The 57,550-nt window shown below is 61.0% G+C and carries 49 protein-coding genes and 2 pseudogenes (2 of these 51 running past the window's edge); 32 read left to right on the top strand and 19 right to left on the bottom strand.

Translation table 11 applies throughout. The features are described from left to right. Together M1E16_RS11555 and aldA are read left to right on the top strand one after the other, a co-directional pair. On the top strand, window positions 1-779 hold the end of the coding sequence (locus M1E16_RS11555) for a PQQ-dependent dehydrogenase, methanol/ethanol family (RefSeq protein ID WP_458129970.1). It extends 1,399 nt beyond the left edge of the window; only the last 779 of its 2,178 coding nucleotides appear in the window; its start codon lies beyond the left edge, outside the window; it ends in the stop codon at window positions 777-779. 66 nt (window positions 780-845) lie between these two features. Beyond that, window positions 846-2,282 (top strand): aldehyde dehydrogenase, encoded by a 1,437-nt coding sequence (gene aldA, locus M1E16_RS11560; protein WP_458129971.1) that lies wholly within the window; start codon window positions 846-848, stop codon window positions 2,280-2,282. A 224-nt stretch (window positions 2,283-2,506) separates the two neighbouring features. Here aldA and M1E16_RS11565 read toward each other — a convergent pair. The 4 genes and pseudogenes from M1E16_RS11565 to M1E16_RS11580 all read right to left on the bottom strand — a co-directional run. Next, window positions 2,507-2,569: pseudogene (locus M1E16_RS11565) on the bottom strand (hypothetical protein); the annotation flags it as partial. A 311-nt stretch (window positions 2,570-2,880) separates the two neighbouring features. Further along, a pseudogene (locus M1E16_RS11570) lies at window positions 2,881-2,943 on the bottom strand (hypothetical protein); the annotation flags it as partial. A 298-nt stretch (window positions 2,944-3,241) separates the two neighbouring features. Next, a complete protein-coding gene (locus tag M1E16_RS11575; RefSeq protein ID WP_458129972.1) occupies window positions 3,242-5,185 on the bottom strand; it encodes a sigma-54-dependent Fis family transcriptional regulator in 1,944 nt (647 codons plus the stop codon). 161 nt (window positions 5,186-5,346) lie between these two features. Next, window positions 5,347-6,243 carry an alpha/beta fold hydrolase gene (locus M1E16_RS11580; RefSeq protein WP_458129973.1) on the bottom strand — a complete coding sequence of 299 codons (897 nt, stop codon included), beginning with the start codon at window positions 6,241-6,243 and terminating at the stop codon, window positions 5,347-5,349. A 227-nt stretch (window positions 6,244-6,470) separates the two neighbouring features. On the opposite strand from M1E16_RS11580, the gene M1E16_RS11585 reads away from it, so the two are divergent. From M1E16_RS11585 to M1E16_RS11630, 10 genes are all read left to right on the top strand, one after another. After that, complete coding sequence (locus M1E16_RS11585) at window positions 6,471-6,896, top strand: YciI family protein (RefSeq protein WP_434700319.1); 426 nt, start codon at window positions 6,471-6,473, stop codon at window positions 6,894-6,896. 23 nt (window positions 6,897-6,919) lie between these two features. After that, on the top strand, window positions 6,920-7,327 hold the full coding sequence (locus M1E16_RS11590) for a VOC family protein (RefSeq protein ID WP_434568773.1): 408 nt from the start codon (window positions 6,920-6,922) through the stop codon (window positions 7,325-7,327). A 170-nt stretch (window positions 7,328-7,497) separates the two neighbouring features. After that, window positions 7,498-8,202: a heavy metal response regulator transcription factor gene (locus M1E16_RS11595; RefSeq protein ID WP_458129974.1), complete on the top strand. Its 705-nt coding sequence runs from the start codon at window positions 7,498-7,500 to the stop codon at window positions 8,200-8,202. Further along, entirely contained in the window at window positions 8,202-9,575 is a 1,374-nt protein-coding gene (locus M1E16_RS11600) for a heavy metal sensor histidine kinase (RefSeq protein WP_434624213.1), read from the top strand. The genes M1E16_RS11595 and M1E16_RS11600 overlap by 1 nt, the downstream gene beginning before the upstream one ends. 294 nt (window positions 9,576-9,869) lie before the next feature. Continuing rightward, window positions 9,870-10,130, top strand: a complete 261-nt coding sequence (locus tag M1E16_RS11605; protein ID WP_434568770.1) for a DUF2790 domain-containing protein — start codon at window positions 9,870-9,872, stop codon at window positions 10,128-10,130. 44 nt (window positions 10,131-10,174) lie between these two features. Then, on the top strand, window positions 10,175-11,230 hold the full coding sequence (locus M1E16_RS11610; RefSeq protein WP_458129975.1) for an SDR family oxidoreductase: 1,056 nt from the start codon (window positions 10,175-10,177) through the stop codon (window positions 11,228-11,230). A gap of 69 nt (window positions 11,231-11,299) precedes the next feature. After that, complete coding sequence (locus M1E16_RS11615; RefSeq protein WP_458129976.1) at window positions 11,300-12,619, top strand: NTP/NDP exchange transporter; 1,320 nt, start codon at window positions 11,300-11,302, stop codon at window positions 12,617-12,619. A gap of 437 nt (window positions 12,620-13,056) precedes the next feature. After that, window positions 13,057-13,527 (top strand): M15 family metallopeptidase, encoded by a 471-nt coding sequence (locus tag M1E16_RS11620; protein WP_458129977.1) that lies wholly within the window; start codon window positions 13,057-13,059, stop codon window positions 13,525-13,527. 36 nt (window positions 13,528-13,563) lie between these two features. Then, window positions 13,564-13,935, top strand: a complete 372-nt coding sequence (locus M1E16_RS11625) for a hypothetical protein (RefSeq protein WP_458129978.1) — start codon at window positions 13,564-13,566, stop codon at window positions 13,933-13,935. 33 nt (window positions 13,936-13,968) lie between these two features. Then, window positions 13,969-14,292, top strand: a complete 324-nt coding sequence (locus M1E16_RS11630; protein WP_458129979.1) for a pYEATS domain-containing protein — start codon at window positions 13,969-13,971, stop codon at window positions 14,290-14,292. Between the two features lie 65 nt (window positions 14,293-14,357). Here M1E16_RS11630 and map read toward each other — a convergent pair whose 3' ends face one another. The 3 genes from map to M1E16_RS11645 all read right to left on the bottom strand — a co-directional run bounded on the left by map (window position 14,358) and on the right by M1E16_RS11645 (window position 17,000). Next, on the bottom strand, window positions 14,358-15,155 hold the full coding sequence (map, locus tag M1E16_RS11635; protein ID WP_458129980.1) for a type I methionyl aminopeptidase: 798 nt from the start codon (window positions 15,153-15,155) through the stop codon (window positions 14,358-14,360). Next, on the bottom strand, window positions 15,152-15,364 hold the full coding sequence (locus tag M1E16_RS11640) for a ParD-like family protein (protein ID WP_434568766.1): 213 nt from the start codon (window positions 15,362-15,364) through the stop codon (window positions 15,152-15,154). The genes map and M1E16_RS11640 overlap by 4 nt, the downstream gene beginning before the upstream one ends. A gap of 79 nt (window positions 15,365-15,443) precedes the next feature. Continuing rightward, window positions 15,444-17,000, bottom strand: coding sequence for a TerC family protein (locus M1E16_RS11645; protein WP_458129981.1), 1,557 nt, complete (start codon window positions 16,998-17,000; stop codon window positions 15,444-15,446). 312 nt (window positions 17,001-17,312) lie between these two features. Between M1E16_RS11645 and M1E16_RS11650 the strand changes: the two genes are divergently transcribed. The 3 genes from M1E16_RS11650 to M1E16_RS11660 all read left to right on the top strand — a co-directional run bounded on the left by M1E16_RS11650 (window position 17,313) and on the right by M1E16_RS11660 (window position 19,522). Further along, window positions 17,313-17,606, top strand: coding sequence for a metal-sensing transcriptional repressor (locus tag M1E16_RS11650; protein WP_434568764.1), 294 nt, complete (start codon window positions 17,313-17,315; stop codon window positions 17,604-17,606). An 8-nt stretch (window positions 17,607-17,614) separates the two neighbouring features. Next, window positions 17,615-18,517: a nickel/cobalt efflux protein RcnA gene (locus tag M1E16_RS11655; RefSeq protein WP_458129982.1), complete on the top strand. Its 903-nt coding sequence runs from the start codon at window positions 17,615-17,617 to the stop codon at window positions 18,515-18,517. A gap of 102 nt (window positions 18,518-18,619) precedes the next feature. Continuing rightward, the gene (locus tag M1E16_RS11660; protein ID WP_458130315.1) at window positions 18,620-19,522 is read left to right on the top strand and encodes a LysR substrate-binding domain-containing protein; all 903 of its coding nucleotides are present in this window, start codon (window positions 18,620-18,622) and stop codon (window positions 19,520-19,522) included. 31 nt (window positions 19,523-19,553) lie between these two features. Here the strand turns inward: M1E16_RS11660 and M1E16_RS11665 are convergent, their stop codons facing one another. Beyond that, complete coding sequence (locus M1E16_RS11665) at window positions 19,554-20,486, bottom strand: helix-turn-helix domain-containing protein (protein ID WP_458129983.1); 933 nt, start codon at window positions 20,484-20,486, stop codon at window positions 19,554-19,556. A gap of 198 nt (window positions 20,487-20,684) precedes the next feature. Here M1E16_RS11665 and M1E16_RS11670 point away from each other — a divergent pair, with 198 nt between their 5' ends. The 3 genes from M1E16_RS11670 (at window position 20,685) to M1E16_RS11680 (ending at window position 23,884) form a co-directional block, all read left to right on the top strand. Continuing rightward, a complete protein-coding gene (locus M1E16_RS11670) occupies window positions 20,685-22,100 on the top strand; it encodes an acyclic terpene utilization AtuA family protein (protein WP_458129984.1) in 1,416 nt (471 codons plus the stop codon). Continuing rightward, window positions 22,097-22,405, top strand: coding sequence for a DUF4387 domain-containing protein (locus M1E16_RS11675; RefSeq protein ID WP_434624201.1), 309 nt, complete (start codon window positions 22,097-22,099; stop codon window positions 22,403-22,405). Before M1E16_RS11670 ends, M1E16_RS11675 begins: the two co-directional genes overlap by 4 nt. A 69-nt stretch (window positions 22,406-22,474) precedes the next feature. Further along, window positions 22,475-23,884 carry an MmgE/PrpD family protein gene (locus tag M1E16_RS11680; RefSeq protein ID WP_458129985.1) on the top strand — a complete coding sequence of 470 codons (1,410 nt, stop codon included), beginning with the start codon at window positions 22,475-22,477 and terminating at the stop codon, window positions 23,882-23,884. A gap of 151 nt (window positions 23,885-24,035) precedes the next feature. Here the strand turns inward: M1E16_RS11680 and M1E16_RS11685 are convergent, their stop codons facing one another. Then, window positions 24,036-25,241 (bottom strand): citrate synthase, encoded by a 1,206-nt coding sequence (locus M1E16_RS11685; protein ID WP_458129986.1) that lies wholly within the window; start codon window positions 25,239-25,241, stop codon window positions 24,036-24,038. A gap of 258 nt (window positions 25,242-25,499) precedes the next feature. Between M1E16_RS11685 and M1E16_RS11690 the strand changes: the two genes are divergently transcribed. From M1E16_RS11690 to M1E16_RS11725, 8 genes are all read left to right on the top strand, one after another. Continuing rightward, window positions 25,500-26,789, top strand: a complete 1,290-nt coding sequence (locus M1E16_RS11690) for a CitMHS family transporter (RefSeq protein ID WP_458129987.1) — start codon at window positions 25,500-25,502, stop codon at window positions 26,787-26,789. An 84-nt stretch (window positions 26,790-26,873) separates the two neighbouring features. Next, window positions 26,874-28,271: an OprD family outer membrane porin gene (locus M1E16_RS11695; RefSeq protein ID WP_458129988.1), complete on the top strand. Its 1,398-nt coding sequence runs from the start codon at window positions 26,874-26,876 to the stop codon at window positions 28,269-28,271. Window positions 28,272-28,285: 14 nt separating this feature from the next. Then, window positions 28,286-29,314, top strand: a complete 1,029-nt coding sequence (locus M1E16_RS11700; protein ID WP_458129989.1) for a phosphoglycerate dehydrogenase — start codon at window positions 28,286-28,288, stop codon at window positions 29,312-29,314. After that, window positions 29,311-30,276: an alpha/beta hydrolase gene (locus M1E16_RS11705; protein WP_458129990.1), complete on the top strand. Its 966-nt coding sequence runs from the start codon at window positions 29,311-29,313 to the stop codon at window positions 30,274-30,276. The genes M1E16_RS11700 and M1E16_RS11705 overlap by 4 nt, the downstream gene beginning before the upstream one ends. Next, entirely contained in the window at window positions 30,273-31,535 is a 1,263-nt protein-coding gene (locus M1E16_RS11710; protein WP_458129991.1) for a lipase family protein, read from the top strand. The genes M1E16_RS11705 and M1E16_RS11710 overlap by 4 nt, the downstream gene beginning before the upstream one ends. 2,086 nt (window positions 31,536-33,621) lie before the next feature. Next, on the top strand, window positions 33,622-35,688 hold the full coding sequence (gene treS / locus M1E16_RS11715; RefSeq protein WP_458129992.1) for a maltose alpha-D-glucosyltransferase: 2,067 nt from the start codon (window positions 33,622-33,624) through the stop codon (window positions 35,686-35,688). Window positions 35,689-35,814: 126 nt separating this feature from the next. Next, window positions 35,815-36,510 (top strand): hypothetical protein, encoded by a 696-nt coding sequence (locus M1E16_RS11720; protein WP_458129993.1) that lies wholly within the window; start codon window positions 35,815-35,817, stop codon window positions 36,508-36,510. Continuing rightward, window positions 36,507-37,415 carry a hypothetical protein gene (locus M1E16_RS11725; protein ID WP_458129994.1) on the top strand — a complete coding sequence of 303 codons (909 nt, stop codon included), beginning with the start codon at window positions 36,507-36,509 and terminating at the stop codon, window positions 37,413-37,415. The genes M1E16_RS11720 and M1E16_RS11725 overlap by 4 nt, the downstream gene beginning before the upstream one ends. A 29-nt stretch (window positions 37,416-37,444) precedes the next feature. On the opposite strand, the gene M1E16_RS11730 is transcribed toward M1E16_RS11725, so the two are convergent. The 4 genes from M1E16_RS11730 to M1E16_RS11745 all read right to left on the bottom strand — a co-directional run bounded on the left by M1E16_RS11730 (window position 37,445) and on the right by M1E16_RS11745 (window position 41,039). Beyond that, complete coding sequence (locus tag M1E16_RS11730; protein ID WP_434694565.1) at window positions 37,445-37,975, bottom strand: cupin; 531 nt, start codon at window positions 37,973-37,975, stop codon at window positions 37,445-37,447. A 189-nt stretch (window positions 37,976-38,164) separates the two neighbouring features. Continuing rightward, on the bottom strand, window positions 38,165-38,899 hold the full coding sequence (locus tag M1E16_RS11735) for a substrate-binding periplasmic protein (RefSeq protein ID WP_434568749.1): 735 nt from the start codon (window positions 38,897-38,899) through the stop codon (window positions 38,165-38,167). Between the two features lie 24 nt (window positions 38,900-38,923). Next, window positions 38,924-40,267 (bottom strand): GGDEF domain-containing protein, encoded by a 1,344-nt coding sequence (locus tag M1E16_RS11740; RefSeq protein ID WP_458130316.1) that lies wholly within the window; start codon window positions 40,265-40,267, stop codon window positions 38,924-38,926. Between the two features lies 1 nt (window position 40,268). Next, on the bottom strand, window positions 40,269-41,039 hold the full coding sequence (locus tag M1E16_RS11745; protein WP_458129995.1) for a substrate-binding periplasmic protein: 771 nt from the start codon (window positions 41,037-41,039) through the stop codon (window positions 40,269-40,271). Between the two features lie 230 nt (window positions 41,040-41,269). On the opposite strand from M1E16_RS11745, the gene M1E16_RS11750 reads away from it, so the two are divergent. Further along, window positions 41,270-43,006 (top strand): OPT family oligopeptide transporter, encoded by a 1,737-nt coding sequence (locus M1E16_RS11750; RefSeq protein ID WP_458129996.1) that lies wholly within the window; start codon window positions 41,270-41,272, stop codon window positions 43,004-43,006. Window positions 43,007-43,259: 253 nt separating this feature from the next. On the opposite strand, the gene M1E16_RS11755 is transcribed toward M1E16_RS11750, so the two are convergent. The 6 genes from M1E16_RS11755 to M1E16_RS11780 form a co-directional block, all read right to left on the bottom strand. Further along, on the bottom strand, window positions 43,260-43,613 hold the full coding sequence (locus M1E16_RS11755; protein WP_458129997.1) for a hypothetical protein: 354 nt from the start codon (window positions 43,611-43,613) through the stop codon (window positions 43,260-43,262). Window positions 43,614-43,750: 137 nt separating this feature from the next. Continuing rightward, window positions 43,751-44,185 carry a hypothetical protein gene (locus M1E16_RS11760; RefSeq protein ID WP_458129998.1) on the bottom strand — a complete coding sequence of 145 codons (435 nt, stop codon included), beginning with the start codon at window positions 44,183-44,185 and terminating at the stop codon, window positions 43,751-43,753. A gap of 94 nt (window positions 44,186-44,279) precedes the next feature. Continuing rightward, window positions 44,280-44,699 (bottom strand): hypothetical protein, encoded by a 420-nt coding sequence (locus M1E16_RS11765; RefSeq protein WP_458129999.1) that lies wholly within the window; start codon window positions 44,697-44,699, stop codon window positions 44,280-44,282. 7 nt (window positions 44,700-44,706) lie between these two features. Continuing rightward, entirely contained in the window at window positions 44,707-49,476 is a 4,770-nt protein-coding gene (locus M1E16_RS11770; RefSeq protein ID WP_458130000.1) for an RHS repeat-associated core domain-containing protein, read from the bottom strand. A 191-nt stretch (window positions 49,477-49,667) separates the two neighbouring features. Further along, the gene (locus M1E16_RS11775) at window positions 49,668-51,452 is read right to left on the bottom strand and encodes an IlvD/Edd family dehydratase (protein WP_434674206.1); all 1,785 of its coding nucleotides are present in this window, start codon (window positions 51,450-51,452) and stop codon (window positions 49,668-49,670) included. Between the two features lie 46 nt (window positions 51,453-51,498). Further along, window positions 51,499-52,680 carry a fumarylacetoacetate hydrolase family protein gene (locus M1E16_RS11780; RefSeq protein WP_458130001.1) on the bottom strand — a complete coding sequence of 394 codons (1,182 nt, stop codon included), beginning with the start codon at window positions 52,678-52,680 and terminating at the stop codon, window positions 51,499-51,501. Window positions 52,681-52,793: 113 nt separating this feature from the next. On the opposite strand from M1E16_RS11780, the gene M1E16_RS11785 reads away from it, so the two are divergent. The 5 genes from M1E16_RS11785 to M1E16_RS11805 all read left to right on the top strand — a co-directional run. Beyond that, complete coding sequence (locus M1E16_RS11785) at window positions 52,794-53,732, top strand: LysR family transcriptional regulator (RefSeq protein WP_305495087.1); 939 nt, start codon at window positions 52,794-52,796, stop codon at window positions 53,730-53,732. A 306-nt stretch (window positions 53,733-54,038) separates the two neighbouring features. Beyond that, window positions 54,039-55,421: an MFS transporter gene (locus M1E16_RS11790; RefSeq protein ID WP_458130002.1), complete on the top strand. Its 1,383-nt coding sequence runs from the start codon at window positions 54,039-54,041 to the stop codon at window positions 55,419-55,421. Beyond that, on the top strand, window positions 55,418-56,158 hold the full coding sequence (locus M1E16_RS11795) for an SDR family oxidoreductase (RefSeq protein ID WP_458130003.1): 741 nt from the start codon (window positions 55,418-55,420) through the stop codon (window positions 56,156-56,158). Before M1E16_RS11790 ends, M1E16_RS11795 begins: the two co-directional genes overlap by 4 nt. 25 nt (window positions 56,159-56,183) lie before the next feature. Continuing rightward, entirely contained in the window at window positions 56,184-57,032 is an 849-nt protein-coding gene (locus M1E16_RS11800) for an ureidoglycolate lyase (RefSeq protein ID WP_434652058.1), read from the top strand. Between the two features lie 187 nt (window positions 57,033-57,219). Continuing rightward, on the top strand, window positions 57,220-57,550 hold the 5' end (the start) of the coding sequence (locus tag M1E16_RS11805) for a hypothetical protein (RefSeq protein ID WP_458130004.1). 572 nt of this gene lie beyond the right edge of the window; 331 of the gene's 903 nt are visible here — the first part of the coding sequence; the start codon lies at window positions 57,220-57,222; the stop codon falls past the right edge of the window.

Consider the following 57,550-nt stretch of genomic DNA (forward strand, 5'->3'; position numbering starts at 1 on the left):
GCATGTACCAGTTGGGCCTGCGCACCGGGATGATGCCGGAGGATGCCGACGGGCTGCTGGAAATGGCCAAGGGCTGGTCGGGCAAACTGATTGCCTGGGATCCGGTCAAGCAGCAACCGGCCTGGGAAGTGCCCTATGTGACGATCTTCAACGGCGGCACCTTGAGCACCGCCGGCAACCTGGTGTTCGAGGGCAGCGCCGATGGCCGGGTGATCGCCTACGCCGCCGACACCGGCAAGAAACTCTGGGAGCAGCCGGCGGCCAGTGGCGTCATGGCCGCGCCGATTACCTACAGCGTGGACGGTGAGCAATACGTCACCTTCATGGCCGGCTGGGGCGGAGCCTTCTCGACGTTTGCCGGGGCTTTGTCCCTGCGTGCCGGGGTGCGGCCGTTCTCCCAGGTGCTGACCTACAAACTGGGCGGCACCGCGAAACTCAACGAGCCGGCGCCGCTTGCCGACACGCCAAAACCGCCGCCACTGACCGCTGACATGGCGGCGGTGGACGCCGGCGGCAAGCTCTATGACGGCTACTGCTCGCAGTGCCACGGCATCCATGCCGTCAGCGGTGGCGTGCTGCCGGACCTGCGCAAGCTGACCAGCGAAAAACACCAGATGTTCCTCGGCATTCTTTATGGCGGCCGAGTACCTGACGGCATGCCGTCCTTTGCCGATGCCTTCACGCCGGAACAGGTCGAGCAGATTCATCAATACCTGATCAAGCGCGCCCACGACCTGCAGCAGGAAGGCGGCGTCTGGAAAACCTTCAGCGCCAAATGAACGCCCGCGACGCAGGGGCCGGTGCGCCTCTGCATCGCTTTCGACACTGACCGCGAGAGCAGACCCATGACCGAGATCATCGATTACCAGAACTTCATCGCCAACGCCTTTGTCCCCAGCGAACCGAGCATCGAGGTGCACAACCCGGCCAACGGACGCTTGCTGGCGCGGGTGCCGCAAGCCAGCGGCGAACAGGTTGAAGCGGCCATTGCCGCGGCGCGCAAGGCGCAGAAAGGCTGGGCGGCCCGCCCGGCCATCGAACGCGCTGGTTACCTGCGCAAGATCGCCAGCAAAGTGCGCGACAACGCCGAGCGCCTCGCCCATATCATCACCGCCGAACAGGGCAAGGTGCTGGGGCTGGCGCGGGTGGAGGTCAACTTCACCGCCGACTATCTGGATTACATGGCGGAATGGGCGCGGCGCCTTGAAGGCGAGGTGCTGACCAGCGATCGCGCCGGCGAAAGCATCTTCCTGTTGCGCAAACCCCTGGGTGTGGTGGCCGGCATCCTGCCGTGGAACTTCCCGTTCTTCCTGATCGCACGCAAGATGGCGCCGGCGCTGGTGACCGGCAATACCATCGTGATCAAGCCCAGCGAAGAAACCCCGATCAACTGCTTCGAGTTCGCCCGCCTGGTAGCCGAGACCGACTTGCCGGCAGGCGTGTTCAACGTGGTCAGCGGCACCGGCGCAACGGTGGGACATGACCTGACCCGCCATGCGGGCATCGACCTGATCAGCTTCACCGGCAGCGTCGGCACCGGCTCGCGAATCATGGTCGCAGCGGCGCCGAACATCACCAAGCTCAACCTGGAACTGGGCGGCAAGGCCCCGGCGATCGTGCTGGCGGACGCCGACCTGGCGCTGGCGGTCAAGGCGGTCACCGCGTCGCGGGTGATCAATAGCGGGCAAGTCTGCAATTGCGCCGAGCGGGTGTACGTCGAACGCAAGGTTGCGGATCAATTCATCGAGCAGATCGCCGCGTCGATGGCCGCGACCCGCTACGGCGACCCGCTGGCCGACGACAATCTGGACATGGGCCCGCTGATCAACCAGGCGGCGCTGGACAAGGTCGCACAAATGGTCCGGACCGCCACGGGGCAGGGGGCCGAAGTGGTCACCGGCGGCGCGGTGGCCGACAAGGGCCAGGGCTTTCATTATCAGCCGACGGTGCTGGCCGGGTGTGGCAGCGACATGGCGATCATGCGCCAGGAGATTTTCGGCCCGGTGTTGCCGATCCAGATTGTCGATGACCTGGACGAAGCCATCGCCCTGGCCAACGACAGTGAATACGGCCTGACCTCATCGATCTATACCCGCAGCCTGAGCGCGGCCATGCGCGCCAGCCATGAACTGGATTTCGGCGAAACCTACATCAACCGGGAGAATTTCGAAGCGATGCAGGGTTTTCATGCGGGAGCGCGCAAATCCGGTATCGGCGGCGCGGATGGCAAGCACGGTTTGTATGAGTACACCCATACTCATGTGGTTTACATCCAAATCTGATCATCACCTGTGCTTGGGAAAATGCCGGCTCCCCGCCTGATGCTGTCCGAGGGAAAACGGCGATCCCGTGGCGAGGAAGCTTGCTCCCGCTGGGTTGCGAAGCGACCCCAAACCTGGCGAACGCGGAGCATCAGATGCACCGCAGCCGCTGGTTTACGACTGCTTCGCAGCCGAGCGGGAGCAAGCTCCCTCGCCACGGGGCTGTCGAAAACCTTCGAGTAGCGTCAGGGCTGATCGTTAGGCGCGACGACGCCGTGCTTTTTCATCTTGCGGTACAACGTCGAGCGCGAAACGCCGAGCTCGGTTGCGGCGGCGCGGATGGCAAGCACGGTTTGTATGAGTACACCCATACTCATGTGGTTTACATCCAAATCTGATCACCTGTGCTTGAAAAAATGCCGGCTCCCCGCCTGATGCTGTCCGAGGGAAAACGGCGATCCCGTGGCGAGGGAGCTTGCTCCCGCTGGGTTGCGAAGCGACCCCAAACCTGGCGAACGCGGAGCATCAGATGCACCGCAGCCGCTGGTTTACGACTGCTTCGCAGCCGAGCGGGAGCAAGCTCCCTCGCCACGGGGCTGTCGAAAACCTTCGAGTAGCGTCAGGGCTGATCGTTAGGCGCGACGACGCCGTGCTTTTTCATCTTGCGGTACAACGTCGAGCGCGAAACGCCGAGCTCGGTTGCGGCGGCGCGGATGGCAAGCACGGTTTGTATGAGTACACCCATACTCATGTGGTTTACATCCAAATCTGATCACCTGTGCTTGAAAAAATGCCGGCTCCCCGCCTGATGCTGTCCGAGGGAAAACGGCGATCCCGTGGCGAGGGAGCTTGCTCCCGCTGGGTTGCGAAGCGACCCCAAACCTGGCGAACGCGGAGCATCAGATGCACCGCAGCCGCTGGTTTACGACTGCTTCGCAGCCGAGCGGGAGCAAGCTCCCTCGCCACGGGGCTGTCTGGCATTACGGCTGATCGTTAGGCGCGACGACGCCGTGCTTTTTCATCTTGCGGTACAGCGTCGAGCGCGAAACGCCGAGCTCGGTTGCGGCGGCGCTGATGTTCCAGCGCAGCCGACGCAAGGTGCCCAGCAGTTGACGGGCCTCTTCGCTCCCGAGTTGTTCACCCAGGTTGCTGGTCGACGGTTGGGCGCTGCCAGGCAATCGCAGCGTCTGGGGTGAGAGTATTTCGCCGGGCAGGCAGTCCGGGTCGATCACACCGTCTTCCGCCAGGGCCACCGCGTAGCGCAGGCTATTGAGCAACTGGCGAATGTTGCCGGGCCACGGGTAGTCGATCAGGCATTGGCGCGCATCGGCGTTCAGCCGTAACCCGCGGGCGCCAGGTTGGGCGGCGAGCAACTTGTCGATCAGCTCGGCCCGGTCACTGCGTTCGCGCAAGGCCGGCAGCGCCAGGTTCATGCCGGCGAGGCGATAGAACAGGTCTTCACGAAAGCGCTTATCGCCGATCATCGCCTGCAGGTCCTGGTGTGTGGCCGAAATCACCTGGACATCCAGGGTCACCGGCACCTCGGCCCCCAGAGGCGAGATTTCACGCTCCGCCAGCACCCGCAGCAAACGCGTCTGCAAATGGGCGGGCATGTCGCCGATTTCATCAAGGAACAGGGTTCCGCCGTTCGCCAGCTCCAGTTTGCCTTTCATGCCTTTGCGGTTGGCGCCGGTGAAACTGCCGGCGCGATAGCCGAACAGCTCGCTCTCGATCAACGTTTCCGGAATCGCCGCGCAGTTCAATGCCACGAAAGGCCCGGCGCGACGTTGGCTGGCCTGGTGGATGGCACGGGCAAAGGCCTCCTTGCCGGTGCCGGTCTCGCCGGTAATCAGGATCGGGATGCCCTTGTCGATCACCTTGCGCACGCGTCGCACGTTCTGTTGCAGCCGGGCGTCGAGACCGGCGAGTTGCTGCAGATCCGGGTGAGCCTCAGGGGCCGGGCGGGCGACGGGCAGCGGGCGGTGCCGTTCGGAAGGGATACGCAGGCCGACGTCCAGCAATGCTTCGTCCTGACGACGGCGCAAGCGCACACCCTGGGCGCCGCCATTGGTGAGCCGGAGCAGTTCGTCCACCGTAGTCGGGAGCAGGCTGTCGATGAACGTGCCGAGCAATGCCGGCTGATCTGCCAGCTCCAGCGCGACAAACGCGGCACGGTTGGCGCCGATGACGCGACCACTTTCATCGAGCGCGAGCAGTTGCTCGTTGGCCAGGTCGGCAATTTCATCGATGGGTTTGAGGGACAGGGTCAAGCGGTCGCGATAGCGCTGGCGAAAGTCTGCGTTCTCGATCAGCCGCGCGTACATGATCACCAGTTGCAGCGTGAGGTACTGGCTTTCCCGAGGGCCCTCGTTGTTCATGCAGGTCGCATTCAGACAGCCGCGTAACAATCCTTGGGCGTCGAAGATCGGCGCCACCGAGCAGCTCAGGCTGAAATTCGATGCCAGGAAGTGCTCCTCACGATGAATGATCAACGGCTGCGCCGCCGCCAGGGTGGTACCGATGCCGTTGGTGCCCACCACCGACTCGTCCCACTGCGCGCCCACTACCAGGCCCGATCGGGTGTAGATGTCGTGCTGGCTGGGGAGCCGGGAATCCAGGGTGATGCCATGCTCGTCGCTCAGCAGTACGGCAAAACCGGCTGGCACCACGCGCTGGGCCAGGCCGCTGACGCCCTGGCTGGCGATGGAAAGATATTGCTGGTGCTGTTCCTGATGACGCCGTATGGCGTCGGCGCTGAGGATATTCTTGCGGCTCGGCGCGCCAGGATCGAGCCGGTGCTCCACGACGCTGCGGTACCAGGATTGTGCAATGACCCCGTCCGGCCTGAGGCCGCGCCCGGAAAAGTGGTCGTTGACGAACGCCGCGAGTTCGCCGGGGATCGTCTGCGTGTCATGCAGGGTCATGAATTGCTCCATCAGGCGTGAGGCCCGCGAAGGGCCTTCACAGCGATCTTGTTATTGGACGATGGCCGCCGTTGCAAGTATCTACCATAGACGCTGGAGCGTGAATTTTCAGCCTCTGGAAATGTTCGCAATTGATGCCGAGGAAGTTTCGCCGCGTGAAATCACCTGGCGCTGGGGACCGGTGGGAGCAGGAACCCGAGCACTTCGTCAATTAGAAGCCCTGGCGCTTCCTCTGCGATGTAATGCCCCGACGGCAGGGCTTTTCCCCGGACGTCACTGGCGACCTTTTGCCATTCGCCAAGCGGATCGAAGCAGCGGCCCACAACGCCGTCAGCTCCCCATAGGGCGAGTAACGGCAGTGAGAGTTTCCTGCCGGCTTGCAGGTCGCTCTTGTCGTGCTCCAGATCGATACTGGCACTGGCCCGGTAGTCTTCACACAAACCATGGGCTGCCCCCGGTAGTCTCAGGCAGCGCAGATACTCGGCCAATGCCGCTTCGGTGAAGGGCGCCATGCCCGCGCTGCGAGCACCCATGACGCTGCGCAGATACAGCTGCGGATCCGCTTCAATGAGCGTCTCGGGAAAAGGGGCTGGGCGAATCAGAAAGAACCAGTGCCAGTAGGCTCGGGCGAAAGCTTCATTGGTCTGCTCGTACATCGCCAGCGTCGGAGCAATATCCAGAACGATCAAGCGTTTTACTGCGTCCGGGTGATCCATCGCCATCCGACAGGCCACTCGTGCGCCCCTGTCGTGAGCCAACACGTCGAACTTTATGAATCCCAGTTCGCGCATCAGCTCCACCCCGTCCAGCGCCATCTGCCGTTTGGAGTAGGCCAGGTGCTGCGCGTCGCTCGGCGGTTTTTCGCTATCACCGTAGCCCCGAAGATCCGCCGCCACCACGGTGAAATGTTGCGCCAGCGGCTCGGCGATCTTGTGCCACATCACGTGAGTCTGAGGGTGCCCGTGAAGCAGTAGCAAGCCTTGGCCACTGCCGCCTTTGCGGTAGTTGACGGTGATACCGTTGACGTGGCATCGACCCGATTCAAATGAGGCAAACATCGCTCGAAACTCCTTTTGGTTGTTGCACCCATTCTAGGGCGAGCGCGCTGTGGTACGAAGGTACGGCGTGTGAAAGCTTTCTTCACGAATCGTGAGTAACTGGACGCCATACACGCGATGGTTCAAAAAAATCGCCGCGGGTTGTCGATTTGCGTCATCGCCATTCGATTAGTCTGCAGAGCCGCCACACGGACGGCTTGATCCATCTATTCTGAGGAGCTATGAGCATGCGATTTATGGTGATCATCAAAGCCAGTCCCGAATCCGAAGCCGGAGAAATGCCCAGCGCGCAGCTGCTGACCGCCATGGGCGCCTACAATGAAGAACTGGTCAAGGCCGGGGTGATGCTCGCCGGTGAAGGCCTGCATCCCAGTGCCAAGGGCGTTCGCGTACAGTTTTCCGGAAACAACCGGACCGTCGTCCAGGGCCCGTTTGCCCAAACAGGAGAATTGATCGCCGGCTTCTGGATCTTCCAGGTCCAGTCGTTGCAGGAAGCTGTCGACTGGGTCAAGCGCTGCCCCAACCCTATGGTCAGCGACAGTGAGATTGAAATTCGCCAGATCTTCGAGGCTGAGGATTTCGGCGAGTCTTTTACTACCGAGTTGCGCGAGCAGGAAGAACGTTTGCGAGCGCAGATATCCGATCAATCGTGAAACCGCAGACAGGAGAGCAGAGCATGAAAATCATTCCCTACCTGACCTTCAACGGCCGCTGCAAGGAAGCCTTCGCGTTGTACCAGGACGTGTTGGGCGGCGAGCTTTTTTCCATGTCCTTTGCCGAGGCGCCCGAGGACGTCGGCATGCCCAAGGACCCCAATCTGATCATGCACACCTGCCTGACCGTGGGCGGCTTCAGCCTGATGGCTTCCGACTGCGCGCCCGGCCAACCGTTCAGCAAGCCGCAAGGCGTGTCGGTGTCTCTCAATGTCGACAGCGCGGAGGAGGCCGAGCGGCTGTTCAATGGCCTGAGTGCCGGCGGCAGCGTGCAGATGCCCTTGGGCAAGACTTTCTGGGCGGAGCGCTTTGCGATGTTCGAAGACCGTTTCGGGGTCGCCTGGATGGTCAATTTCGAGGGGCGGCCATAAGTCGAACCGCCGGCACGGCCGCGCCAATTCTGACAGGAATGTCAGGAAGCGGTCAGCCTGCGGACACCTTCGGCCCGATACTCTGCTGGACGCTGTACCCGTCTGCCCGGGCCGCTTGAAACATGCATGAGCGCCTGTGCAGCGCACCCCTTTGCTGGAGGAAATATCCGATGCGGTTGCTCATCGTCGAGGACGAAGAAAAAACGTCTTCCTATGTCCATCGTGGCTTGAGCGAGCTTGGCTACATTGTCGATGTCGCGACCAATGGTATCGATGGCCTGCATTACGCGTTGGAAATGGATTACGACGTGGTGATCCTGGATGTGATGCTGCCGGGCAAGGACGGCTACGGCGTGTTGCAGGGCTTGCGCCTGCACAAGAAGACGCCGGTGATCATGTTGTCGGCCAGGGGCACGGTGGATGATCGGGTCCGAGGGCTGCGCGAGGGTGCTGACGACTACCTGGGCAAACCGTTTTCCTTCGCCGAGCTTGTTGCGCGGGTCCAGGCATTGATCCGACGGCGTGCCGATGACACCGCCGACCCGACGCATTTGCGCATCGATGACCTGGAGGTCGATCTGCAGGCGCGCAAGGTAACCCGGGCCGGGCTGCGCCTGGACCTGACCGCCAAGGAGTTCTGCCTGTTGAGCCTGCTGGCGCGACACCAGGGTGAGATTCTCTCCAAGTTGATGATTGCCGAGCAGGTCTGGGACATGAATTTTGATAGCGACGCCAATGTGGTCGAAGTCGCGATCAAGCGGGTGCGGGCCAAGGTGGATGCGCCGTATCCGCGCAAGTTGCTGCATACCGTGCGCGGCATGGGTTATGTGCTGGAGAGCCGTGAACTCAGTGACAGGCAAGCGGGTACAGCGTGATGAAGGGATCGATAGCCAAGCGACTGGCGTTGATGTTCGCGCTTGCAGTCACGCTGATCACCGCGGTCAGTGCGACGCTGTTGCGCTGTTCGTTGAAGCAGTCGCTCGACGAGCAGATGCAGAACGAGTTGATCCTGCGCCATTCGGTGCTCGATCCGGTGCTCGCCAAATACGATTCGCCGGCGTTCTGGGTCGGCTTGCGACAAAAACTCGATGGCCTGACGCCCGCGGATGAGCGCGTGCGCTATTGGGTGGTGGTCGACGACCCGGCCTACAGTTATGGCGGGCCGATGCCGGACGGCCTGGACTGGTCGAAGCGCCCGGATGGTTTCGCCACCCTCGATCTGCCCGACCGAGACCGCCCGATGGTGCTGATGGTCGAGACCATTGCGGCCATGGGCAGCCGTCCGGAATTGCGTTTTATCGTGGGATTGGATTCGACGCCGTTCATGAAGACTCTGGATGATTTCACCCGGATATTGATTCTGACTTCTGCGCTGGGGGTCGTGCTGGTGGCGCTGCTCGGCTATTGGATCGCGCGTTTTGGCCTGGGCCCGGTCCGGCGCTTGAGCCGGCAGGCCAACAGTCTGCCGCCGGGGGATTCGAAGCAGCGACTCGACACGCAGGCGCTGCCTGGCGAATTGCAGGAGCTGGCGGTGTCGTTCAACGGCGCCCTGGCGCGCCAGGAAGCCGCCTGGTGCCAGCTCGAAGGGTTCAATGCCAATGTGGCCCATGAGCTGCGAACGCCGCTGACCAACCTGATCGGGCAGACCCAGGTCGCGTTGGCCCACGGGCGGGACGTGAATGAGCTCCAGGACCTGTTGCAGTCCAATCTCGAAGAACTGGAACGGATGGGCACCATCGTCAACGACATGCTGTTCCTGGCGGGCGCCGAAAGCGGCCAGCGGGCAACCGAGCTGAGCGATGTCTCGCTTTACGAGGAAGCGTCGAAGACCGTGGAATACCTGGAGCCGGTCCTGCACGACAAACAGTTGAGCGTGGTGATCCAGGGCGACATGCGCGTGTGCATCGATCGGCGTCTGTTCCACCGTTCCCTGGCCAATCTGCTGCAAAACGCGGCGCGCTACGCGGTGCCGGCGAGCACCATCACGGTGAGCCTGGAAGACCATGGCATGCAGGCCAGGGTGAGCGTTTCCAACGCCGGCGAACCGATCGAAAGCGTGCACCTGGAGCATCTGTTCGAGCGCTTCTATCGAGCCGACGTCGCCAGGGCCCGAAGTGACGCGCACCATGGCCTGGGGCTCTCCATCGTGCGGGCGGTGGCGTCGATGCACGGTGGGCGGGTGTTCGCCCACAGCCAGGACGGACTCAACACCTTCGGCTTTTCCCTGACGAGCCAGGCGGCGCGCTAGCCGCTGGCTCGCGAGCTTAAACATCGCCGTCGGCCAAGACGGCGCTTTCGCGAGCAGGCTCGCTCCCACAGTGGATCTTCTGTAGCCGCAGATCCAAGGTAAACCACCGATTTCTTGTGGGAGCGAGCCTGCTCGCGAAGAGGCCAGCACATCAATATCCCGTTGGCTGAGCCACCGCGTTTTTCCCGGCGCCGGCGTTTGACATGTTCCTGTCAGTTGCCAGTCACCTTGAGGTCAGTGTCCCCCTCATAAAGTGCAACCACTATCCCGGTAAGGGCATTTGTGGAGACCACTATGAACATTCAGAACCTGTCGATCGCCAGTCTGTTGGCCGTCATCGCATTAGGCGGTGCGCCGCTCTATGCCAAGGAGCAAACCAATCCCCCGGCTTACGAATACGGCATGCCGCTGGACGTGGCCCAGGCCATTCGCATCGAGGCGCCGAGCCCGTCGGTGTGCGAGGTGGTGCGGGCCAAGATGACCTATGTCGATACCCAGGGTGAACTCCGGCACGTCAGCTTCCTGCAGCTGGCCGATGCGTGCTCCATCCAGTGAACACCGGCGATATCCCTTCATCACCCCCAACAGAGAAGCCAGTCATGTGGAATAGAACAACAATCCCCGCAATCGGACTTTCGCCCAACCTGGGCCGAATCATCACGCTGGCCCGGACGCTCGCTGCGGGCGTAGCGCTGTTGAGCGCCATCAGCGTCGAAGCATCGGCTCGCGTTGCACCCAAACCCGACTGGTCCACCAGCGACATACCGTCGCAGAAAGGCCGGATTGTCCTGATCACCGGCGGCACCAGCGGCATGGGTTATGAAGATGCGCTGGCATTGGCGCGTGCCGGTGCCGACGTCATTATCGCCGCCCGCAACCCGGAGCGCGGCGCTGAGGCCATCGCCCGTATCCGCGAGTCCGTACCCGATGCCAAGGTGCAATTCGAGGCCGTGGACCTGGCCAATCTCTCATCGGTAAGCGCGCTGGCCCAGCGTCTCCAGAGCAAGCTGCCGCGCCTCGACGTGTTGATCAACAATGCCGCCATCATGGCGCCGCCAGAGCGCGGTACGTCTGCCGACGGTTTCGAACTGCAACTGGCGACCAATTACCTGGGGCACTTCGCGCTGACCGGCCTGCTGGTGCCGCTCTTGCGCCAGAGCCAGGACGCCCGAGTTGTGAGCCTTTCAAGTATTGCGGCGACGCGCGGCACGATGAATTTTGATGACCTGCAGTTCGAGCGCAAATACGACCCGTACGCGGCCTACGCGCAATCGAAACTGGCGGTGCTGCACTGGGCGTTTGCCTTGCAGCGGCGCAGTGATGCCGAAAACTGGGGTATTCGCAGCATGGCGGCGCACCCCGGGGTAGCGGTCACCGAGTTGGTCGCGCGCGGGCCCGGCCTCGAAAGCGAGTTCGGCCAGCGCTGGGCAAAGGATCGCGACGCGTACCACTCGGCGGCGCAAGGCGCGTTGCCCACGTTGTATGCCGCTACCGCTGTGCGAGCCGTGGGCGGTGCTTACTACGGCCCGACTGGGGACGATGAAAGGCGCGGTCCGTTGGGTTTCGCCAAGACGCCGCCTGCCGCGAACGCGCAGGCGGATGCCGAACGGCTCTGGGCCATCTCCGAGCAACTGACCGGCGTGACCTATCGCTGACGCAGCCTGGGCGCGGGCATTCGTTCCCGCGCTCGACCTCCGGCTTGTTGCCGTTTCCCAGGAGTTTCCATGAGTACCCCTTCCTATTTGCATCGGCTGAGCCTGGCCCTCAACGCCCGTGACGATGAACTGCGTCCGGCAATGTGCGGGTTCCTGTTGTTCCTATGCCTGTTCACCGGCTACTTCATGTTGCGTCCGATCCGTGAGTCGATGGGGATCGCCGCGGGTGTGGAGAATCTGCAATGGCTGTTTACCGCGACCTTTCTCGTCATGCTGGTGGCCGTGCCGTTGTTCGCCTGGCTCAGCGCGCGAGTGCCGCGCCTGCGCCTCGTCGATTGGGTGTATGGCTTCTTCGTCTTGAACTTGCTGATGTTCGTCGAGCTGTTCCAGTTCGATTCGGACAACGTCTGGCTGGCGCGTACTTTTTACGTATGGATTTCGGTCTATAACCTGTTCGTCGTCTCCGTGGCCTGGAGCCTGATGGCTGATGTATTCGACAGCGAGCAGGCCAAGCGCCTGTTCGCCTTCATCGCGGCCGGCGCCAGCACCGGCGGCCTGCTCGGGCCGGCCTTGAGTGCACTGCTGATCGACAGCCTCGGTGCCTCGGGGTTGATGTTCGTGGCAGCCGTGTTGCTGGGGGCCACGCTTGGATTGAAACGAACCTTGATGCGTTGGCGTGAAACCGGTGGGGCCGGGCGTCCCGGCGCGGCACCCACGCAAAGCCCGCAGCGGCCCCTGACTGGCAATCCGTTCAGCGGCATGACGGCGGTGTTCCGTTCGCCGTACCTGCTGGGGATCGCCGGTTTTGTCGTGCTGCTGGCAACGGTCAGCACCTTTCTCTACTTCGAGCAGGCACGTCTGGTGGCCGAGCTGTTTCCGGACCGCCAGGCTCAGGTACGGGTCTTCGGCACTATCGATTTTATTGTGCAGGCGGGCGCGCTACTGTCCCAGCTGTTCATCACCGGGCGCATCGCCCCGAAGCTCGGCATCGGTGCGTTATTGGCGATCGTCCCGCTGATCATGTGCATCGGCTTCGTCGGTCTGGCACTGGCGCCAGGCTTTGCGATCCTCGCGACTTTGATGATTGTGCGAAGGATCGGCGAGTACGCGTTCGTGAGGCCGGGCCGGGAAATGCTGTTCACGCCGTTGGATGCGGAAAATAAATACAAAGCCAAGAACTTTATCGACACGGTGGTCTATCGCGGCGGTGATGCGGTCAGCGGTTGGATCAAGACGGCGCTCGACATGCTGGGGCAGGGCGCCGGCCTGGTCGCGTTGATCGGCGCAGGGTGTGCGTTGCTGTGGGCCGGCCTTGGATGGCGGCTGGGACGGCAGGCTGACCACCGCCGTGATGAACTGGAGCTGGAAGCTGGCGTTGCCGAAACCTAGGCATCCATCGAGCTGTTCGCCCGGCGGATTCGAAAGACCCTGTGGGAGCGAGCCTGCTCGCGAAGAGATCGGCACATCCAGCATATTCATCGGCTGTGGTAGCGCATTCGCGAGCAGGCTCGCTCCCACAGGAGAAGCAAGTACCGTTTAAAAGAATCGCCAATGGTTTAACTTGTTTGATCTTTTAATGACTCAGAAAAGTTACAACTTTCTGGGAGCAGACGGGGCGAAGTGAATCATTTATCTAACAGTCGACAGTTGCAACTTTTTATTTAGCTGATTTCTTGACAAGCCGACGCCTGCTAACTATTCATTGTCAGGCAATAAGGTGAAGTAGGTCGGTTTGGTTATTTCTTTTTAGCGACGCTACGGCTTGCGCAGGTTCCTGTGAATCAGCGGGCTGGCGTCCGCTGTTTCTGTTATGAACGGAGGACGTCATGGCGGATTTCAAGTTTGGCCCGGGATCCCTGAACGAATTGAAAAATGTCCATCAGGATCTGGTGGCGGTGGTCAATCGTTCTCTGGCTTATTCGGTACAGGATTTTGCGGTTCACGATGGCATTCGATCGTTGGATCAACAGAAGTCCCTGTTCGCCAAAGGCGCGACCAAGACGTTGGATTCCCGGCATATCACCGGGCATGCCGTTGATCTGGTGCCCTACATAAACGGGAAGTTGCGGTGGGAGTGGCCGCCCATTTTCCTGATTGCGGAGGCCATGAGGATGGCGGCAAAGGAGTTGGACGTGAAGCTGCGATGGGGTGGTGCATGGGATATCGATTTTACCGACTCGGAGGCAGCACCTGAAGACCTCATGATCGATTATGGCGCGCGGGTCAAAAAGCAGGGCAAACAACCATTTCTGGATGGTCCGCACTTCGAGTTGAAAAAGGCTTTTTATCCCGCTTGATTGCATGTTGGTAATGGACGCGCGGAGGCAAACAGGATGAATAAAGCACTTGATCTGGTTCGAGGCAGTTCGTTTTTTAAAACGGCCGCGGGTATGCATCGAAATCCATTAGGCCTGATTGCTCTGTTCATCATATCCGTCTATGCGATCGGGGCACTTGTGGTCGGGTTTGGCAACGAGCGATTCTACGAAGCGCCAAGTCATCCGGTCATTTTGTTCATGGCGATCTTTCCCGTTGCCGTGCTGTTCGTTTTTTACTTGTTGGTTGCATACTTTCATACCCATCTCTATGGGCCGAGTGATTTCATCAACCAGGCTCATTTTTTTCGAGCACCTTCGCCGCGGGAGTTGGAAAGTGTCGATACCGGGATTGCCACCTCTGGCGCTGACGTACCGGTCGTGGAATAGGACGTCTCGATCCTGAACGCCAAATACGATCGAATGGTCGATTTTGGTTTCATCCTGCTGCATCAGTCAGAAACCTTGCGTCCCAGAACCATTCCGAGGAGCGGATTGTTCAAGGTGCGGGTCTGGATAGAACCGTTGGATTCGCGCAACAACCTTGGCGAGATTGAATCGGTCACCTATCGCGTGTGGGAGGATTTCCCGCAACCGGTGATCGCCTCTTCAGATCAGAAATCTTCATTCGACCTCTGGTTGAAGATTTACGGTGAGTTTCCGGTTTTGGCAGTGGTCAGAAAGAAAAACGGCGAGACGTTTCAGTTGATGCGTCATATCGACCTGCCTGGACGGCCGATGGACTGAGCGCAACCCCATTGATGCTCAGCATGAAGGGGGCACGACGACTGCCGATCGGCCGTCGCAATGCCCTAGGCGTTGAGGTTGGCCCCATGCGTGCTTGTCACGAGGCCTGATTCGTCCGGCCGCAACGTCAGCACCGAAAAACCGGACGCCGTGACGGCCACGGTATGCTCGAACTGCGCGGAGAGCGCGCCGTCCCGGGTCACCACGGTCCAGCCGTCGGCTTCGGTCCTGACGTCCGATGTGCCCTGGTTGAGCATCGGCTCGATGGTGAAGACCATGCCCTCGCGCAGGACCAGGCCCGTTCCCGCTTTGCCGAAGTGCAACACCTGGGGTTCCTCGTGCATTTGCCGGCCGATGCCGTGGCCGCAATATTCACGGACCACCGAATAACCGTTGCGTGTCGCATGGCCTTGGATGGCCGAGCCGATGTCGCCCAGGCGAGCGCCCGGGCGGACGGCGCGGATGCCCTTCCACATGGCTTCATAAGTGACCTGGACCAGCTTGCTGGCGGCTGGGTCGACGTTGCCGATCAGGTACGTCTTGCTCGAATCCGCGATATAGCCGTTCTTTTCCAGGGTGATGTCCAGATTGACGATGTCGCCGTCTTGAAGCACTCGCGAGCGCGAGGGCACACCATGGCAGACCACTTCGTTGATCGAGCAGTTGAGTACAAAACCGTACCCGTACTGTCCCTTGCTGGCGGGGCGCGCATGGAGATCACGGACGATGAAATCCTCGACCATTGCATCGATCTGCAGCGTTGACAGCCCCATCAAATTGGTTTGATCCAGCCGTTCGAACACCAAGGCGAGCAGTCGGCCGGACTCGGCCATCAGGGCCAGTTCCTCGGGTCGCTTGATCATTGCCAGTTCGCCTCCAACGGTTGCGCCGTAACGCCGGCGTCGCTGAGTTCGCGCTGGATGATCTCGTTGAAACTGAGGGTAGGGTTGGTCTCGCACAGCATGCCTACCTTGATCCAGAAGGCCGCCTGCGCGTTGATCGAACGGCAGGAGACCTTGGTGGCCTTGCGTAGCTGGTCGTGAAGTTCGTCGTCGATGTTGACAATGCCCATGTGTGGCTCCATATGTTTCGTATATCGATGATATACGTTTCATATGCTGTGGCGCCAGCACCATTTGGCAGCTAGCAGGTCACGCCTGTTCCTCGATACGCAGCAAGACCCTGGTTACCCGACGCTCTTCAACCTCCATGACGGTCATGCTCCATCCCTGCCAATTCAGGGTATCGCCAATCATCGGCAAGCGATCCAGCAAGCTCATCACCAGACCTGCAAGGGTCTGGTAATCCTCCGTCGCGTACGCGTGAAAACCGATGTGTTCGCGAACCTGGCTGAGGTTCAGGGCCCCGCTGACGAGGAAACCGTCCTCTTGCGCAACAATATTCGGCCCGTCGATTTCACTGGCGTCGGGCAATTCGCCGGCAATGGATTCGAGGATGTCGGTCATCGTGAGCAGGCCGACGAAGTCACCGAACTCGTTCACCACGAAGGCGATGTGGGTCGACTCCTTGCGCATTTGCTCCAGCGCGTTGAGGATCGTGAAGCTGTCGAGCAGGTTGATGGCTTTGCGCGCCATGGCTTCCAGATTTGGCTGATTGCCCGCCAATATTTCCTTGAGCAGCTCCTTCTTGTGGACGAAACCCAACGGCTCATCCACGCGTCCAGCGCGAATCAACGGCAAGCGCGAATACGACGAGTGCATCAGCGTCGTACGGATGTCTTCCGGCGTGTTTGCCAGGTCAAGGTGGTCGATTTGCGCACGAGGGGTCATCACGCTGCGTATCGGGCGCTCAGCCAATTGCAGCACGCCGCTGATCATCACCCGTTCGCGTCGATGGAAAACCTGCTCGGGCTCCTCGCCTTCCAGCAGGTCGGCGATTTCTTCGCCGATTTCATCGGCCCCCAGTTTTTGACCGCCCAGCAGGCGCAACACCGCATGGGCGGTACGCTCGCGCATCGGCCGAAGACCTTGCAGGTTTTTCTTGCGCCGCGAACGCGCCAACTGGTTGAACAGCTCGATCAGGATCGAGAAGCCAATCGCGGCGTACAGGTAACCTTTAGGAATGTGGAAACCCAGGCCATCGGCGGTGAGGCTGAAGCCGATCATCATCAAAAAGCCCAGGCACAGCATGATGACGGTAGGGTGGCCATTGACGAATTTCGTCAACGGCTTGCTCGCGATCATCATCAGGCCGATGGAGAAGATCACCGCGATCATCATCACTGACAGATGTTCAACCATGCCCACGGCGGTGATCACCGCATCCAGGGAAAAGACCGCATCCAGCACCACGATCTGCGCAACGATCGGCCAGAACAGCGCATAGGCGGCGTTGCCGGAACGTTGCGCCACGTGGCCCTCGAGTCGCTCATGCAACTCCATGGTTGCCTTGAACAACAGGAACACACCGCCAAACAGCATGATCAAGTCGCGGCCCGAGAACGTCCTGCCGAACACTTCGAACAGCGGGTTGGTCAGGGTCACCATCCAGGAAATGCTCGCCAGCAGGCCCAGGCGCATCAGCAGCGCCAGGGACAGGCCGATGACACGCGCACGGTCGCGCTGCGCGGGGGGGAGCTTGTCCGCCAGGATGGCGATGAATACGAGGTTATCGATGCCGAGCACCAGCTCTAGCACGATCAGGGTCAGCAGGCCGAGCCATGCCGTGGGGTCAACGATCCATTCCATGGGTTATTCGCTCCCTCGGGCGTTCAATACGAAGGAAGCGGGCTGCAACCGCGATGTGCGCGGCGCTGAAGCGGGGGAGACCGTGTTTCTTGAAAAGCGACTGGGAGGTTCCTGGAGGGTGTTCATACGGGTCTGGCAATAATTGGGGAAGAAATCCTACAACGGTTCCCAGCATTTCATACGAAGCGATTTATTACAGGATCTGACGAAGCCGCAATGAGGTGCGGTTCGTCATTCGGGAAGCGCTTGTTTGTCTTATCCCCCTGGGGGGGATATGATCCGGCGCATTCCATAGCGATCCGAGCCTCGTCCATGAGTGAACTCAACCACGATCATCCCCATGTCCACCAAAGCCATGAAGCGATCATCAAGCGCCTCAAGCGGGCGGACGGTCACCTGCGCAGCATCATCCTCATGATCGAGGAGGGTCGTGATTGCGTGGACATCGCCCAGCAGTTGCATGCGGTGGAGAAAGCCGTGTGCCAGGCCAAGCGCACACTGATCCAGGATCACATCGATCATTGCCTCGAAGACACCGTTTCGGCACTGGACAGGGGCGAGCGCGCGCCGCTGGAAGCCTTCAAACAAATCACCAAGTACCTCTAGGCCTCGACATGCCGAATTTTGCTGAACTGCTGCAACAGGGGGGCGCTCACGCCTGGCTGTATTTCCCCAGTGCGATCTTGCTGGGCGCCTTGCATGGGCTGGAACCTGGTCATTCGAAAACCATGATGGCGGCGTTCATCGTGGCCATTCGCGGCTCGGTCAAGCAGGCGGTGTTGCTGGGGTTGGCCGCGACGCTTTCGCACACCGCCGTGGTGTGGCTGGTGGCGATTGGCGGGATGTACCTGGGCCAAGGGCTGGACGCCGAGACTACGGAACCGTACTTCCAACTCGCCTCTGCGGTGCTGATCATTGCGATCGCGTTGTGGATGCTCTGGCGTACCTGGCGTGGCGAACAGATGTTCAGGCTTGAGAGCGGTGACGGGCATCGCCATGCTCATCACGATCACGATCACGATCACGATCACGATCACGATCACGATCACGATCACGATCACGATCACGATCACGATCACGATCACGATCACGATCACGATCATGCTCATCCGGAACTGGCGCTATCATCGGAGGGTTACCAGGACGCTCATGAACGGGCGCATGCCAACGACATCCGCAAGCGTTTCAGCAATCGAGACGTCACCACGGGCCAGATCATTGTGTTCGGCCTGACGGGTGGGCTGATCCCGTGTCCCGCGGCGATAACCGTCCTGCTCCTCTGCCTGCAGGTCAAGGAAGTTGCGCTCGGCGGCATGCTTGTCTTGTGCTTCAGCATCGGCCTGGCAATTACCCTGGTTACGGTGGGAGCGGCCGCGGCCCTTGGCGCTCGGCAGGCCTCCAATCGCTGGCCGTGGCTGGGCACTGTTGCCCGGCGCGCGCCTTATCTGTCGAGCGTGTTGATAATTGCAGTCGGCATGTATGTGGGTATCCACGGCTGGATCGGTTTGAGCGCATGAGAACCTTGATCGGCTGGGCCTCGGCTGCCCTGTGCAATGAGCGCTTTTCCCATTACGCTGAAAAGCTCCTGTCCAGGTAAAGAATCGCGCAGCGTGAAGAAGATAGTTCGAGTCGATGATCTACAAGTGTTCGTGACGACCACTGACGCCGGGAGCTTTTCCGCGGCGGCGCGCTTGCTGGATATTTCTCCGGCGCTGGCCAGCGTCGCGGTACAGCGACTTGAGGCAAGCCTGGGGGTGAGGCTGTTCGTGCGCTCTACGCGGCGGCTGCGTTTGTCGGATGGTGGCGAGCGCTACCTGGCCCATGCCCGGCGGGCATTGGAGGTGCTGGAGGATGGCGAGCTCGCCCTGGCCGAGGGGCGTGACGAAGTGGCCGGGACGCTGCGCTTGTCGGTGCCCTCGGACATCGGGCGAAACCTGCTGCTGCCGTGGCTGGACGAGTTCCAGCAGATGCATCCCAAGATATTGTTGCAGCTGCGGGTCAGCGACCAGGTCGCCGACCTGTTCGGGGAGCATCTCGATGCGAGCATTCGTTATGGTCAGTTGGCCGATTCGAGCCTCGTCTCCTTGATGCTGGCCCCATCCAACCGAAGGACCGTGTGTGCCTCACCCGACTACATCGCGCGGCACGGCCTGCCAAAGACGCCGGGTGAGCTGAGCGGGCACAATTGCCTGCGTTACGTGATGGGTGAGCAAACCTACGAGCGTTGGATTTTCCAGACAGCGAATGGGCTGGAAACGGTTCAGGTCGCTGGCGATCGCATCAGCGATGACGCCGATATTGCCAGGCGTTGGGCCGTGGCGGGCCAGGGGATCGTCTACAAATCGAAGCTCGATGTAATGGACGATCTTCGCAGCGGTCGCCTGGTGGAGATTTTTCCAGCGGAGTATGGCCAGCCAGCGCCGCTGCAACTGGTGTGCGCCCATCGAACCTCGCTGACGCCGTCGGTCCAGGTGCTCAGGGCCTTCCTGTCTGCGCGCTGTGAACGTTACATCAACGAGTGAGCAGGGCGCTGGCCAGTGGGTGAAACGGTCCTCACGCCTGGCGATAATCGCTGGGCGTCACGCCTATCTCCCGGCGAAAGACCTGGGAGAAATGGCTCGGGCTTGAGTAACCCACTTCCAATCCGATCTCGATGACGCTGCGGTCCGTTTCAAGCAGCAGCTGCCGGGCCCGGCTCATGCGCAGGCGAATGAAGTACTGCGAAGGCGACAGGCCCGTGGCGCGCTTGAACATTCGGCTGAAGTGATACTCGCTCAGCTCCGCGACCTGGGCCAGGTGGGCAAGGCTGAAATCATCGGCGAGGCGCTGATGCATCGTCTCGAGGACCCGACGCAATTTGTACGCCTGCAGCGAGTTGCTGCGCGAAGCTCCGCTGTGGGGCGCGAGGTAGGTACGCACCAGGTGCACCGCCAGTGCCTGGGCCAGGCTCTGTGCAAACAGTGGGCTGGGCTGGCGTTCGTCGACCAGCTCGTTGCGCAACTGATCCAGCATGAAGCTCACCCGCAGGTCCCGGGCTCCGGAGATATCGCGAAAGGTGACAGGACCGGCCCGTTCCCCGAGCACGTCGCGCGCGGCGCGCTCGATCAACGGTAAACCGAGATACAGGTGCATGACTTCGAAGGTGTCGCAACCTTGCGTTTGCCAGCGCATCTCGTAAGGCTCGTTCGTGCTGGTGAGGTAGAAATCACCGGCCTGAACATCGACGGCTTCCCATTCGCCGCCCAGCGAACGTTCCTCGATCCGGGCGCCCCCGGTCAGCACCAGGACGAGCAGAGGCTCGACCACCGCGGGCACCAGGACCGGCTCGACTACCGTAGGGTGGCTGAACAGCTGCACCACCATTTCCTGGACCTGCGCACGCGTCGGCACGACTTGCGGCGTGCCCGGCATGAAATGCGCCATCGACTCGGCGCTGATGCGCTGGGGAGCGTTCTGCGGCGGTTCATCCGGTCCGGTCTGGCGCATGTGTTGCTCCATCAATGAAGTCCTTTGCCTACTGAGTCCACGTCGAAAACAGTTTTGATATCGCTCAACTCGCTGCGAGTTTTTCAAAGCGGCGAAGTTAGCGTTGGCGTAGTTATATGGACAAAATCTGTCCACTTGTCAACACCGTTGCAAGCCTTATCATCGCCTCAAAGAAGAAGTAAAAAAGAAGAGGGATTTATGCGAACGGTATTTCAAGATTGTATAAAAGTCATTGTTCCCTGCGGTTCTTTGGGAGCGGGCGTTCGGGAAGAGGAAATAGCCTATGGATTGGCCGCCGGTGCACAAGTTATCGCTACCGATGCCGGTTCAACCGACAGTGGCGCGGCTTATCTTGCACTGGGTAAATCGAAGAACAACCGAGGCGCGGTCAAGCGTGACTTGATGATATTAATGAAAGCCCAGGCGCAATCCGGAGTGCCGATCATTGTCGGTACCGCCGGTCAGGCCGGAGGCGATCTTAATTTGAACTGGACGCGTGATATCGCCTTGGAAATAGCCGAAGAGTTGGGCGTGGCGCCAAAAATTGCGCTCATTTATTGCGAGCAGGACAAGGACACGATAAAGAACTTGAACGCCGAGGGGCGTATAAAACCCTTGTCGCCACATACTGCGTTGGACGACGCAACGGTGGACGCTTGCGAACATATTGTCGCCGCGCTGGGGGTGGAGCCCTTTCTCGCTGCGCTGGAGGCCGGTGCCGATATCATATTGGCCGGCCGCTCCACCGATACCGCGGTCATCGCCTGTTATCCAATCTGGAAAGGCGCGCCTTGGGGGCCTTCGTGGCACGCTGGCAAGACCGGCGAATGCGGCGTGCAGTGTGCCGTCAATCCCACGCTAGGCTCGGGAATCCTGCTGAGTATCGATGCGAACGGCTTCGAAGTCGAGCCGTTGAGCCAGGACAACCGGTGCACGCCCCATAGCGTTTCGGCCCACATGCTCTACGAAAACAGCGACCCGTTCCGGTTGGTCGAGCCCGGTGGCATCTTGAATGTAGCCGAGGCACGTTACACCGATCTCAATGGCCGTGCTGTCCGGGTCGAAGGTTCGCGCTGGGAGGAAATGCCCTACACCATGAAGTTGGAAGGCGCCGCGGCCGGTTTATATCAAACGATCATGCTGGTGGGCATTCAAGACCCCGATGTACTCAAGGATATCGACGGTTTCCATGATCGATTACTTGAGGCGCTTTATACAAGAACCCGCCAATCCATCCCCGCCGAGGAACTGGGCGAATTTCATATTTCCCTGCGCATGTATGGGTGGAACGGCGTCACCGGGGTAACGCCGCCTCCGGGAACATTACCGCCGCCGGAACTAGGCATGTTGTTTGTGGCAACTGCCGCAACCCAGGAAATGGCCAATACCATTGCCCACGCGTGTAATCCATATTTCTTCCATTACCCGAGTGTCATGGGCAAGGAACTGCCGTCGTATGGATTTGCCTTTACCCCGGCTGATATACCGCGTGGGCAGATTTTCGAGTTCAAGTTGAATCACGTAGTGGAACTTGAGGATCCCATGGAGTTGGTTCGTCTGGAGTGGATTGATTTATCGGCTACCTCGGTGGCCAGGAAGGAGCTTGCACAATGACCAAGTTGCGTGATGTATGTCGGCATGTCCGGTCCAAGCAAGCGGGGCCGTTCTGGATTACCTTCGATATCTTTTTCAACGGGCGGGAGAATTTCGAGCGTTATTCCGATTGCGCGGCACTTTCCCCGGCGCAATTCGCGAAGCTCTACGGCACTGATCCCGAGCGGGTCAAGCACATCCCGGTGGCGAACCTGGAAATGGTCAAGATTTCCTTTCCCCGCCCAACACCCCAGGGCGGAATGGTCGAGCGCGACATGCATGCCGGCCAGCAATACGTCCGGCTGCTTGATGTGACCATCGACTGAGGCCCGTTCGCGCCTTGTTCTGTTCGCCTCATGGACGAGGACTGACCCATCCATTTACCCGAGGTAATCATGACGGATTCCACCGTTGCGATGCGGCTGGCACGCTATGCCCACGCATTTAGGAAACAGCGCCTGCCCGACGAAATCATCCACCTGGTGCGCCAGCGCTTCGTCGACAGCCTGGCCTGCGTGCTGGGCGCCTACGGGGCGGCCCCGGTAAAGGCTGCGCTGGGTTATGCGGCTGCCAACCCCGCGACTACCGCCGGCATATTCGGCTCGAACCTGCAAACGACAGCGGAAATCGCTGCCTTCGCCAACGGCCTGATGGTTCGTTTCCTCGATTACAACGATGGCTACATGGGCTTGGAGCCGGGCCATCCTAGTGACAACATCCCGGCCTGCCTCGCCGTGGCGCAAGCCGAGAGCGCCACCGGCGCCGAACTGATTTCGGCCATCGTCCTGGCCTATGAGATCCAGATGCGCTTGCAGGATGCGGCAAGCTTGAACAGGCGTGGCTGGGACCACGTCAATTACATCAACGTCGCGACGGCAGCGGCGGCTTCCAACCTGATGAAGCTGGACGTCGCGCAGACCGAGCAAGCCATCAACATCGCCTTGAGCGGGCACTTGGCAATGCGCCAGGTGCGCAGTGGAACCTTGTCCGACTGGAAGGGCTGTTCCGCCGCCAATGCCGCGCGCAACGCGGTTTTTGCGGCCCAGCTGGCGCACCATGGCATGACCGGGCCGTCGCCGGTCTTCGAGGGCGAGATGGGGTTCTTCAAGCTGGTTTCAGGGCCGTTCGAGCTGGACACTGATCGTTTTGCTACGCCCGACAATGGCGACTATGCGATACGACGCTCGCTGACCAAGACATTCCCCACCAACGGCGAGCTGCACACCGCCGTCTGGGCAGCGCTGGATATCCGCAAGCGCATCGACAACGTGAATGACATCGCTGCCATTAGCATCGAAACGTCCGAATTCAACCGTCGTGTCCTCGCGGACACCGCGGAGAAATGGTTACCGAAAACCCGCGAAACGGCGGACCACAGCCTGCCCTATAACGTCGCTCGGGCATTGCTCGACGGGGATATCACCATCGCTTCGTATTCCGCGGAAAAAATCGCCGACCCTGCGGCGATTGCCTTGATGGACAAGGTCAGCGTCACGGAGGATCCGGCGTTGACGGCGCTGTTTCCAAGGCACCTTGCCAATCGTGTCAGTGTGACGCTGGTCTGCGGCGAGCAGGTGGTGAGCGAAATGATTACCGGCCCCGGGTCAGTCGAAACGCCGATGACGGATGGGGATTTCGAGCGAAAATTCCGGCGCATGGCGATGCCGCATATCGACGCGTCGGCACAGGACCTGGTGCTTGGGTTCGTCGCCGGGCTTGAGCGGCAGACGCAGTTCAATTCGTTGTTTGCGGCGATGGCTGTCGCCCCCATTGCGGACCAGAAACCGGCTGCACTGCGCCTTTGAGAAGCTTCGCGAGCAGGCTCGCTCCCACAGGGTGATGTGTCGTGCATGGATGTTCTGGATGGCGCAGACCTACTGTGGGAGCGAGCCTGCTCGCGAGCAGGCCTCACAGGCGAGGAATATCTTTCGTCCGCAGGCGCGCCCGGAGCGGACTTCAACGGCGCCCAATGTCGGTCGCCGTTGGCAACGTCCCGGTATAACGAGCGCGAGGCCGGCCCTCGTGGTGCTGGTTGTATTGCTCGCTGGCATGGGCGATCCAGCCGATCGAGCGACCGACGCCGGCCAATGAAATTTCCTGTCCGCGCAGTCCCATTTTCCTGCCGATGAAACTCACCAGGAGAATGAATTCAGGCGGGTATGCAACGAGTTCCGAGGCCACCGAAAAGGCTTTCTGCAACCTGATGAATTCACTGTCGCCATCAAATACTGCGGTCAACGCGGCCATGAGGTTGCTGGCTCGCGGGTCGTTGATCGAATGCACATTGGGGCCGAACCCGACGATGTGTCCGTCCTGGCTGTAGCGCTGCAGGATCGGTCGAGTAGGGTCCGCGGCCGTACAGATTTCCTCGATCATCCTGCTGGCGGCTTCATTTCGTCCATAGGCGATCTTGTGGCCTCGCGCGGCGGCGAGCGCGGCGATGACCGCATAGTAGGGGGTTGCGCCGGTGGTGGCGGCAACGCGGACGCTGTGAGTGGTGTGGTCCAATTCATGATCGATGCTGAGAATCAGCAGGCGCCGGATCAGATCGGCATGCGCTGGCGGGGCGCCGCAGGCCTGGGTGATGAACTCATGCAAGGGCTGGTTGCTCGGTTCGGTCGCCCCCACGACCAACGCGGCAAACCAGCGCACGACATCGGCGCCGGTACGGGCGTAACTGTCAGGGGAAAGGTCGAAGGCCTTGGGATTTTCGCGCTGCACCAGAGGGAACAGCGCGATAGCTTTTTCCTGGGCGGACGTGTGTTCATAGATCTTCAACAGCCTGGCAGTGTCCTTCGGTGTCCGAGGCAGCGATGTGCCGAACGCCGAAGGCACCTGCCAGATCAACTCGGCGACTTCTTCGACGGTTGAACGATCAGCCAGCTCGACGACATTGTGGCCGCGATAAAACAGGCCATCGTCCGTTATCAGCGTAATCGCGCTGTCCGCCGGCGTCGTACGCTTGGCAACGGGCTTGTCTTGCGCCGGTACTTTCACCAGTCGTTGGATGTCCTCTGCCCAGTAACGCCGCTTGGGCGAGCCGGCAATCTTGATGGAGCGGATATTTTTGCGGCTGACATAGGCGTACAGCGTCGGCAGGCTGACCCGGAGTATGGCTGCCGCCTCTTCTGCCGAGAGGTAAAGGCCTTCTTGTTCTGGCATGACGGGTCCAATCGGATTGATGGAGAGGTGTACATGTTTATTGGATTTACCGTCCTGTAGTCAATGTGTATCGGCGCCGGGTTTCGACTTTGTTTTTTCTACCCAGACTGCGTCTGACGACGCCTTATCCAGCAGGGATGTTGACGGAAAAAATCAAGATTTACAGCGTTTCACCCCCTATGTAGATTTCGGCTGCGCAAGGGTTGTTCACATTGATTTTCGAAGATCGATAACAATAAAAACGAAAAGGTGAAACGCATGGCTTGGTTAGGTTTCGCAATGGTCGTCACGTTTATGGCATTGATCATAAGCAAGCGACTTTCCGCTGTGACGGCACTCATTCTTGTCCCGGTCGCGTTTGGCCTGGCCAGTGGGGCAGGACCGGAACTGGGCGCGATGGTGATGAACGGCGTCAAGCAAGTAGCGCCCACCGCTCTGATGTTGATGTTTGCAATCCTCTATTTCGCAATCATGTTTGACGCGGGGCTCTTTGAACCCGCTGTACGAAAGATCCTGCGTTACGTGGGCAACGATCCTCTGCGCGTGGTTCTGGGCACTGCGCTGCTGGCCACGGTCATTTCTTTCGATGGCGATGGCGCAACGACGGTCTTGATTGTAACCACTGCGTTCCTGCCGCTTTACCTTCGCCTCGGCATGAACCCGCTGATTCTGGCGTTGATGCTGTTGTTGACCAATACCGTGGTCAACCTGATTCCCTGGGGAGGGCCGGTGGCCCGCGCCGCCAGTGCGCTCCACCTGGATGTGGCCGAGTTGTTCCTGGGGTTGGTGCCGGCCATGTTCGCGGGCCTTGCCTATGCGTTTGTCGTGGCGTTCTGGATCGGTCGCAGAGAGCGCCGTCGCTTGGGCTGGACGGCCGCTGCCAAGGACGCCGCGCCGGAAGATGTCGTCTTGCCCACCACGCATTCCGAGACGCATCGGCCGAAGCTCTTCTGGGTCAACCTCCTGCTCACCGCTGGGCTCATGTATGCGATGGCGACAGGGCTGGCGCCTTTGCCGATGTTGATGATGGTGGGGCTTTCCCTGGCGCTGCTTATCAACTATCCACGGCTGGCGGAACAGAAGGCCAGAGTCGCGGCGCACTCCGAAAGTGTCCTGATGGTCATCGCCCTGATATTTGCATCAGGTGCGTTTACCGGGATCTTGTCAGGTACCGGCATGGTTGATGGGATGTCCGAAAAGATTGTGCAATTGATTCCCGACGACCATGGCCAATATTTCAGCATCATTACCGCGCTCGTCGCCTTGCCACTCAACTTCCTGTTATCCAATGACGCGTTTTTCTTTGGCATCTTGCCGGTACTGGGCGCGGCGGGCGTCGAATACGGTATTGACCCGATGCACATAGCGCGGGCCTCGGTGCTGGGCCAACCGGTTCACGCATTAAGCCCTTTGGTGGCGGCGGTCTATCTGATCAGCGGAATCATCAAGCGTGACATGGGCGACATGCAACGCTATTGCCTGCTCTGGGCGATCGGCAGCAGCCTTGTCTTGATTGTAACCGCGGTCATTACCCGGGCGATTATCTGATTCATTAACGCGTAGCGCCGAAGTTTGAAGGACGCCGAGTTGCGTCTGCTCACGTCAAAATAAAAATAATAGATGAGGTGGTCGATGAAATCGATTAACGCCGTCGCTATGACGTTGCTGTCGACAATGTTTGTGTCTGAATTGGCTCTTTCAGCAACGATCAGTTATCCGGACCGGTTCCAGCATGAAGGAAAGTTGAATGCTTATCTGCGCTCGGTTTATATCAATACTCGAATATCCAACGATTTGATCGAAGACCGTTTTGGCGGTTTTCCGGACGGCAACAAACTGGGCGGTACCGGAATCGGCGCAATTCTGGATTACAACTCAAGTTATTGGGCCGGCGTCGTGGGGTTCGACGCCTCGCTGTATGGCGTGGCAATGATCGACTCCAAAGATAACGGCCGGGACTTGTTCGACGATACCGATGGGACCAATGGCGGTTTTGCGAAAGTGGGGCAGAGTTATTTCAAGCTGCGTTATGAGGGCGATGGCTGGAACGTCGATTCCCAGATGGGGCGGGGTCGGTTCGATGCGGGAACGTTGGTCACGCTCGACACGCGGATTGTCCCTGGGTCCTACCAGGGAGGTCGGGCTCATTTGAATTTCACCGAGATGGGCATTGGTCCGCTTCCCGGCACGCTGGGGTTCGAAACGGCCTATATCAACCGTACGTCGCCTCGGGACAGAGAAGAGTTCGAGCACTTGCTGAGTCAGTCGGGCGAGGAAATAAAAGACCTGTACACCTACGGCGTCAACTACGACCTGAAGGCCATCGAACTTGGCTACGACCATGGCGTATCGCGGGACTTCAATGAAAACACTCGATACGGACTCACGTTGAAAGCGCCTCTCGGCGATAAAGCCGGGATCGTACTGGACACTCAATATTATGAGTTCGAAAAGGCCGGACGTATCTGGGAGCGTGATTGGCAGGCCGGCCAGGCCGCTTATGACGATGAGGCGAGCTGGTTGAATATCAACGTTGGTTTGTTGCTCGATAAACTTCGCCTGGGTGTTTCGTTTTCCGAGACCAAAGCCGAGTTGAGCAATGGGCAACTCGGTTACGCCTACTTTGATCATGCGGACAATGTCGACGGCAGGATGGATGCCTGGACACGCTCCGGCAACGACTTCAATAACGATGGCGAGCGAACCTGGCAAATCGGCGCCGAATATGACTTGAGCGGACATTCTTTATTGGGGGCTTCGCTGGACGGTTTCAAAGTCATGACTATTTATAAACAAGGTCAGTTTGACGCCACCGATCCATTCAGCGGCCGACGCACCGATGTGACCGAGCGACAGAATGAATACCGTCTCTATTATCGCTTCGATGAAAAGGAATACGCCGGGCTCTCAGTCGGCTTGATTTATATCGATTACCGCATTGACCAGGACTTTGTCGCATTGATATCCGCACAACCCGACAACGTGGTCAGCGGCTCGGAGGCCAGGGTGTATCTGGATTATGCATTTTGATCGAGAGGCTCGTGATGTTTGAACATCGCCATAAAATAGTGGTTACACAGCGGTTTTTCGACGCCATGGCCAGCGACTTTCTACACAGCCATGGTTGTGAGGTGGTTGTCGCAGAGCTGGCTCCCGGTCAAGCCGATGGTGACCTGAGTGAACGGCAGCTGATCGACCTGCTGGCAGACGCCGACGGTTGGATCGTCGGGCACGCGAATGTCACCTCCAGCCTGCTGGGTGCACTGCCGCGCCTGCAAGTCATCGCCCGTCGCGGCGTCGGTTATGAGCGGGTCGATACGGCAGCGGTGGCAGCGGCAGGGAAGGTGGCGACCATTGCTACTGGCGGCAACGATGCCAGCGTCGCCGACCACGCCGTTGCGCTGATGCTCGCCGTTTGCCGTCAACTCAAGCGCTGCCAGATGGGCTTGGCGGCCAATGACTGGTCGATCCCCCTGGGCGGTGATCTGTACCGCAAGACGGTTGGCATCGTCGGATTGGGCCGGATTGGCCGGGGCGTCCTGCAGCGCTTGTCCGGGTTTGAAGTCAGGCCGCTGATCTATACGCCTCATCCAGGCGGCGCCGGGGCCGACGGTGATTTTGTTGATCTGGATACGCTGCTCAGGCAAAGCGACTTCATTACCCTTCATGCGCCGCTCAATGCGCAAACCCAAGGACTGATCGATGAGCGCGCCCTGAACCTGATGAAGCGTTCCGCGGTGCTCATCAACACCGCGCGGGGCGGGTTGGTGCGCGATGCCGATCTGCTGCGGGCCCTGCGCGAAAAGCGAATCGCAGGGGCAGGGCTCGACGTCTTTGAAAGCGAGTCGGACCCCGCGCTCTTGCCGGTGACCGAACAGCTGATTCAGCTACCGAACGTGATCGTGACGCCCCATGTCGGCGCGTCCACGGTGGAAGGGCTCAATCGCACCAATCTGATCGCCGCCCAATGCGCGGTGGCCGTCCTGGAAGGACGCAGCCCGCCCAGCCATTGCATCATTGCGGACGGACGTTGGACTGTCGGCTGCGAGAGCCGCGTGGATAACCAGCCATGAGTCGCGACGAAAGTCCGCCGGTGCATCCCGACCTGGCGGCCGTGGTCGACGCGCTCCGGGAGCAGGGATTGCTGCCCGTCGTTCATGGGGACGTGCACAGCGTCCGGGCGCATCTGGAACGGATCAATGCCTGGGCGGCGCAACGCAGCGTGCCGCTGTCCTACGAGCGCACCCTGGGCTTTGCCGTTGATGGGCGAACGGTGCCTTGCAAACTCTATTGGCCGGAGGGCGATGAGACGCCTTGCCTGATGTTCTACTGCCATGGCGGCGGATTCCGCCACGGTTCGCTCGCCGGCTGGGACGCACCTTTGCGCCAGTTGGTGCGCGACAGTGGCCTGGCGGTGCTCTCCATCGACTATGCGCTGGCGCCGGAACATCGCTTTCCGGTGGCGTTCAACGAGGTGGCGGCGATCGTCAGCCGGGTCATCAAGCTCGGCGCTATCACCGACTGCCCGGTACGCGGCTATGCCCTGGGCGGCGATTCGGCAGGCGCCAATCTCGCCTTGGGCGTCGCCATTGCACTACGCGACGCGGGAATCGATGCGTTGCGGCAGTTATTGCTGTTCTACGGCAGCTACTCGCGGGACCTGACCTCCGATTCCTGGCAGCGACTGGGCGGCTACGGCGGCCAGAATCTATCGGTCGAGACCATGGGCGTTTACTGGGCCAGTTACCTGGCCAATGACGAGGATGACTGGCGGGTGCAGCCGATCATTGCCGATTTGGCGGGCCTGCCGCCGGTGCGATTGGTGGTCGGTGAACTGGATCCGCTGGTGGACGAAAACCGTGAGCTGGCGAGTCGATTGCAAAGCGCGGGCGTGGCAACACATCTGCAAGTACTCGCGAACATGCCTCACGGGTTCATTCGCTTCAATGAGGTGGCTCCTGTCGCACGCAACGTCATCGCTGCGCAGGGCAACGCCTTGCGCAAGGCATTTTCCGGTCGGGGAAACTTTCCATGAGTATTCGCCAAGCCTTCAGAGGAATTTGCGTGGGGGCGGTCATCGTCGTGGCAGCCAGCGCCATGGCGGCCGGCACGCTTCCTGTCGGTCCCGCTGCAGGAGACATGCAGCTGTCGCCGTTTTATCGCTGGCCGGACGCGATGCCTGCGCAGCCTGGCGTGCTGCTGCGCAGCGAGGCCATGGCGGTTCAGGCTCAAATGCCTGCCGCCGCGCGAGCCTTGCGTCTGCTCTACAGCTCCATCGATCAGCGCTGGCAGTCCGGTCTCGTTCCGGTCAGCGGGGCGTTGTATCTGCCGGCAGGAAATCCTCCGGCCGGAGGCTGGCCGCTGCTGGCCTGGGCTCACGGCACGCTGGGCATCGCCGATGCCTGTGCGCCTTCCTGGGCGGGATTGCGTGAGCGTGACGCGGCGTATATCAATCGCTGGCTCGCGCGCGGCTTTGCGGTTGTGGCCAGCGATTATCAAGGCCTGGGAGGGCCAGGACCTCATCCCTATACGTTCTGGCAGGCCGAGGGACGCTCGGTCCTGGACTCGATTCGCGCTGCCCAAGCCTTCAAGCCAGGCCTGATCGCCAATCGCGTGGCCCTGGCCGGACAATCCCAGGGCGGTGGGGCGGCACTGGGCGCGGCGATCCTTGCTGGCACCTATGCACCGGAACTGCCCATTCTGGGCGCGGTGCTCACGGCACCGAACAGCACATTTCCCGAAGGCCCCATCAAGCTGCCGCCGCGCCAGTCCAATACGGTGTTCCTGGCACTGGCGTCAGGCGCGTTGCGTGAGGATGGGCCACCGATCGAAGGCATCCTGACGGCCAAGGGGCTCGAACTGCTGAGCGTCGCCCGGCAAGGCTGTACCCGTGATATTGGGCAAAAGTCCAAGGCGTTGCAGATTGGTTCGTTTGCCGAGCTGTTCACGATCACCCCAGAGGCGTTGAACGCTGCGCGCATTCCAACGACCGATATGCCCCAGGCGTCGATAGCCTTCCCGTTGTTCATTGCCACGGGCCAGGCGGACCATACCATTACGCCAGAGCGGCAATACGCGGTCGCGGCGGCGTTGTGTGCCGCTGGCAATCCGGTGACGTGGCGGACGTATGAAGGCCTGGGGCATGACGGGGTGTTGCATGGTTCGCTGGACGACGTGTTTGCCTTTGTCGACGCGTGGTTCGATGGACAGAATCACGCTTCCAATTGCTCCAACCTGCAGAAACCCGGTGCGCCAGGCGAAAGAGACGTGGCGGCGCCGTTCAACGACGACTGAGTCTATGGGAGCGAGCCTGCTGGCGAAGGCGGTAACGCAGGCTGTGAACACGAGCCGCCACGCCAGAGCAGGTCCCCCGTGGCGAGGGAGCTTGCTCCCGCTGGCCTGCGAAGCGGGCCCCGGCAGTCTTTCAGACAGACCGCATCCAACGGTTTTGCGACTGCTGCGCAGCCGAGCGGGAGCAAGCTCCCTCGCCACGGGATTTTGAGGCGTCGGGGCTGGCGCCTTCGCGAGCAGGCTCGCTCCCACAGGGGTGGGTCAGTCCGATTTGCGGCGGGACATCAGCCTGAACACGAACCACATGCCGGAGCAGCCCCCCGTGGCGAGGGAGCTTGCTCCCGCTGGCCTGCGAAGCGGGCCCCGGCAGTCTTTCAGGCAGACCGCATCTGCCGGTTTTGCGACTGCTGCGCAGCCGAGCGGGAGCAAGCTCCCTCGCCACGGGATTTTGAGGCGTCTGGGCTGGCGTGTTCGCGAGCGGGCTCGCTCCCACAGGGTGATCAGTCCGATTTGCGGCGGGACATCGGCCTGAACACGAGCCGCCATGCCAGAGCAAATCCCCGTGGCGAGGGAGCTTGCTCCCGCTGGCCTGCGAAGCGGGCCCCGGCAGTCTTTCAGACAGACCGCATCCACCGGTTTTGCGACTGCTGCGCAGCCGAGCGGGAGCAAGCTCCCTTGCCACGGGATTTTGAGGCGTCTGGGCTGACGCCTTCGCGAGCGGGCTCGCTCCCACAGGGGTGGGTCAGTCCGATTTGCGGCGGGACATCGGCCTGAACACGAGCCGCCATGCCAGAGCAAATCCCCGTGGCGAGGGAGCTTGCTCCCGCTGGCCTGCGAAGCGGGCCCCGGCAGTCTTTCAGGCAGACTGCATCCACCGATTTTGCGACTGCTGCGCAGCCGAGCGGGAGCAAGCTCCCTCGCCACGGGATTTTGAGGCGTCTGGGCTGGCGCCTTCGCGAGCAGGCTCGCTCCCACAGGGTTGGATCAGTCCGATCTTGCGGCGGGACATCGGCCTGAACACGAGCCGCCACGCCAGAGCAGCTCCCCGTGGCGAGGGAGCTTGCTCCCGCTGGCCTGCGCAGCGGGCCCCGGCAGTCTTTCAGACAGACCGCATCCACCGATTTTGCGACTGCTGCGCAGCCGAGCGGGAGCAAGCTCCCTCGCCACGGGATTTTGAGGCGTCTGGGCTGGCGCCTTCGCGAGCAGGCTCGCTCCCACAGGGTTGGATCAGTCCGATCTTGCGGCGGGACATCGGCCTGAACACGAGCCGCCATGCCAGAGCAAATCCCCGTGGCGAGGGAGCTTGCTCCCGCTGGCCTGCGAAGCGGGCCCCGGCAGTCTTTCAGGCAGACCGCATCCACCGGTTTTGCGACTGCTGCGCAGCCGAGCGGGAGCAAGCTCCCTCGCCACGGGATTTTGAGGCGTCTGGGCTGACGCCTTCGCGAGCAGGCTCGCTCCCACAGGGTTGGATCAGTCCGATCTTGCGGCGGGACATCAGCCTGAACACGAGCCGCCATGCCAGAGCAGGTCCCCCGTGGCGAGGGAGCTTGCTCCCGCTGGCCTGCGAAGCGGGCCCCGGCAGTCTTTCAGACAGACCGCATCCACCGGTTTTGCGACTGCTGCGCAGCCGAGCGGGAGCAAGCTCCCTCGCCACGGGATTTTGAGGCGTCTGGGCTGGCGCCTTCGCGAGCAGGCTCGCTCCCACAGGGTTGGATCAGTCCGATCTTGCTGCGGGACATCGGCCTGAGCACGAGCCGCCATGCCAGAGCAAATCCCCGTGGCGAGGGAGCTTGCTCCCGCTGGCCTGCGAAGCGGGCCCCGGCAGTCTTTCAGACAGACCGCATCCAACGGTTTTGCGACTGCTGCGCAGCCGAGCGGGAGCAAGCTCCCTCGCCACGGGATTTTGAGGCGTCTGGGCTGGCGCGTTCGCGAGCAGGCTCACTCCCACCTTGGTTCGGGTTCACCCATCGAATACCCACCGCTTCGTGCCTCAATGCAACGAATACCGGGCCAGAGCCTCATATGACTAATAAGCGGCGCCGCCGATGTCGGCAGCCGGTCCGGTTTTTTCTTCACGACAGGGATTTTTATGACGATGGCTGAGAAAAATCATGTCGACTGGCTGGTCGAACAATCGATGCTCCACGCGGCGCGGCAGCGGGCCAAGCTCTATTCGGGGCAAGGACGCTTGTGGCAGCAGCCCTATGCGCACACCCGGCCCCGTGATGCTTCAGCGCTTTCCTCAGTGTGGTTTACCGCATACCCAGCCTCCATCGTCACCCGGGAAAATGGCACGGTGCTCGAGGCATTGGGCGACGAAACCTTGTGGCACGCCTTGTCGAAAATCGGCATCCAGGGCATCCACAATGGTCCGCTGAAAAGATCCGGCGGCCTGCGCGGCACTGACTACACGCCAACCATCGATGGCAATTTCGACCGCATCAGCTTCGACATCGACCCTGAGCTGGGCACCGACGCTCAACTCCAGGCCCTGACCCGCATGGCCGCTGCGCACAACGCGGTGGTCATCGACGACGTCATCCCGTCCCACACCGGCAAGGGCGCCGATTTTCGTCTGGCGGAGATGGCTTACGAAGACTATCCGGGGCTCTACCATATGGTGGAAATCCGCGAGGAAGACTGGCCGCTGCTGCCCGAGGTCGGGGAGGGTCGTGATGCCCAGAACCTCACCGCCCAGCAGGTGGATGCCCTGCGTGACAAGCACTACATCGTCGGCCAGTTGCAGCGGGTGATCTTCTTCGAGCCTGGCGTCAAGGAAACCGACTGGAGCGCGACGCCGATCGTCATGGGCGTAGACGGCAAGCCACGGCGCTGGGTTTACCTGCACTATTTCAAGGAAGGGCAGCCGTCGCTGAACTGGCTGGACCCGACCTTTGCCGCGCAGCAGATGATCATTGGCGATGCGCTGCACGCCATCGATGTCATGGGGGCGAAAATCCTCCGGCTGGACGCCAACGGATTTCTCGGCGTGGAGCGCAAGCTCGATGGCACCGCCTGGTCCGAAAGCCATCCGCTGTCGATCACCGGCAACCAGTTGCTCGGCGGGGCGATTCGCAAGGCCGGCGGTTTCAGCTTCCAGGAATTGAACCTGACCCTCGACGACATTGCCGCCATGTCCCACGGCGGGGCGGACCTGTCTTACGACTTCATCACCCGACCGGCCTACCAGCACGCCCTGCTGATGGGCGACACCGAATTCCTGCGCTTGATGCTGCGCCAGATGCACAGCTTCGGCATCGACCCGGGCTCGCTGATCCACGCCTTGCAGAATCACGATGAACTGACCCTGGAGCTGGTGCATTTCTGGACGCTGCATGCCCACGACACCTACCTGTATCAAGGCCAGACGTTTCCCGGCAGCATCCTGCGCGAGCACATCCGCGAGCAGATGTATGAACGCTTGTCCGGCGAGCATGCGCCTTACAACCTGAAATTCGTCACCAACGGCGTGTCTTGCACCACGGCGAGCATCATCACCGCCGCCCTGGGCATTCGCGACCTCGACGCGATCACAGCGGCCGATATCCAGCAGATTCGCCAGGTGCATCTGTTACTGGTGATGTTCAACGCCATGCAACCGGGCGTGTTCGCCTTGTCTGGCTGGGATCTGGTGGGAGCGTTGCCGTTGCCGGCGGAACAGGTCGAGCACCTGATGCGCGACGGCGACACGCGCTGGATTCATCGCGGTGCCTACGATCTCGTAGACCTCAACCCGGAAGCGCCGCTGTCAGCCGGGCAGATGCCGCGTCCAAAGACCTTGTATGGCAGCCTGCCGAGCCAGTTGAAGGACCCGGATTCGTTCGCCTCGCAACTGCGCAGGATCCTCGCCGCGCGCCGCGCCTACGACATCGCGGCGAGTCGCCAGATACTCATCCCGGACGTCGAGCATCCTGGACTGCTGATCATGGTCCACGAGTTGCCAGCCGGCAAAGGCACGCAGATCACCGCGCTGAACTTCGGTTCGACGCCGATCACTGAAACCCTGCACCTGCCCGGTATCGCACCGGGGCCAGTGGTGGACATCATCAACGAGCGGGTCGAAGGGGATCTCACGCCCGAGGGTGAGTTCACCATTACTCTGGATGCGTTCGAGGGGTTGGCGCTGCGGGTGGTAAGCAGTTCGCCGATGATCTAGGGAGCAGCAAGCGAAGAAGCGTATGGAAGATCAAAGATTGAAAAAATAAATATCAATGTGCCACTATTGTTATTGCCGTCGCTGCCGACACAAGCAGCATCGTTTTTAATCATAGGGACTTGATACATGTCTTTTCATACGCTTCGCACCGTGGCAGCACTGACCGTTGTTGCTTGCCTGACACTCACCGGCTGCGCTCATGTCCAGCCTCCGGTACCGCTGGACCATCAATTCTGGGATGCCAAGGAGACCACAGTTGGTGTGGCTATCAACGTGGTGCCGGAACCCGTCCTGGCGCTGACCGGCAACCAGGGTCTGCTGGACCTGGCCATCAACAAAGGCGTCAACAGCAAGCTCAGCGATAATGTCGAAAAATGGCAAGTGCGCGATCTCAACACATTGCCGGATGCCATTGTCGCCAAGTTGCAAGCCAAGGGTTACAAGGCCAAGCGCATCAACGAGCCGGTGGATTTGAACAAGTTCAAGGAGACGAGTTTCCGTGAAGGCTACACCGTCCGCGACCTGACATCGATCAAGGCCACCTACGGTGTCGATCGCCTGCTGCTGGTCAACGTGACAGGGACCGGAGCCACCCGCAGTTATTACAGTATCGTGCCGACCAGCGTACCCATGGCGCAGGTATTCGGACAGGGCATGCTGATCGATCTGGCCGATAACAGACTGTTGTGGTTCAAACCCTTTTCCGTCGTGCAGGCCGCCCAGGGCGAGTGGGACGAGCCGAACTATACCAATCTGACCAATGCCTTCTACCAGGCGATGGATACGAGCCGTCAGCAAATGATCACGCCGTTCGAACAATGAAGCGTGAATTGATCGCGGTCACCTCAGTGGCCCTGTTGATGCTGATGGGATGCGCGCAGAAACCGGCACCTGAGGCCGGTTTCAAATCGCAGGACGCGGTGTCCTACGTCAAGGCCCATGGAGTCAAGGTGGACCTGCAATTGCCACAGGCGTTTGTGGGGGCCAGCACGGTAGTCGACGCGCAGGCCGCGCAGAAGGCAGCGTCGTCCAGTCACACCCTGGTCGCAAGCTCCGGTAACAGCGCCGGGCTTGCCGGCTTGCTGGTTGCCAGCCTGATCAATACCCAGATGGGCAGTGGCAGCTTGCAGCGCGATGCGGAAAATACCGCCGCCAAGGAGTCGCGCCCGCTGGCGGACCTGCTTGCCGGCGTGCCGTTGCAGGAGCGGTTGCAACAGCGCTTCCAGCAAGCGTCGCTGGTGGCAGGACTCAAGCAGGGGCAGGGGCCGGTCAGCGCTCGCCTGGTGATCGAGCCCAAACTGATGCTTACGCCTGACCGTGGCAGTTTCGTGCTGATCAATCAGGTACAGGTCCAGGACATCGCGGGTTCCGCGTTGTATCGCATGCGCATCGAGGTTTCCAGCCAGCCGATCAGGCGCTGTGGCAAACGCTGTATTGACGACGGCTCGCTGGATCTGGTGCAAGTGACCCAAGTGCTCGACGAATGCATCGACGAGTCGATGCGGGTGCTGGCAACCGACCTGATGTTACCGGTGCCACCAGAGGCGGCCCAGGAAACCCTGCGCTATGTGCTTGACGGCCAGCGTGTGGTCGAGCGCGGCTACCAGTTGGCCAATAACGGTAACTACTGGCGATATCGCAACCTGTATGGCGCGGTGAAGTCGGTGCCGGTCCCTTTTGAAGACGCGCTGTCCAAAGAGCAGTTGCAGAAGGTCTACGGTCGTTGACCGTGGATCGTTGCGAAGGCTGCGAAATGTCAGCGTTGGCTCCGCCAATATCGACTGACAGCACCCTTGGCGCCCTGCACCGGGTCCCGATCAGGAAACGGTAGCGCGTCGATGTTTGCCAGTTGCGCCGCGCTCGGCGCTTCGCGGCAGATGTCGGCCTGCTGGCCCGGTGGGTACGCTCCGACGACCAGGAAATCTTCGCTGGAACCCAGGTTGCAATGCCCGGTGCCGGCAGGTAGCAGCAACACGTCGCCTGCCTGGACGTCGATCACTTGGCCATCGGGGCCGCCGATCATCAAGCGCGCCTGACCGCTGGCGACGCCCAGAACTTCGTGGCCCTCCGTGTGGTAATGGTGGAAATCGTAGATCCCGTAGCGCCATTGCGGCGGCCAGCCGTTGCTGCGAAACATCTCTTCCAGCTGGGCGGCCAGATCACCTGCCTGGGCAGTCATCGCGTCACGGTAGATGATCACCGGCAGGCGCGGGTGGTTGGGTACCCAATCGTTGCGTTCCAGCATCAGGGTCTGGATGGAATCCGGTACCGCGTTCAGTGTGCTCATCAAAACCTCTCCATCGCGGATAGCTTGAACCCGGGAATGTGGGAGCGAGCCTGCTCGCGAATCGGTGTGACAGACGACATTGATGTCGAATGTGCCGCCGATTCGCGAGCAGGCTCGCTCCCACAGAATCTAATGGGCTAGACGATGTTTGCGATGCGAGAGTTCAAGGTCGCTGACCGGTGCCGCTCGTCAACGCTTCTCCTTCATGATCCGCTCGACTTCGCCCGATGCCTTGAGCGCTTCAAACGCGCGCTGGGCCCTGGCGACCGTTTCGTCCGGCGTGCTCAGGCTGAAAGCCAGGTAGACCCGGTGTGGCTGCTCGTCGAGGGCATAGACTTCCTCCAGCTGATTGAAATCCATCTGGGCATCCTGGCTCATCAGGCGTGCCGTGTTCTCCGGCATCGGCACCAGTTGGACCTGACGGTTCAACAGTTTCTGGAAGTTGTCGTGGTTGTTCGCCGACACGACCAGACGACTGAAGCCACGTTCTTGCAGATAGATCTGCTTGGCGTCATTACGTATCACGCCGATGCTGTACTGCTTGGCCTCTTCAAGGTTGCGGACAGTGATGGGGTCGGCGTCGCGCAGCTTGTAGAGCCGGCTGGTGGAACGATGGATTTCACCGACCCACTTGAACAGCTGTTCACGGGCCGGGGTGCGATCCAGTGGGAAAATCAGCACGTTGGGCTCGCGCAAGGCCATCTCATAAGCCCGCGCCCAAGGATACAGGGCCATGCGGAAATCGCTGAGGTTGGCCTGTTGCAGCGTGTCGGACGCGATGTGGATACCGGGGCCGACCAGTTTGTCATCGCGCAGATACGCGTAAAGCGAATCCTCGGTCACGACCTCGATGGTTTCGGCCTGGCTTGTGAGGCTGATCAAGGCCAGGAGTACGCAGGAGCAGAGCATCAGAGAGTGGCGCATACAGACCTCGACGTTGATGGATCTTCAGAGGGAGACGCGGTTGCGTCCCTGGTGCTTGGCCCGGTACAGCGCCTGGTCGGCGCGTTGCATCAGTGGGTCGAAATGATCCATGGTCTCGGGGTCCAGCTCGGCGACGCCGATGCTCAGGGTGACGAAGGGCGAGACCGATGAGCCGCTGTGGGGCAGCTTGCGTTCGGCCAGGGCGGCGCGCAGCCTCTCGGCTGCCTCGCAGGCCTGCTGCGCGTCGATGTTGGGCAGCACGACGACGAACTCTTCGCCACCCACCCGTGCGGTCAGCTCGCCGGAGCGCCCGAACACGTCACGCAGGGTTTCGGCTATCTGTTGCAGGCACAGGTCGCCGTTCATGTGGCCGTAGGTGTCGTTGTAGATCTTGAAAAAATCCACGTCGCACATGAGCACCGCCAGCGGCGTCCTGTGACGCATGGCGCGGCGGAACTCGACTTCCTTCAGTTCGTCGAAGTGGCGACGGTTGGCCAGGCCGGTCAAGGCGTCGTGGCGGGACAAGGCTTCGAGGGCCTGGTTGGCGGCCTTGAGTTCCGCCGTGCGCGCCTCGACCAGTTCGACCAGTTGATCGCGGCTGGCGGCGATCGCCAGTTCGTCCGAACGCTGGCGTTCCAGGTGCGCGTGGAGATTGTCCTGCAGTTCGTTGACCTGGGTTTCGAGCAGGCTCAGTTCGTCCTGGCGGTTGACCGAGCGCTGCAATTTGAGGTGACGCTTGAGAGTTTGCGGAGCGAGCTCACCCAAATGCCGGGCAATATGCACCACGTGGATGGTCACCAGGCGGTTGAACATGGTCATGACCAGCCCGGCCAGGAGCATCGATTGGATGATTTGCGTGATGACGATGGTGCGCGCTTCGCCCCACAGGCGCTCCCAGAGCAGTTGGTTATCGCCCTCGATGATCAGCTCGCCGACTTTTTCATGGGCGCCGAGATAGGGTTGCGCGATGAGCTGGCGCTGCAACACCGGTGCCGAGCCGGCGTTACCGGTGGTGTAGCGGTTGAGTTCGATGATTTCCGGTGAGCGGCCGGGCCGCAGGACATTCAGGACCACGCGTCCGACCGGCGCGGCACTGGCGACACTGTTGAGCTGCTTGTCCAGGGACTCGCGATCCATCTCCCAGATGGCGTGGGCCAGGGTGTCCTGGAACACCTGGTCAATCAGCCCCAGCTCGGAATTCATCTCCGCCAGGTTGCTTTCCCAGGCCAGCCAGGTGCGCCATGTCACCATCGCCACGGTGAAAATCAGACAGAACAGCAGCGTCGCGAGCACCAGTCGACGCCCCAGGGAGCTGAGGGCCTTGGCCTGTGGTCGTTGAAAGGGCGCCGGGGCGAAGTTGCCGTCCATCTCATAACCACTTGCGCGCGATGGCATCGTAGACGCCGTTGCGACGAATGGCCTCCAGGCCGGCGCGGAATTTCTCGACGGTTTGCGCCGGCGTGTTGCGGCTGAATGCCATGTTCAAGCCGTCGGCGCTGCTCAGTTCGGGCAGCGGTAATGACCGGATGAGGACTTTTTCCGGGTCTTCGCCATTCTGCCGGGTCAGGTACAGGGCGTTGAGTTCGTTGGAAATCCACAACTCCACATGGTCGACCTTGAGCTTGCGGTAGTTGTGTTCGTATCGGGTGCTCGATTGCAGATCCTCGCCGATGCGGAATCCCTTCGAGACCAGGTATTGCTCGCCGACATCCTGATTGACGGTCGCGATCTGGTGCCCATGGGCATCGGCCAGGGAGTTGAGCTTCACTGGTCGCTCAGCCAGGGAGTAGATGTACCACTGGGTCGGGGCGATGGCGCCGATCCACTGGAAAAGCGCTTCGCGTGCGGGCGTGCGGACGATCGAATAGATCAGGACGTTGCTTTCGTTGAGCGCCAACTCGTACGCGCGGGCCCAGGGCATGGGCTGGATCGACGCCTGGACGCCGATCTCCTTGAGCACGGCCTCGACGACCTCGGTGCTCATGCCGGTCACGCGTCCGTCCTGCGTCATGTTGTAGGGCGGCAACTCCTCCGTGACGATGCGCAGCGGCGGCTCAGCCGCGATGGCCAACGCCGACCCACCTGCAAGCAGGAGCATCAGGACGCCAAACATCAGTAAGCGGTTAAGCTGCAAAGCCATTGATCATCACCTTATGCGACCAGCAGAGCCTGACGAGGCCGGAGGGCCGCCGTCACACAGGTTATCGGCCAGGTGGGGGGCTGCTTGAGGAGAGCGTTCGATTGTCGGGCTGACGGCTCTATCCCGTGGTCGCCAGAACTATCGTCGGTGAACCTTGCGTCGATACAGCACTCACTTGTCAGGTAGTTGCCTCGGCTGAGGCGACTGTTTTTTGCCGATAAGGAATTCGCATGGACCAGATTTCGAGCCCGCATGTCCTCCCCGTCGAACGCGAATTCAGCCCGCGCGCGGTCATCACGGGGATCGTGCTTGGCATCCTCCTGACGCCCTCCAATGTCTATGCCGGATTAAAAATCGGCTGGTCATTCAACATGTCGATCATTGCCTTGCTGGTCGGCTACGGCATTTGGCAGGGCCTGGCCAAACGCTCGGCTGCGGCGCTGCCGTGGACGTTGCACGAAAGCAACATCAACCAGACCGTCGCATCGGCAGCGGCGTCGATCATCTCCGGCGGGCTGGTCGCGCCCATTCCGGCGTACACCTTGCTGACCGGCCAGCAACTGGACCCGGTGCCAATGGTTGCCTGGGTGTTTTCGGTGAGCTTCCTGGGCATCTGGATTGCCTGGTACCTGCGGCCGTCATTGCTCAATGACAAGGCGCTGAGGTTCCCCGAAGGCATGGCGACCCTGGAAACCCTCCTGCACATCTACAACCATGGCCAGGAAGCCGCGACGCGGCTCAAGGTGCTGCTCGGCGCGGCGCTGCTGTCCGGGCTCGCCAAGTGGGTGGATACGTTTTGGTGGGCCATCCCGCGTTGGTCGCCGAACGCCCAGTTGGAGCGCCTGACCTTTACCGCAGACCCTTCGCTGTTGCTGGTGGGGTTCGGCGGCATCATCGGCATCCGCGTCGGCTTGACCCTGCTGCTCGGCGCGCTGCTGGCGTGGGGCGGGTTGGCGCCGTGGTTGCTGGAAAATGGCCTGGTGCAGTTACCGCCCGGCAGCAGTGGACCGCAATTTGCGGTGCTGGTGGAGTGGCTGCTGTGGCCGGGGGTGAGCCTGATGGTCTGCTCGACGCTGGCTTCCCTGGCGATTCGCCTGTGGGCCTTGCACGGTTCCACCAAGGCCAGCGGCGCGGCGACTTGGGTGGTTCCCAAGGCCGGCCCCGCCCTCGGTTTCCTGTTGGCGATCTTTCTGGTGGTAAGCCTGCAAGCGCTGTTGTTCGGCATCAATCCGTGGATGGCGCTGCTGACCATCCCCTTGGCCATCTGCCTGGCGGCGGTGGCGGCCCGTGTGGTTGGCGCCACGGGTATTCCGCCTATCGGTGCCATCGGGCAACTGTCCCAGTTGAGTTTCGGCATCGTCGCCCCGGGCCAGGTGCCGATCAATCTGATGAGTGCCAATACCGCCGGCGGTTCGGCCGGGCAATGCACAGACTTGATGAACGATTTCAAGGTGGGCCGAGCGATCGGCGCCACGCCGCGCAAACAACTGCAGGCGCAGACCCTGGGAATCTTCATCGGCAGCATCGTCGGCGTGTTGGCCTATCTGGCGCTGATCCCGGATCCCCAGACCATGCTGCTCACCGAAGAGTGGCCGGCCCCGGCGGTCGCCACCTGGAAAGCCGTGGCACAGACCCTCACCCATGGCCTGGACTCACTGTCAGCCAGCATCCGCTGGGCGATTTTCATCGGCGCCATCGCCGGCTTGCTGCTGGGCATCCTCGACAGCCTGCTGCCGGCCCATCGGGCCCGCTACTTGCCAAGCACGGCGGCCTTGGGCCTGGCCTTTGTCCTGCCGGCCTCGGTATCGCTGATGATGGCCCTCGGCGCCGTGCTCACCTGGCTGGTGAGCTGCCGCTGGCCAAGCCTCACGGAACGGTTCGCTATTACGGCGGCGGCGGGGTTGATTGCGGGGGAGAGCATTACCGGGGTAGGGGCGTCGTTGTGGGAGATGGTGGGGAATATGTGAGTAGGGAGTATCTATGAGTGTGCAGCTTACATGTGTCTGCAACCCACCGTGGCGAGGGAGCTTGCTCCCGCTGGGCTGCGCAGCAGCCCCTCTCAACAGCACCTCGGTGTGTCCGGCTGAGCACGTAGACTGGTTTGGGGCCGCTTCGCGACCCAGCGGGAGCAAGCTCCCTCGCCACGGAGAGCGGTTTGGCGTTGCAGTGGGGGCTCGCATTCTCTGGCCGATGTCCGTGGGCGTCGGTACTGTTATAACTCTAACTTTTAATCTGGGATTTATACTTGATTAAAGAGCTTAATAATATTTGCATAAATCGACGCTGATCATGAACATCATCATCAAAATAAGTGTCCATATTCAGAAAAACCCTGTCAAAGCTATCGCCACCCTTAAGGAAATGTTCCAGAGTATCGATTAGCAAAGCTTGCTCTTTTGGTTCGTGATGCATAAATTCCGGACGAATCAATAGCTTAAATAGATTTTTCAGATCCTCATCACAGTTTATATTCTTTGACGTTATTATCTCTTCACGCGCCACGTCGTGAGTATTTTCGATACTAAAAACAAATAGTAGCGCCCAAACATCATGCAAATCGTAAGTCTGCTTCATATGCCAGATCCCGTATAAGCTGTTTTATGGAAAGGGGGCGGATTTAAAGCTTTCAAAGGGGCGAATTTATTAAAAGTAAATCTGTCCCATCTTTTCTCCTTTTCTCCTTTTCTCCTTTTCTCCTTTTCTCCTTTTTTTCACTTTTCAAATAGCGATTGCCAATCGGATGGATCTTCAAGGGCAGCTTTTTGGATATCTTCTTTCCACTTTTCTTTTGCTAGCAGATAAATATCTTTGAAGAAATCTTTTGGGTTTTTCAGGTTATACCACTCGCCACGAGGCCAGCTACCAGCACAATCTTCCTCTATGTCAAACACGCTTTGAAAATCAACAGTTGGATCATCGAGTTTTTTCTTAAAGCATGATAGAAGCACATATTTATGCCTGTGAGACAAGTAGTCCAGATCCAAACCATACTTACGTATAAGTTCTAGTCTTTCTTGTTCGTAATCAGGGTTGTAAGTTTCGAGCATTGCACCGCGAGTCTCTTCACGATCGTATACGTCGAACTGTCCAACAAACCACATTAGGTCAGGAATAAATTCCTCATTTAGAAGCGGATGCTTTAACATGGTTTTCTTATTGGTGGGTTGGCCGATATGTATTTCAGTGTGGTCAGGCGAGTCCGTTCGCCAGTGGGCACAAGAGGACGCATTTTCTACAAGCTTAGATATAATGCCAAGTGGATTGATCCTCAGTTTCCGCCTTGCAAATATCATCCTTCCAGACTTTTCCTGCTAATCTATATATTTCTTCAAAAAACAAGCGAGGATTTTCCATTTCATCCCATCCATCGGGGAGCGATGAACACTCCTGCGAGTCATGCTCTAGCAAAGCCTGAAAGTCGTACTCATTATCTAGAATCGCAGTTTCCAAGCACTTATAGAGCAAGTACTTTTCCCTGTATGTCCGCCTTACCTTCAAAGCGTACTCGGTAATTAATATTTCTCTATCGATGGGCCTGTTAGGATCAAATTTTTGCAGCTCCTCACCTAATGTTTCTTCTCTGTCATAAATATCAAAGCATCCTAAAAAATAAGACGGTGTTGGTGTGTATGGAAGTCTGGTTCCGGGATCAATCAACATTTCTCACCTATTTTATTGGGAATAAAGTAAACGGTATGCCTGTATCGGGATCTACTTTCATCTCAAATCGGTCCATGGCAACAAGCTTTGGGTTTGATGGGTCCTTTTTATTTGGAATATATCCTTCGCCAGCCCCAGGAAGCTCCATTCTAATGATGTTATTGTTGTTTTGATCTCGCCCTGTAAACCGTGAAAGCCCATATTTTTCCCGGTTGACTGCTAGGTTATAAGCTTTTAGTTGCATTTCCCAACTGGGAAACCTTGAGCTTGGATTCCCTATCTTATTTTTAGGTGTTTTTCCGCTAAGAGGATCCTTGCCATCAACTGCTCGTTGTTTCCACTTTTGATCGGAAACAGCAAGGCTATGTTTACCAACCATATGCATGCTTTGTTCCCTATCTAGACGCCTCACTTCTTTTTCAGCCAACTCTTCGGTGGTCGGCTTGGGCAGCGCCGGCTCACCCTCATCCACTCCAACCTTAGCCGCCGGATTCTGCTCGCCAACCGCCGGCTTTTTACACCCAGCACCCCCCGGGCAACCTTCCAACCCCAACGGATCCACCCACCCCGTCGGGTTCAGGGTGTACCGGTACCCATTGAGCCCACCCGCCAGCTTGCTCGGATCCGCCGTCAGGTACCGGCCCGTGTCCGGATTGTAGTACCGGTGCCGGTTGTAGTGCAGGCCGCTTTCCAGGTCGTGGTATTGGCCTTGGAAACGCAGCGGTTGAGTCAGTTGCTTGCCGGCGCCGTGGGCCAGTTTGGTGAGTTTGCCGTAGCCGGTGTAGCGCGCCGCCCAGACGATTTCGCCCTGGTGGTTGGTCAGTTCCTGCGGTGTGCCGAGGTGGTCGTTGTGGTAGTAGAACGGCGTGGCGTTTTTCGGGCCTTGGCCTTCGAGCAGGGCGAGGGGGCGGAAGGTGCCAGGCTCGTAGACGTAGCTTTGATAATGGTGGTCGCTGCTTTCGGCGATGAGCTGGTCGCCTTGCCAGATGAATTCGGTGGTCTGGCCGTCCACAGTCTTTTCAATGCGTCGGCCGAAGGCGTCGTAGCGGTAGGACGTATCGTTGCCTTCCGAGGTGGTGAGGCCGATGAGGCGGTGCTGGCTGTCGTAGCGGTATTCGGTGACCAGGCACTGGGCTTTGCCGCGGCGTTCGCGGACCAGGTTGCCGTAGGCGTCGTAGTCGTAGTGGCGGTCGCCCTCCATCAGCAGGCGGTTGCCCTTGAGCGTGGTCGGGCCGGGGCGGTCGTGCAGCAGCAGGTTGCCGGCCGGATCGTGGGAAAAGTGCTCGGGGGGCTGGCTGTGGGCGTAGTCGATACGCAGCAGGCGATCTTGCGGGTCGTAGTGGTAGGCGCGTCGGTTTCGGGTGTCGGACAGCGTGGCGAGGTTGCCATTGGCGCTGTAGGAATAGTCGCGCCAGAACAGTTGCTTCTGCTGGGTCTGCCACACGGTCTGGGCCTTGAGGCGGCCCTGTTCGTCGTAGTTGTAGTCGCTGAGCAGCAGGCCTTGCTGGCGCTGGCGTTCGCGGGTGCCGGTGAAGCGGTGTTCGGTCAGGCACTGGCCGTTGAGGTCGATGGCCAGCAGCGCGCCGCCATAGAGGTGGCGGTAATTGAGGGTGCTGCGGTCGGGCAGGCGGCAGTAGGTCAGCCGGCCGGCCTCGTCGTAGCGATAGTGCAGGGTGGCCCAGCCCTGGTGTTCGGCGACGAGGCGGTCCTGGTTGTCGTATTCGTAGGCCAGCGGCCAGTGGCCGTCGTCGACGCTGACCAGCCGGCCGAGGGCGTCGTAGCGGTACTCGACCGGTTTGCCGTCGGGCAAGGTCTTGCGCAACAGACGGCCGGCGCTGTCGCGCTGATAAGCGGTGAGCCGCTGGCTGCCATCGGAACCGAACTCGGTCTTTTCCAGCAGGTGGCCGTTGAGATCGTAGGCATAGCCGGTGCGCTGGCCGTCGAAGCCGGTTTCCTGTCGGATCAATCCGTTGGGCGTGTAGGCCAGCTGATATTTTTCGCCGGATTCGTTCTCGATTTCGGTGAGCAACAACCGCGCCGAGTCGTAGCGATACTTCAGTTCGCTGCCATCGGGATTGAGCCGCCGGCTGATCAGGTGCAGGTCGTCGGCGTATTCGTAGCGGGTGATGCGCCCCAGTTCGTCGCGTTCGGCGGTGACCTTGCCGTAGGCGTTGTAGCTCCAGGCGCGAGTGGCGCCGGTGGACAGGGTGGTTTGCAGCAAGCGGCCGACGGCATCCCACTGGTAGTGGATGATCGCACCATGTTCGTCCTTGCGGGTCAGCAGACGCCCCAACGTGTCGTAGGAAAAACTCCGCTGGCTGTCGTCGGGCAGGGTTTCTTCAGTCAGCTGGCCCTGGCTATTGCGGACAAAATGATGGGTGCCGCCGTCCGGATAGCGGATCGAGAGCAGTTGCCCCTGGGCGTCATAGGCGTACCGGGTGCTGTGACGATCCGGGTCGATGGCCTCGACCACATCACCCTGGGCATTACGCCGGTAGGTCCACACGGCTTTGCCGCGCTGCCGGGCGTGCAGGAAACCGTTGCGGTATTCGTAGGACGTCGGCTCGCCTTCAGGCGGAATCAGCGCCACCAGTCGTCCGGCTTCGTCGTAGCGGTATTCGGTGACCGCGCCCAAAGGATCCTGCTCGGCGGTCAGCCGACCCTGCTGGTCATAGGCCTTGAGCTGTTCGCCACCAGCGGGATCGACCTGGCGCACCAGCCGTGCGCGGTCATCGTGAACGTATACTTCCTGGCTGCCGTCCAGATGCCGGACCGTGACGCTGCCGTCATCGCCCCAGCTGTAGTGGCTGTCCATCTGCGCGAACGACGCCCAGTGCCGCACACAGCGCGCTGCCGGGCCGAGGCCTTGCCATTCCCAGTAGAAACTCGCGCCGCCGGCCAGTTGCCGCTGGAGGATGACGTGCTGGTCGTCGTAGTCGTAGCGCTCGCTTTCGCCAGCGGCATTGGTCGCCTCGATCAGTCGGAAACGGCCGTCGTAGCGGTAGGTCACCAGCGTCTGTTCGGTGCGCCAGGCTTCGTCCGGATGCTGTTGCGGGTCAAAACTCTGATAGTCGATGGCGACCAGGTGGCGATGCTCATAGCGCAACCGCAGGCCGCGCCGGGCGCCGTTGTCCAGGCGGCTGATGTCGCCATAGATGTTGCGCTGGACGGTCAGGCGGTTGTCGTACCGATCGCTCAGCGCCGTCAGATGACCGTCGCGAAAGTGCAGGAAAGGGGCGTCTTCGCCGGGCTGGGCGATGATCAGTTCGTCCGGCTCGCGGCTCAGGTAGATCGCCGCGCGGGCCAGGCTGTTGTGGATCGCCGGGCGTTGCAGGCTGGGGCGGGGAAAGGTGGTGCGGCGGTTTTCCTGGTCGATCCAGATCACCTGCTCACCCTCGATCACCAGGTGATGGGCCAGGCCATGGCTCCAGCCACGGCCGAGGCCGATGTCCAGCTCGGCGGCGCTGGTGCGATAGAGACGGGTGAAGACGAACGGCAAGCGCCCGTCGAGGGTGCCGTCCTCCAGGGTCAGCAGTTCTTCGCCGGTGACCATCGACACCGGGCAGCCGTCGGTGCGGGTCTGGGCGGCGCTGTCGGCGGGGTCGCCGTTGGGGTTTTTCGAGGGGGCGGGGGCGTCGTCGTGGGCTTCGTCTTTTTTCAGCGTGGTGTTGCGCTGCGCGTCCCAGCGCAATTGCATCCGGCCTTTTTTCACGCCAGCGGCGATGCCTCGCGCCGCCACGGTTTTGTAGCGGTCCACGTAGGCCATGAACCCGTTCACCACCGCGAAGATCGCCCGGATGAAACGCGTCATCGCGTCCAGTAGCCGGGCGCCGTGCCGGACCAGGCGCATCGACAGGTAGGCAATCCCGGCGCCCGCCCCGGCGAAGGTCAATACCACGCCGATCAGTAGGTCGATCACCAGCTGCACGACTACCATGGATAACGCTTTCGCCGTGCCGCCGGCCACTTCGCTGGGCGGCAGCATGTCCAGCCAGAGACTCGCGGTGCGCACCAGCAGGCACAGCGCCGCTTCGTCGCTGGCGAGCAACTGCAGCTTGGCCATGATCTGCGGGGACGACTCGGCAAGTTCGACCAGGTCCGCCGCACCGCTGCCCAACTGTTCGCCGAACCGGCTCGGGTCCTTGAGGATCTCCGAGAGCAAGCTGATGCTGTCCCACACGCTCTCGATGGCCGCCCAACCGCCGGCGAGCAGGCCATTGCCCACCGCGGCCGCCGATGTCGCCGACGATTGCTGCGCCCATTGCGGCTTGAAAACCTGCCATTCGCTACGCAGCCAGTCCGTCAGGTCAGCAGTCAGGCCGTTGTAGGAAAAAAACAGGTCCTCGATCTGCCTGGGGGTGACTTCGCTTTGAACGTGAACCCGGTAGTAGCGACCCGCTTCGCCTTTGAAGGTCCCGACACCCTGGGCATCCAGCTGGACGGGGGTGACCTCGCCGCTGTCCACCGACACTACATCCACCACGATGTCGCCGAGCGGAATGTCGTACACCGACTCGAGCTTGCTCTCGATCGTCAGGACCCCACCCTTGGGGCATCGAGCGACGGTCGAGTGAAAATCACTGTCGCGGCTGCTGACCGTCGTGGCGTTGCCACCAAAAAGAAGCACCCGTTCCATGCCCATCAGCGACGGCAAGTCGGCCGCCTGGCTGGCCCGGTCCGCCGCACGGGCGTACCAGCGGTCGAGTTGTTCGCGGTAGAGGGAAAGGCTGTCTTTGAAGCTGTCGAGTTCCGCCTCGATGCGGCGCACCTGATCCATCAGGAAGCGGCCTGTTCAAAAGCCGGCAGGAAAAATCGGTCGAACATGGGGAGGCGTCTCGCGAAAAATCGGGGTGCGCGAGACTTTGCCGAGGAAGGCTAGGGAAATAAGTCAGACAAGGGGACGGGTAACGTAGGACGCTTCTTTAAGTGCTCTGAAGCGCCCGGCCATTCACAACCGGGCGCTTCGAGTCAGTGCGAATGCCGCGGCTCGCCACTCCGGGCGATTACCCGCAAATGCAACGTGGCCGGCTCCAGGCAGCCGCCGGTGGACAGCTGCCCGACCAGTTGCCGATAGAGTTCCTGCCAGGGCGTTTGCGAGGGCGGGATGCTCGGTGTCCATTCGCGACGGCGCCGTTCCATTTCGGCCTCGTCGACCAGCAGGTTGACGGTGCGGGTGTTCAGGTCCACTTGCAGCCGGTCGTTGGTTTGCAGCAGCGCCAGGCCGCCGCCCACCGCCGCTTCAGGGGACATGTTGAGGATCGACGGGCTCGCCGAGGTGCCGCTCTGGCGGCCGTCACCCAGGCAGGGCAGGGAGTCGATACCGCGTTTGATCAGCGCTGCGGGCGGCGCCATGTTCACCACCTCGGCGCTGCCCGGATAACCCACGGTGCCAACGCCGCGAATGACCAGGATGCAGCGCTCGTCGATGTCCAGCGCCGGGTCGTCGATCCGCGCGTGGTAATCCTCCGGCCCTTCGAACACGATGGCCCGGGCTTCGAAGCTGTTTTCGGCGCCGGGCTCGGACAGGTAGGTCTTGCGAAACGCCTCGCCGACCACCGACATCTTCATGATCGCGCTGTCGAAAAAATTGCCGCTGAGCACGATGAATCCAGCGCGATGCTTGAGCGGGGTAGCAAACGGGTAGATCACATCGGCGTTGCTGGTCAGGCTGCTGCTGACGATTTCGCCAATCGATTTGCCGCTGACCGTGGCGCAGTCTTCGTGCAGGCGCCCGGCCTTTTGCAGTTCATGCATGACTGCCGGCACGCCACCGGCGCGGTGGAAGCCTTCGCCGAGGTACTTGCCGGCCGGCATGCAGTTGACCAGCAGCGGCACGTCTTCGCCAATCCGCTGCCAGTCGTCCAGGCTCAGTTCGACGCCCATGTGCCGGGCGATGGCAATCAGGTGCGGCGGGCAATTGCTCGATGCGCCGAGTGCCGAGGCGACGGCGATGGCGTTTTCGAACGCCTCTCGAGTCATGATCCGGGATGGGCGCACGTCCTGGCGCACCAGTTCGCAGATGCGCTTGCCGGTGGCGTAGGCCATCTGCCCGCGCTCGCGATAGGGCGCCGGAATGCTCGCGCAACCGGGCAGCGACATGCCCAGGGCTTCGGCCAGGGCGTTCATCGACAGCGCGGTACCCATGGTGTTGCAGTGGCCCACGGAGGGCGATGCCGCCGTGGTCATTTCCATGAAGCCTTCGTAGTCGATTTCGCCGGCGGCCATCAGGTTGCGTGCGTGCCAGAGCACGGTGCCGGAGCCGATCAGTTCGCCCTTGTGATGGCCGTCGAGCATCGGCCCGCCGGAGAGCACGATGGCCGGCAGGTCGGTGGTCGCCGCCGCCATCAGGCAGGCAGGGGTGGTCTTGTCGCAGCCGGTGGTGAGCACCACGCCGTCCAACGGGTAGCCATGGAGGATTTCCACCAGGCCCAGGTAGGCCAGGTTGCGATCCAGGGCAGCAGTGGGCCGGCGCGACTGTTCGGCGATCGGGTGCACTGGGAATTCCATCGGGATGCCGCCAGCGTCGCGAATACCAGCCTTGACCCGTTGCGCCAGCTCCAGGTGATGACGATTGCAGGGCGTCAGGTCGCTGCCGGTCTGGGCGATGCCGATGATCGGCCGACCCGATTGCAGCTCTTCGCGGGTCATCCCGTAGTTCATGTAGCGCTCGACATACAGGGCGGTCATGTCCGCGTGAGCCGGGTCGTTGAACCACTGCTCGCTGCGCAGGCGGCGTTTTGGCGTGTCACTCATGATTCATTTCTCTCTTGTAATTGGATGAATCGACGATCTGTCGGGCTCAGCGATCGAGCAGCCCCCGCGCGGCGAGATTACGCAGCAAGGCGCCGACGCCGAAGGTCCAGGGCGCGGCCTCGCAGCTGTGAGTCACCTGATTATGCAAACTGCCGAGCAACGGGCTGCTGATACTGACCCGGTCGCCCAGTTTGTGGGTGAAACCGCTGCCGGCGTGGTCGCGATCCTCGGTGGGGGCGAACAGGGTACCGAGAAACAGCAGGAAGCCATCCGGGTATTGGTGGTTGGCGTTGAGTGTCTGGCCTGCGAGGTCCTGCGGGTCGCGGCTGATCTGGCTCATGGAACTGCAGCCGTGCAGGCGGTACCCGTCTTCGCCGTGTACCTGGAGATCGACCTCGCAGGCCCGCACGTCGTCCAGGCTGAAGTGTTCATCGAACAGCCGAATGAACGGCCCGATGGCGCACGAGGCATTGTTGTCCTTGGCCTTGCTCAGCAACAACGCGCTGCGGCCTTCGATGTCCCGCAGGTTGACGTCGTTGCCCAGGGTGGCGCCGTGGATCTGACCGCGGCTATTCACCGCCAGCACCACTTCCGGTTCCGGGTTGTTCCATTGCGAGGCTGGATGAATGCCGATCTGGCTGCCGCTGCCGACGGCGGCCAGCACCGGCGCCTTGGTGAAGATTTCCGCGTCCGGCCCGATGCCGACCTCCAGGTATTGCGACCACATGCCCTGTTCGATAAGGAAGGCCTTGAGGCGCATGGCTTGCTCGGAGCCCGGGACGATCGAGCGCAGGTTGTCGCCAATGACGCTGTGCACCGTCGCGCGCACGGCTTCGGCCCGGGCCGCGTCACCACCAGCCTGCTCCTCGATCACCCGCTCGATCATGCTCGCGGCGAAGGTCACGCCGGCGGCCTTGATCACTTGCAAGTCCAAGGGCGGCAACAGGAAGGGCCTGGCCGGGTCAGCATGCATGCCGGTGTTGGCCAGCAGCGCGTCGACGCTGGCGATGAACGTGCCCGGCGTTTGCCTGACCGCTGTCAGCGGCGAGGGCGCTTCCAGCAAATCGCTCAAGGTCGCGAAACGCTCCGACAGGTCGAACACTCCGTCGCTGCGCAGTACGATTGGCGAAGGCCCGGCGATCCGCCCAGGGACCCAGGCACGACCAATCAGGGTGCCGGCCAGGCCATCGACCGGCAGCGTGTTCTCGGGGGTAAGCATCAGCGACATGGGCAGTCTTCCTGGTTCGTAAAGCTTTCAAGCTAGGGCGCGCTGGTGATGAACTCCAATGAGATATATTCAGTATCTGATAACGTCCGGTTATTGCATCGTGAGGGTTGCCCATGTCCGATCTGTCCTTTTCCAGCTTCTGCGGCTGGCTCAAATTCCGCCATCTGCTGCTGATCGATACCTTGGGCCGCACCTGCAACATGCACCTGGCGGCCGAACAGATGAACCTCAGCCAGCCGGCGGTGAGCAAGATGCTCAAGGAAATCGAGAGCCTGCTCGGCTTTGCCCTGTTCGAGCGGCGTCCGCGCAGCATGCCGCCCACCGCGCTGGGCGAGCATGTGCTGCGCTACGCACAGATCGCTTTGAATGACGCGCGCTCGTTCGTCGAACAGATCAGCAGCCTGCGGGAGGGCGGCCATGGTTATCTCAAGGTCGGCGGGATCTTTGCCGCGACCGCGGTGGCCCTGCCCGAGGCGATTCTGCAGATCAAGCAGCGCTGGCCGTTGTTGTCCATCGAGGTGGTAGAGCAGACCAGCAATCACCTGATGAAGATGCTGGAAGAGAAGAAGCTCGACCTGGCCGTGGCGCGGTTTACCGAGCAGAGCCAGCAGCAGCGCTACGACTTCCAGCCCCTGGCTCCGGAACCGTTCTGCATCGTCGTCAATGACCGGCATCCGCTGGCAGACGCCGGGCCGATATCGCTGCAGCAACTGGTGGACCTGCCGTGGATTCTCTACCCGGTCGGCACGCCGATCCGCGCCCGCATGGAACTGGCGTTCGCCGAAGCGGGCGTGCGGATGCCGCGCAACACCATCGATACGATTTCCATGCAGACCTTCCTCCAGGTGCTGAAACGCGGCCCGATGATCGGCATGTTGCCCAATGCCATGGTCGATCCGCTGCTGGAAAGCGGCCAGCTCAAGACCCTCGATACCCCGTTGCACCTGGTGCCGCAGGATTACGGCATCCTCACGCGAAAGGACGAGCCGCTGGTGGGCGCGGCGCTGGAGTTTGCCGAGATCCTCAAGGACAACGCCCGCCAGAGTGGTTGACAGTGCCGCCGCCTTCGCGAGCAGGCTCGCTCCCACAGTGGATTTTCTACTGATGTAAATCACAACCCCGGTGGGAGCGAGCCTGCTCGCGAAGACATGGGTCCAGCCAGCACCAAACCCCGTGGCGAGGGAGCTTGCTCCCGCTGGGCTACGCAGTAGCCCCTCGGATTCCGATAACAACTGGTTATCAACTAATCCAAAAATGCCATTGGGAAAGAATCGATCCACGACAGTAGAGTCCTCGTTCAATCGCCGGATGAGCCGCTCATTCGACGTGACCCAATAACAACAATCAGGGGTTACCTCATGCAAACCATCTCCGAGCCGTTGCCCGCCCAGGCGCAAGCCGGCGAACTGGATTTCGAAGACCGGACCTACCGCAAGGTGATCTGGCGAATCCTGCCAGTGCTGCTGTTGTGCTACATGGCGGCGTACCTCGATCGGGTCAACATCGGCTTCGCCAAGCTCGACATGCTCGCCGAGTTGCAATTCAGCAACACCGTATACGCCTTGGGCGCCAGTATGTTTTTCTGGGGCTATTTCCTCTTCGAAGTCCCTAGCAACCTGTTGCTGCATCGCCTGGGCGCGCGGTTCTGGATCGCCCGGATCATGCTCAGTTGGGCGGTGATCTCCATGGCCGTGGCCTACACCGTGCCGTTGGCGGGGTTCTTTCACGTCGAATCGAGCACGATGTTCTATGTGCTGCGTTTCCTGTTGGGCATCTGTGAAGCAGGCTTTTTCCCCGGCGTGATCCTCTACCTCAACTACTGGTTCCCGACCCACCGGCAGAGCCGGGTGATGTCCGGGTTCCTGCTGGCGTTGCCGGTCAGCCTGACACTGGGCGGGATCCTGTCCGGGTGGCTGATGAACAGTATGCAAGGCGTGCAAGGCATGTCCGGCTGGCAGTGGATGTTGATCATCGAGGGCATTCCGTCGATCATCATGGCCTTCGTGGTGATCGTCTGCCTGGCCGATAACATCGACAAGGCCAAGTGGCTGTCGGCAGCGGAAAAGGCCATGCTCAAGGCCAACCTGCAAACCGACAACCAGGGCAAGGCTTCGCGCTTGAGCGAAGTGTTCTTCAACCCTCGCGTCTGGTTGCTGGTGCTGATCCTGCTGACCTTCAACACCGGTTTCTACGGCCTGGCCTTCTGGATGCCGTCGATCATCAAGAGCACCGGCATCACCAACAGCCTGCACATCGGTTTGCTCACCGCCATTCCTTATTCGGTGGCCGTGGTCGCGATGCTGCTCAATGCGCGGCACTCCAACCGTACCGGCGAACGGCGCCTGCACGCAGCCATCCCGGCATTCATTGGTGGCGCCGGGCTGATCCTCAGCGCGTTTTTCGCCGATAACCTGGTGTTGTCGGTGCTGTTCCTCAGCGTCTCCGCCTCGGGGATCCTCAGCCTGATGCCGATTTTCTGGACCTTGCCGGGCACTGTGCTGTCGGGCGTTGCCGCCGCAGCCGGGATCGGCATGATCAACGCGATCGGCAACCTGTCGGGCTTCACCGGTTCGATGATCACGGCCGTGGCGGAAACCCTGACGGGTAATATCAACAACGGTACGTACGTTCTCGCCCTGTGCCTCTTGGTCAGCGGCGGGTTGATCCTGGCCATCCCCGCCTCGATGCTCGGCAGGACGCCCAAGACCGCGCCCACGGCCGCGCAACTGGAGACCGCATGAACCTGCAGAACAAGCGGGTACTGGTGACGGCGGCGGGACAGGGCATCGGCCTGGCCAGCGCCGTGGCCTTCGCCCGGGCCGGCGCCGAGGTGTTCGCCAGTGACATCGATATTCGCGCGCTGGCGGGCATCGAGGGGGTCACGCCGATGCTCCTGGATGTCACCTCGGCCAGCGCCATCGACGCTGCCCGCGAGCGGATTGGCGGGCTGGACGTGCTTTTCAATTGCGCCGGCTACGTGCACAGCGGCACCATTCTCGATTGCGACGAAGCCGCCTGGGCGCGCTCGATGGACCTCAATGTCAGCGCCATGTACCGCATGATCCGCGCGTTTCTGCCGGGTATGTTGGCGCGTGGCGGCGGGTCGATCATCAACATGTCGTCGGTAGCGTCCAGTATCAAGGGCGTGCCCAATCGTTTCGCCTATGCTGCCAGCAAGGCGGCGGTAGTCGGGCTGACCAAGTCCGTCGCCATCGACTTCGTCAGCCAGGGTATCCGTTGCAATGCGATATGCCCGGGCACCGTCGACTCGCCTTCGCTGCGCCAGCGCATTGCCGACCAGGCGGCGCAGCAGGGGGTCAAGGAGGAACAGGTCTACCGGCAGTTTCTCGACCGCCAGCCCATGGGGCGCATCGGCAACACCGAGGAGGTCGCGCAACTGGCGCTGTACCTGGGCAGCGACGCATCTGCCTACACCACCGGGACGGTGCACGTCATTGACGGTGGCATGAGCCTCTGAATTTTCACTTGAGCAGGAGCACTTCATGAAACTGTTGCGTTACGGCGAAAAAGGTTCGGAAAAGCCCGGGCTGCTGGATGATGACAAGCAGATCCGTGACCTGTCGGGCCACGTGCCAGACATCGCCGGGCAAGCCCTGGCTCCTGAAAGCCTGGCAAGACTCGCCGCCATCGACCCGCGCAGCCTGCCGGTCGTGGGCGGCCAGCCGCGGATCGGCGCGTGCGTCGGGCAGGTCGGCAAGTTCATCTGCATCGGCCTGAACTACGCCGACCATGCCGCCGAGTCGAACATGGAGGTGCCGAAAGAACCGATCATCTTCAACAAATGGACCAGCGCCATCTGCGGACCGAACGACGATGTCCAGATTCCCCGTGGCTCGCTCAAGACCGATTGGGAAGTCGAACTCGGCGTGGTCATTGGCAAGGGCGGGCGCTACATCGACGAAGCGAACGCCATGGAGCATGTCGCCGGTTATTGCGTCATCAACGATGTGTCGGAACGCGAATGGCAACTCGAACGCGGCGGCACCTGGGACAAGGGCAAAGGCTTCGACACCTTCGGCCCGCTTGGACCCTGGCTGGTGACGAAGGACGAAATCGCCGATCCCCACGCGCTTGATCTGTGGCTGGAAGTCGACGGACATCGTTATCAGAACGGCAATACCCGGACGCTGATCTTCAGCGTGCCGCAACTGATTGCCTACCTGAGCCGGTGCATGAGCCTGCAGCCCGGCGACGTGATCTCGACCGGGACGCCACCGGGTGTCGGCCTGGGCATCAAGCCCAACCCGGTGTTCCTGCGCCCGGGCCAGACCATGCGCCTGGGCATTCAAGGTTTGGGTGAACAGCGTCAGGTGACGGTGCAGGCGGACTGATCACTGGCTTTACCGCCGTCTTCGCGAGCAGGCTCGCTCCCACAGAATCTCCGCCTCCCTGTGGGAGCGAGCCTGCTCGCGAAGACGCGGGTCCAGCCACACAGGAATGGGCACTCTGGAGAGACTGTTCGCGCAATCAAAAATCGCCCAAGATGCGCGACCCGTTTCAAGAGAAATGACGCCCTCCATGCGCGACGACGCCCACACGCAGTTCTTCCGCTTCCAGACCCCTGATCCAGCCATCGGTCCGCGTGAGCAGGCACCGATGCTTGCGCAGGAGCTGGCCTGGGCGCGGGACCGTGCGTCCATGCATGACTTCAGTTGGTTGGTCGTACTGCTGCCGCCATTGAGCATGGGCCCGGTGCTGCCGGGCGTGGTGTTCCTGGCGGGCCTGGGCCTGGTCCAGAAGTTGTTCGCCCCGGACCTGGACGTTGATCGGATCGTCGGCGACTCCTTGGGCTGGCTGGCGCTGGCGACGCTGCTTTTCGTGGCGGGGTGGATACTGTCCAATTACCTGC

The organism is Pseudomonas sp. Z2-11 (assembly GCF_054161305.1).

Bases quoted from the DNA above. Each gene is read 5' to 3' on its own strand.
- M1E16_RS11725 (WP_458129994.1), top strand. From the start codon at position 36,507: ATGAAGCGTGAATTGATCGCGGTCACCTCAGTGGCCCTGTTGATGCTG.
- M1E16_RS11770 (WP_458130000.1), bottom strand. From the start codon at position 49,476: ATGGATCAGGTGCGCCGCATCGAGGCGGAACTCGACAGCTTCAAAGAC.
- M1E16_RS11735 (WP_434568749.1), bottom strand. From the start codon at position 38,899: ATGCGCCACTCTCTGATGCTCTGCTCCTGCGTACTCCTGGCCTTGATC.
- M1E16_RS11650 (WP_434568764.1), top strand. From the start codon at position 17,313: ATGAGTGAACTCAACCACGATCATCCCCATGTCCACCAAAGCCATGAA.
- M1E16_RS11780 (WP_458130001.1), bottom strand. From the start codon at position 52,680: ATGTCGCTGATGCTTACCCCCGAGAACACGCTGCCGGTCGATGGCCTG.
- M1E16_RS11600 (WP_434624213.1), top strand. From the start codon at position 8,202: ATGAAGGGATCGATAGCCAAGCGACTGGCGTTGATGTTCGCGCTTGCA.
- M1E16_RS11645 (WP_458129981.1), bottom strand. From the start codon at position 17,000: ATGGAATGGATCGTTGACCCCACGGCATGGCTCGGCCTGCTGACCCTG.
- M1E16_RS11760 (WP_458129998.1), bottom strand. From the start codon at position 44,185: ATGTTAAAGCATCCGCTTCTAAATGAGGAATTTATTCCTGACCTAATG.
- M1E16_RS11790 (WP_458130002.1), top strand. From the start codon at position 54,039: ATGCAAACCATCTCCGAGCCGTTGCCCGCCCAGGCGCAAGCCGGCGAA.
- M1E16_RS11615 (WP_458129976.1), top strand. From the start codon at position 11,300: ATGAGTACCCCTTCCTATTTGCATCGGCTGAGCCTGGCCCTCAACGCC.
- M1E16_RS11610 (WP_458129975.1), top strand. From the start codon at position 10,175: ATGTGGAATAGAACAACAATCCCCGCAATCGGACTTTCGCCCAACCTG.
- M1E16_RS11785 (WP_305495087.1), top strand. From the start codon at position 52,794: ATGTCCGATCTGTCCTTTTCCAGCTTCTGCGGCTGGCTCAAATTCCGC.
- M1E16_RS11720 (WP_458129993.1), top strand. From the start codon at position 35,815: ATGTCTTTTCATACGCTTCGCACCGTGGCAGCACTGACCGTTGTTGCT.
- M1E16_RS11590 (WP_434568773.1), top strand. From the start codon at position 6,920: ATGAAAATCATTCCCTACCTGACCTTCAACGGCCGCTGCAAGGAAGCC.
- M1E16_RS11630 (WP_458129979.1), top strand. From the start codon at position 13,969: ATGGTCGATTTTGGTTTCATCCTGCTGCATCAGTCAGAAACCTTGCGT.
- M1E16_RS11800 (WP_434652058.1), top strand. From the start codon at position 56,184: ATGAAACTGTTGCGTTACGGCGAAAAAGGTTCGGAAAAGCCCGGGCTG.
- M1E16_RS11685 (WP_458129986.1), bottom strand. From the start codon at position 25,241: ATGCCAGAACAAGAAGGCCTTTACCTCTCGGCAGAAGAGGCGGCAGCC.
- M1E16_RS11580 (WP_458129973.1), bottom strand. From the start codon at position 6,243: ATGTTTGCCTCATTTGAATCGGGTCGATGCCACGTCAACGGTATCACC.
- M1E16_RS11665 (WP_458129983.1), bottom strand. From the start codon at position 20,486: ATGCGCCAGACCGGACCGGATGAACCGCCGCAGAACGCTCCCCAGCGC.
- M1E16_RS11640 (WP_434568766.1), bottom strand. From the start codon at position 15,364: ATGGGCATTGTCAACATCGACGACGAACTTCACGACCAGCTACGCAAG.
- M1E16_RS11680 (WP_458129985.1), top strand. From the start codon at position 22,475: ATGACGGATTCCACCGTTGCGATGCGGCTGGCACGCTATGCCCACGCA.
- M1E16_RS11690 (WP_458129987.1), top strand. From the start codon at position 25,500: ATGGCTTGGTTAGGTTTCGCAATGGTCGTCACGTTTATGGCATTGATC.
- M1E16_RS11745 (WP_458129995.1), bottom strand. From the start codon at position 41,039: ATGGCTTTGCAGCTTAACCGCTTACTGATGTTTGGCGTCCTGATGCTC.
- M1E16_RS11655 (WP_458129982.1), top strand. From the start codon at position 17,615: ATGCCGAATTTTGCTGAACTGCTGCAACAGGGGGGCGCTCACGCCTGG.
- M1E16_RS11595 (WP_458129974.1), top strand. From the start codon at position 7,498: ATGCGGTTGCTCATCGTCGAGGACGAAGAAAAAACGTCTTCCTATGTC.
- M1E16_RS11700 (WP_458129989.1), top strand. From the start codon at position 28,286: ATGTTTGAACATCGCCATAAAATAGTGGTTACACAGCGGTTTTTCGAC.
- M1E16_RS11575 (WP_458129972.1), bottom strand. From the start codon at position 5,185: ATGACCCTGCATGACACGCAGACGATCCCCGGCGAACTCGCGGCGTTC.
- M1E16_RS11695 (WP_458129988.1), top strand. From the start codon at position 26,874: ATGAAATCGATTAACGCCGTCGCTATGACGTTGCTGTCGACAATGTTT.
- treS (WP_458129992.1), top strand. From the start codon at position 33,622: ATGACGATGGCTGAGAAAAATCATGTCGACTGGCTGGTCGAACAATCG.
- M1E16_RS11740 (WP_458130316.1), bottom strand. From the start codon at position 40,267: ATGGACGGCAACTTCGCCCCGGCGCCCTTTCAACGACCACAGGCCAAG.
- M1E16_RS11795 (WP_458130003.1), top strand. From the start codon at position 55,418: ATGAACCTGCAGAACAAGCGGGTACTGGTGACGGCGGCGGGACAGGGC.
- M1E16_RS11730 (WP_434694565.1), bottom strand. From the start codon at position 37,975: ATGAGCACACTGAACGCGGTACCGGATTCCATCCAGACCCTGATGCTG.
- M1E16_RS11765 (WP_458129999.1), bottom strand. From the start codon at position 44,699: ATGTTGATTGATCCCGGAACCAGACTTCCATACACACCAACACCGTCT.
- M1E16_RS11670 (WP_458129984.1), top strand. From the start codon at position 20,685: ATGCGAACGGTATTTCAAGATTGTATAAAAGTCATTGTTCCCTGCGGT.
- M1E16_RS11750 (WP_458129996.1), top strand. From the start codon at position 41,270: ATGGACCAGATTTCGAGCCCGCATGTCCTCCCCGTCGAACGCGAATTC.
- M1E16_RS11620 (WP_458129977.1), top strand. From the start codon at position 13,057: ATGGCGGATTTCAAGTTTGGCCCGGGATCCCTGAACGAATTGAAAAAT.
- M1E16_RS11625 (WP_458129978.1), top strand. From the start codon at position 13,564: ATGAATAAAGCACTTGATCTGGTTCGAGGCAGTTCGTTTTTTAAAACG.
- M1E16_RS11675 (WP_434624201.1), top strand. From the start codon at position 22,097: ATGACCAAGTTGCGTGATGTATGTCGGCATGTCCGGTCCAAGCAAGCG.
- aldA (WP_458129971.1), top strand. From the start codon at position 846: ATGACCGAGATCATCGATTACCAGAACTTCATCGCCAACGCCTTTGTC.
- map (WP_458129980.1), bottom strand. From the start codon at position 15,155: ATGATCAAGCGACCCGAGGAACTGGCCCTGATGGCCGAGTCCGGCCGA.
- M1E16_RS11755 (WP_458129997.1), bottom strand. From the start codon at position 43,613: ATGAAGCAGACTTACGATTTGCATGATGTTTGGGCGCTACTATTTGTT.
- M1E16_RS11585 (WP_434700319.1), top strand. From the start codon at position 6,471: ATGCGATTTATGGTGATCATCAAAGCCAGTCCCGAATCCGAAGCCGGA.
- M1E16_RS11705 (WP_458129990.1), top strand. From the start codon at position 29,311: ATGAGTCGCGACGAAAGTCCGCCGGTGCATCCCGACCTGGCGGCCGTG.
- M1E16_RS11605 (WP_434568770.1), top strand. From the start codon at position 9,870: ATGAACATTCAGAACCTGTCGATCGCCAGTCTGTTGGCCGTCATCGCA.
- M1E16_RS11775 (WP_434674206.1), bottom strand. From the start codon at position 51,452: ATGAGTGACACGCCAAAACGCCGCCTGCGCAGCGAGCAGTGGTTCAAC.
- M1E16_RS11710 (WP_458129991.1), top strand. From the start codon at position 30,273: ATGAGTATTCGCCAAGCCTTCAGAGGAATTTGCGTGGGGGCGGTCATC.